General features: G+C 37.3%; 51 protein-coding genes and 4 pseudogenes (2 of these 55 only partly in view). 22 read left to right on the top strand and 33 right to left on the bottom strand.

What is annotated here, in order from left to right; all coding sequences use genetic code 11:
* Both ABLB96_RS11750 and ABLB96_RS11755 read left to right on the top strand, forming a co-directional pair.
* Nucleotides 1–55 carry the end of a hypothetical protein gene (locus tag ABLB96_RS11750; RefSeq protein ID WP_348897665.1) on the top strand. Its footprint begins 242 nt before the window's first position, so only the last 55 of its 297 coding nucleotides appear in the window; its start codon lies beyond the left edge, outside the window; the stop codon is at nucleotides 53–55.
* The gene (locus tag ABLB96_RS11755) at nucleotides 52–1,656 is read left to right on the top strand and encodes a PepSY-associated TM helix domain-containing protein (RefSeq protein WP_348897664.1); all 1,605 of its coding nucleotides are present in this window, start codon (nucleotides 52–54) and stop codon (nucleotides 1,654–1,656) included. The genes ABLB96_RS11750 and ABLB96_RS11755 overlap by 4 nt, the downstream gene beginning before the upstream one ends.
* Nucleotides 1,657–1,702: 46 nt before the next feature.
* Here the strand turns inward: ABLB96_RS11755 and ABLB96_RS11760 are convergent, their stop codons facing one another.
* The 4 genes from ABLB96_RS11760 to ABLB96_RS11775 all read right to left on the bottom strand — a co-directional run bounded on the left by ABLB96_RS11760 (nucleotide 1,703) and on the right by ABLB96_RS11775 (nucleotide 4,333).
* Nucleotides 1,703–2,323: an ATP-binding cassette domain-containing protein gene (locus ABLB96_RS11760; RefSeq protein WP_348897663.1), complete on the bottom strand. Its 621-nt coding sequence runs from the start codon at nucleotides 2,321–2,323 to the stop codon at nucleotides 1,703–1,705.
* Between the two features lie 4 nt (nucleotides 2,324–2,327).
* Nucleotides 2,328–3,020: a molybdate ABC transporter permease subunit gene (gene modB / locus ABLB96_RS11765; protein ID WP_348897662.1), complete on the bottom strand. Its 693-nt coding sequence runs from the start codon at nucleotides 3,018–3,020 to the stop codon at nucleotides 2,328–2,330.
* On the bottom strand, nucleotides 3,017–3,802 hold the full coding sequence (modA, locus tag ABLB96_RS11770; protein WP_348897661.1) for a molybdate ABC transporter substrate-binding protein: 786 nt from the start codon (nucleotides 3,800–3,802) through the stop codon (nucleotides 3,017–3,019). Before modA ends, modB begins: the two co-directional genes overlap by 4 nt.
* Nucleotides 3,803–3,982: 180 nt before the next feature.
* On the bottom strand, nucleotides 3,983–4,333 hold the full coding sequence (locus tag ABLB96_RS11775) for a LysR family transcriptional regulator (protein WP_348897660.1): 351 nt from the start codon (nucleotides 4,331–4,333) through the stop codon (nucleotides 3,983–3,985).
* 220 nt (nucleotides 4,334–4,553) lie between these two features.
* Here ABLB96_RS11775 and antA point away from each other — a divergent pair, with 220 nt between their 5' ends.
* From antA to ABLB96_RS11795, 4 genes and pseudogenes are all read left to right on the top strand, one after another.
* Nucleotides 4,554–5,969, top strand: a complete 1,416-nt coding sequence (gene antA, locus ABLB96_RS11780; protein WP_019459119.1) for an anthranilate 1,2-dioxygenase large subunit — start codon at nucleotides 4,554–4,556, stop codon at nucleotides 5,967–5,969.
* A gap of 2 nt (nucleotides 5,970–5,971) precedes the next feature.
* Nucleotides 5,972–6,463, top strand: a complete 492-nt coding sequence (antB, locus tag ABLB96_RS11785; RefSeq protein WP_348897659.1) for an anthranilate 1,2-dioxygenase small subunit — start codon at nucleotides 5,972–5,974, stop codon at nucleotides 6,461–6,463.
* A gap of 5 nt (nucleotides 6,464–6,468) precedes the next feature.
* Nucleotides 6,469–7,503: an anthranilate 1,2-dioxygenase electron transfer component AntC gene (antC, locus tag ABLB96_RS11790; RefSeq protein WP_348897658.1), complete on the top strand. Its 1,035-nt coding sequence runs from the start codon at nucleotides 6,469–6,471 to the stop codon at nucleotides 7,501–7,503.
* Between the two features lie 449 nt (nucleotides 7,504–7,952).
* Nucleotides 7,953–9,012 (top strand): annotated as a pseudogene (locus tag ABLB96_RS11795) (AraC family transcriptional regulator).
* Between the two features lie 57 nt (nucleotides 9,013–9,069).
* On the opposite strand, the gene ABLB96_RS11800 reads toward ABLB96_RS11795, so the two are convergent.
* From ABLB96_RS11800 to ABLB96_RS11820, 5 genes are read right to left on the bottom strand one after another with little or no spacing between them, the layout of a single operon-like run.
* Nucleotides 9,070–10,017 (bottom strand): transporter, encoded by a 948-nt coding sequence (locus tag ABLB96_RS11800; protein ID WP_348897657.1) that lies wholly within the window; start codon nucleotides 10,015–10,017, stop codon nucleotides 9,070–9,072.
* Nucleotides 10,018–10,070: 53 nt separating this feature from the next.
* Nucleotides 10,071–10,601, bottom strand: a complete 531-nt coding sequence (locus ABLB96_RS11805) for a flavin reductase family protein (protein WP_348897656.1) — start codon at nucleotides 10,599–10,601, stop codon at nucleotides 10,071–10,073.
* 28 nt (nucleotides 10,602–10,629) lie between these two features.
* Entirely contained in the window at nucleotides 10,630–11,868 is a 1,239-nt protein-coding gene (locus ABLB96_RS11810; RefSeq protein WP_348897655.1) for a styrene monooxygenase/indole monooxygenase family protein, read from the bottom strand.
* A gap of 43 nt (nucleotides 11,869–11,911) precedes the next feature.
* Complete coding sequence (locus ABLB96_RS11815; protein WP_348897654.1) at nucleotides 11,912–12,697, bottom strand: SDR family oxidoreductase; 786 nt, start codon at nucleotides 12,695–12,697, stop codon at nucleotides 11,912–11,914.
* 12 nt (nucleotides 12,698–12,709) lie between these two features.
* Nucleotides 12,710–13,960, bottom strand: a complete 1,251-nt coding sequence (locus ABLB96_RS11820; RefSeq protein WP_348897653.1) for a dienelactone hydrolase family protein — start codon at nucleotides 13,958–13,960, stop codon at nucleotides 12,710–12,712.
* A 365-nt stretch (nucleotides 13,961–14,325) separates the two neighbouring features.
* Between ABLB96_RS11820 and ABLB96_RS11825 the strand changes: the two are divergent.
* Nucleotides 14,326–14,456, top strand: a pseudogene (locus ABLB96_RS11825) (hypothetical protein); the annotation flags it as partial.
* 22 nt (nucleotides 14,457–14,478) lie between these two features.
* Here ABLB96_RS11825 and ABLB96_RS11830 read toward each other — a convergent pair.
* The 4 genes from ABLB96_RS11830 to ABLB96_RS11845 all read right to left on the bottom strand — a co-directional run bounded on the left by ABLB96_RS11830 (nucleotide 14,479) and on the right by ABLB96_RS11845 (nucleotide 18,978).
* Nucleotides 14,479–15,465: an AraC family transcriptional regulator gene (locus tag ABLB96_RS11830; protein WP_348897652.1), complete on the bottom strand. Its 987-nt coding sequence runs from the start codon at nucleotides 15,463–15,465 to the stop codon at nucleotides 14,479–14,481.
* Nucleotides 15,466–15,790: 325 nt separating this feature from the next.
* Entirely contained in the window at nucleotides 15,791–16,576 is a 786-nt protein-coding gene (locus tag ABLB96_RS11835) for a 3-hydroxybutyrate dehydrogenase (protein ID WP_348897651.1), read from the bottom strand.
* A 33-nt stretch (nucleotides 16,577–16,609) separates the two neighbouring features.
* On the bottom strand, nucleotides 16,610–18,031 hold the full coding sequence (locus ABLB96_RS11840) for a GntP family permease (RefSeq protein ID WP_348897650.1): 1,422 nt from the start codon (nucleotides 18,029–18,031) through the stop codon (nucleotides 16,610–16,612).
* Between the two features lie 503 nt (nucleotides 18,032–18,534).
* Entirely contained in the window at nucleotides 18,535–18,978 is a 444-nt protein-coding gene (locus ABLB96_RS11845) for a BLUF domain-containing protein (RefSeq protein ID WP_348897649.1), read from the bottom strand.
* Between the two features lie 230 nt (nucleotides 18,979–19,208).
* Between ABLB96_RS11845 and ABLB96_RS11850 the strand changes: the two genes are divergently transcribed.
* Nucleotides 19,209–19,472, top strand: a complete 264-nt coding sequence (locus ABLB96_RS11850) for a hypothetical protein (protein ID WP_348897648.1) — start codon at nucleotides 19,209–19,211, stop codon at nucleotides 19,470–19,472.
* Between the two features lie 239 nt (nucleotides 19,473–19,711).
* On the opposite strand, the gene ABLB96_RS11855 is transcribed toward ABLB96_RS11850, so the two are convergent.
* The 3 genes from ABLB96_RS11855 to ABLB96_RS11865 all read right to left on the bottom strand — a co-directional run bounded on the left by ABLB96_RS11855 (nucleotide 19,712) and on the right by ABLB96_RS11865 (nucleotide 21,918).
* The gene (locus ABLB96_RS11855) at nucleotides 19,712–20,143 is read right to left on the bottom strand and encodes a glyoxalase (protein ID WP_348897647.1); all 432 of its coding nucleotides are present in this window, start codon (nucleotides 20,141–20,143) and stop codon (nucleotides 19,712–19,714) included.
* Nucleotides 20,144–20,417: 274 nt separating this feature from the next.
* On the bottom strand, nucleotides 20,418–20,867 hold the full coding sequence (locus ABLB96_RS11860; RefSeq protein ID WP_348897646.1) for a DUF6097 family protein: 450 nt from the start codon (nucleotides 20,865–20,867) through the stop codon (nucleotides 20,418–20,420).
* A 265-nt stretch (nucleotides 20,868–21,132) separates the two neighbouring features.
* Complete coding sequence (locus tag ABLB96_RS11865; RefSeq protein WP_348897645.1) at nucleotides 21,133–21,918, bottom strand: helix-turn-helix transcriptional regulator; 786 nt, start codon at nucleotides 21,916–21,918, stop codon at nucleotides 21,133–21,135.
* An 87-nt stretch (nucleotides 21,919–22,005) separates the two neighbouring features.
* Here ABLB96_RS11865 and ABLB96_RS11870 point away from each other — a divergent pair, with 87 nt between their 5' ends.
* Nucleotides 22,006–23,169 carry a multidrug effflux MFS transporter gene (locus tag ABLB96_RS11870; protein ID WP_348897644.1) on the top strand — a complete coding sequence of 388 codons (1,164 nt, stop codon included), beginning with the start codon at nucleotides 22,006–22,008 and terminating at the stop codon, nucleotides 23,167–23,169.
* 215 nt (nucleotides 23,170–23,384) lie between these two features.
* On the opposite strand, the gene ABLB96_RS11875 is transcribed toward ABLB96_RS11870, so the two are convergent.
* Together ABLB96_RS11875 and ABLB96_RS11880 are read right to left on the bottom strand one after the other, a co-directional pair.
* Nucleotides 23,385–25,019 (bottom strand): hypothetical protein, encoded by a 1,635-nt coding sequence (locus ABLB96_RS11875; protein ID WP_348897643.1) that lies wholly within the window; start codon nucleotides 25,017–25,019, stop codon nucleotides 23,385–23,387.
* 255 nt (nucleotides 25,020–25,274) lie between these two features.
* Nucleotides 25,275–26,102 carry an RsiV family protein gene (locus ABLB96_RS11880; RefSeq protein WP_348897641.1) on the bottom strand — a complete coding sequence of 276 codons (828 nt, stop codon included), beginning with the start codon at nucleotides 26,100–26,102 and terminating at the stop codon, nucleotides 25,275–25,277.
* A gap of 187 nt (nucleotides 26,103–26,289) precedes the next feature.
* Between ABLB96_RS11880 and ABLB96_RS11885 the strand changes: the two genes are divergently transcribed.
* The 6 genes from ABLB96_RS11885 (at nucleotide 26,290) to ABLB96_RS11910 (ending at nucleotide 32,060) form a co-directional block, all read left to right on the top strand.
* Complete coding sequence (locus tag ABLB96_RS11885; RefSeq protein ID WP_348897640.1) at nucleotides 26,290–26,676, top strand: hypothetical protein; 387 nt, start codon at nucleotides 26,290–26,292, stop codon at nucleotides 26,674–26,676.
* A gap of 148 nt (nucleotides 26,677–26,824) precedes the next feature.
* Nucleotides 26,825–27,706 (top strand): LysR family transcriptional regulator, encoded by an 882-nt coding sequence (locus ABLB96_RS11890; RefSeq protein WP_348897639.1) that lies wholly within the window; start codon nucleotides 26,825–26,827, stop codon nucleotides 27,704–27,706.
* A 244-nt stretch (nucleotides 27,707–27,950) separates the two neighbouring features.
* On the top strand, nucleotides 27,951–28,655 hold the full coding sequence (locus ABLB96_RS11895; RefSeq protein ID WP_174753551.1) for a CoA transferase subunit A: 705 nt from the start codon (nucleotides 27,951–27,953) through the stop codon (nucleotides 28,653–28,655).
* 1 nt (nucleotide 28,656) lies between these two features.
* Nucleotides 28,657–29,298 carry a 3-oxoacid CoA-transferase subunit B gene (locus ABLB96_RS11900; protein WP_348897638.1) on the top strand — a complete coding sequence of 214 codons (642 nt, stop codon included), beginning with the start codon at nucleotides 28,657–28,659 and terminating at the stop codon, nucleotides 29,296–29,298.
* A 114-nt stretch (nucleotides 29,299–29,412) separates the two neighbouring features.
* The gene (locus ABLB96_RS11905; protein WP_348897637.1) at nucleotides 29,413–30,822 is read left to right on the top strand and encodes a TIGR00366 family protein; all 1,410 of its coding nucleotides are present in this window, start codon (nucleotides 29,413–29,415) and stop codon (nucleotides 30,820–30,822) included.
* A gap of 65 nt (nucleotides 30,823–30,887) precedes the next feature.
* Entirely contained in the window at nucleotides 30,888–32,060 is a 1,173-nt protein-coding gene (locus ABLB96_RS11910; protein ID WP_348897636.1) for a thiolase family protein, read from the top strand.
* Between the two features lie 62 nt (nucleotides 32,061–32,122).
* On the opposite strand, the pseudogene ABLB96_RS11915 reads toward ABLB96_RS11910, so the two are convergent.
* Nucleotides 32,123–32,572: pseudogene (locus tag ABLB96_RS11915) on the bottom strand (LysR substrate-binding domain-containing protein); the annotation flags it as partial.
* Between the two features lie 87 nt (nucleotides 32,573–32,659).
* On the opposite strand from ABLB96_RS11915, the gene ABLB96_RS11920 reads away from it, so the two are divergent.
* Nucleotides 32,660–33,792 (top strand): IS3 family transposase gene (locus ABLB96_RS11920; protein ID WP_225367773.1). Its coding sequence is split into 2 segments (ribosomal slippage): nucleotides 32,660–32,912 and nucleotides 32,912–33,792, totalling 1,134 coding nucleotides; the frame shifts between segments, so codons are not numbered across the junction.
* Between the two features lie 62 nt (nucleotides 33,793–33,854).
* Here the strand turns inward: ABLB96_RS11920 and ABLB96_RS11925 are convergent.
* The 4 genes and pseudogenes from ABLB96_RS11925 to ABLB96_RS11940 all read right to left on the bottom strand — a co-directional run.
* Nucleotides 33,855–34,304 (bottom strand): annotated as a pseudogene (locus ABLB96_RS11925) (LysR family transcriptional regulator); the annotation flags it as partial.
* Nucleotides 34,305–34,543: 239 nt separating this feature from the next.
* Nucleotides 34,544–35,437 carry a LysR substrate-binding domain-containing protein gene (locus ABLB96_RS11930; RefSeq protein ID WP_348898322.1) on the bottom strand — a complete coding sequence of 298 codons (894 nt, stop codon included), beginning with the start codon at nucleotides 35,435–35,437 and terminating at the stop codon, nucleotides 34,544–34,546.
* 797 nt (nucleotides 35,438–36,234) lie between these two features.
* The gene (locus tag ABLB96_RS11935) at nucleotides 36,235–36,456 is read right to left on the bottom strand and encodes a hypothetical protein (RefSeq protein WP_309454538.1); all 222 of its coding nucleotides are present in this window, start codon (nucleotides 36,454–36,456) and stop codon (nucleotides 36,235–36,237) included.
* An 83-nt stretch (nucleotides 36,457–36,539) separates the two neighbouring features.
* The gene (locus tag ABLB96_RS11940; RefSeq protein ID WP_348898323.1) at nucleotides 36,540–36,728 is read right to left on the bottom strand and encodes a hypothetical protein; all 189 of its coding nucleotides are present in this window, start codon (nucleotides 36,726–36,728) and stop codon (nucleotides 36,540–36,542) included.
* 412 nt (nucleotides 36,729–37,140) lie between these two features.
* Between ABLB96_RS11940 and ABLB96_RS11945 the strand changes: the two genes are divergently transcribed.
* On the top strand, nucleotides 37,141–38,559 hold the full coding sequence (locus tag ABLB96_RS11945; protein WP_348898324.1) for an aspartate ammonia-lyase: 1,419 nt from the start codon (nucleotides 37,141–37,143) through the stop codon (nucleotides 38,557–38,559).
* Nucleotides 38,560–38,612: 53 nt separating this feature from the next.
* On the opposite strand, the gene ABLB96_RS11950 is transcribed toward ABLB96_RS11945, so the two are convergent.
* A complete protein-coding gene (locus ABLB96_RS11950) occupies nucleotides 38,613–40,829 on the bottom strand; it encodes a TonB-dependent siderophore receptor (protein WP_348898325.1) in 2,217 nt (738 codons plus the stop codon).
* A 514-nt stretch (nucleotides 40,830–41,343) separates the two neighbouring features.
* On the opposite strand from ABLB96_RS11950, the gene ABLB96_RS11955 reads away from it, so the two are divergent.
* Nucleotides 41,344–42,630 carry an MFS transporter gene (locus ABLB96_RS11955; RefSeq protein WP_348898326.1) on the top strand — a complete coding sequence of 429 codons (1,287 nt, stop codon included), beginning with the start codon at nucleotides 41,344–41,346 and terminating at the stop codon, nucleotides 42,628–42,630.
* A gap of 178 nt (nucleotides 42,631–42,808) precedes the next feature.
* Complete coding sequence (gene chrA / locus ABLB96_RS11960; protein ID WP_348898327.1) at nucleotides 42,809–44,155, top strand: chromate efflux transporter; 1,347 nt, start codon at nucleotides 42,809–42,811, stop codon at nucleotides 44,153–44,155.
* A gap of 17 nt (nucleotides 44,156–44,172) precedes the next feature.
* Here the strand turns inward: chrA and ABLB96_RS11965 are convergent, their stop codons facing one another.
* A complete protein-coding gene (locus tag ABLB96_RS11965; RefSeq protein ID WP_348898328.1) occupies nucleotides 44,173–45,027 on the bottom strand; it encodes a helix-turn-helix domain-containing protein in 855 nt (284 codons plus the stop codon).
* A 166-nt stretch (nucleotides 45,028–45,193) separates the two neighbouring features.
* On the opposite strand from ABLB96_RS11965, the gene ABLB96_RS11970 reads away from it, so the two are divergent.
* Nucleotides 45,194–46,111, top strand: coding sequence for a DMT family transporter (locus tag ABLB96_RS11970; protein WP_348898329.1), 918 nt, complete (start codon nucleotides 45,194–45,196; stop codon nucleotides 46,109–46,111).
* 32 nt (nucleotides 46,112–46,143) lie between these two features.
* On the opposite strand, the gene ABLB96_RS11975 is transcribed toward ABLB96_RS11970, so the two are convergent.
* The 4 genes from ABLB96_RS11975 to ABLB96_RS11990 form a co-directional block, all read right to left on the bottom strand.
* Nucleotides 46,144–47,148: a homoserine dehydrogenase gene (locus tag ABLB96_RS11975; protein WP_348898330.1), complete on the bottom strand. Its 1,005-nt coding sequence runs from the start codon at nucleotides 47,146–47,148 to the stop codon at nucleotides 46,144–46,146.
* A 108-nt stretch (nucleotides 47,149–47,256) separates the two neighbouring features.
* Entirely contained in the window at nucleotides 47,257–48,048 is a 792-nt protein-coding gene (locus ABLB96_RS11980) for a sulfite exporter TauE/SafE family protein (protein WP_348898331.1), read from the bottom strand.
* Nucleotides 48,049–48,281: 233 nt separating this feature from the next.
* Complete coding sequence (locus ABLB96_RS11985) at nucleotides 48,282–49,937, bottom strand: TIGR01244 family sulfur transferase (RefSeq protein WP_348898332.1); 1,656 nt, start codon at nucleotides 49,935–49,937, stop codon at nucleotides 48,282–48,284.
* A gap of 9 nt (nucleotides 49,938–49,946) precedes the next feature.
* Complete coding sequence (locus ABLB96_RS11990) at nucleotides 49,947–50,642, bottom strand: MBL fold metallo-hydrolase (protein WP_348898333.1); 696 nt, start codon at nucleotides 50,640–50,642, stop codon at nucleotides 49,947–49,949.
* 191 nt (nucleotides 50,643–50,833) lie between these two features.
* On the opposite strand from ABLB96_RS11990, the gene ABLB96_RS11995 reads away from it, so the two are divergent.
* Nucleotides 50,834–52,105 carry a sigma-54 dependent transcriptional regulator gene (locus ABLB96_RS11995; protein ID WP_348898334.1) on the top strand — a complete coding sequence of 424 codons (1,272 nt, stop codon included), beginning with the start codon at nucleotides 50,834–50,836 and terminating at the stop codon, nucleotides 52,103–52,105.
* A gap of 69 nt (nucleotides 52,106–52,174) precedes the next feature.
* Nucleotides 52,175–53,086, top strand: coding sequence for a bestrophin family protein (locus tag ABLB96_RS12000; protein WP_348898335.1), 912 nt, complete (start codon nucleotides 52,175–52,177; stop codon nucleotides 53,084–53,086).
* Nucleotides 53,087–53,134: 48 nt separating this feature from the next.
* On the opposite strand, the gene ABLB96_RS12005 is transcribed toward ABLB96_RS12000, so the two are convergent.
* The 4 genes in view from ABLB96_RS12005 to ABLB96_RS12020 are tightly spaced (at most 30 nt apart) and all read right to left on the bottom strand, a layout consistent with a single transcriptional unit that may run on beyond the window.
* Nucleotides 53,135–54,193, bottom strand: a complete 1,059-nt coding sequence (locus ABLB96_RS12005) for a 2,3-butanediol dehydrogenase (protein WP_348898336.1) — start codon at nucleotides 54,191–54,193, stop codon at nucleotides 53,135–53,137.
* Between the two features lie 30 nt (nucleotides 54,194–54,223).
* The gene (locus ABLB96_RS12010; RefSeq protein ID WP_348898337.1) at nucleotides 54,224–55,009 is read right to left on the bottom strand and encodes an acetoin reductase; all 786 of its coding nucleotides are present in this window, start codon (nucleotides 55,007–55,009) and stop codon (nucleotides 54,224–54,226) included.
* A 26-nt stretch (nucleotides 55,010–55,035) separates the two neighbouring features.
* Nucleotides 55,036–56,439: a dihydrolipoyl dehydrogenase gene (lpdA, locus tag ABLB96_RS12015; RefSeq protein ID WP_348898338.1), complete on the bottom strand. Its 1,404-nt coding sequence runs from the start codon at nucleotides 56,437–56,439 to the stop codon at nucleotides 55,036–55,038.
* Between the two features lie 10 nt (nucleotides 56,440–56,449).
* Nucleotides 56,450–57,671, bottom strand: partial view of a 2-oxo acid dehydrogenase subunit E2 gene (locus ABLB96_RS12020; RefSeq protein WP_348898339.1) — the 3' portion only. Its footprint extends 314 nt past the window's final position; only the last 1,222 of its 1,536 coding nucleotides appear in the window; its start codon lies off the right edge, out of view; its stop codon occupies nucleotides 56,450–56,452.

Raw genomic sequence — 57,671 nt, forward strand, 5'->3', positions numbered from 1 at the left:
GATTGCGAATGCCCTAGCGTATAGCTGTATTTTTGTCTTACGGGGTTCAACATGAAAGTACGTTCAGACATCATGAAATTAGCAAAAAGCATGCATACTTGGGTGGGTGTATGTGCTGGGATTTTGCTTTTTATCTGTTTCTTTGCTGGTGGGCTCAGCATGTTTCAGCACCATATTAGTAAGTGGGCTACGCCAACACAGCAAGTTTTACCGAAAGTCTCACCTGATCAATATAATGAACTCATTCAAAAAGTACAGACTGCCTATCCTGCTGTGCAAAAGAACTTCACATTAAATTTATCATCCAATGAATTTCACTATGCACCTATTACGTGGAGTGAACATGAAAGTGGCGATGGCTTTAATGCTACTCAGACTACGTGGATGGCAAGCTTAGACCATAAAGGTCATTTAATACTTGCCCAAGAAAACCTATCTAAAGCTGGCTGGCTCATCGAACAGTTACATGAAACAGCAGGTATACCGGGCATGGCAGGTCATCACGGATTAGGACTTTACGTGATGGGCGTGGTTTCTATTTTATATTTTCTTGCTTTACTTTCAGGAGTGATTATTCTTTTACCAACTTTGGTAAAGGATTACTTTGTCATCCGTCCTGGTAAAAATAAAAAGCGCTTTTGGTTAGATGCGCATAATGTGATTGGAATTACCAGTTTACCGTTTCACATCATTATTAGTATTAGCGTTATTGTCTTTGCTTTTCATGACCTTTTTTATGATGCGATTGGACAACTTGCACTCAAAGGACAGCCTGTTTTTCAGCGTTCTCCCCCAGCGCTTATTCAACCTAAACAAACACAAATTGATGTGCAGCAAATATTAGCTCAAGCTAAAAAAGTAGCACCTGAGTATTCAGTTGACTATATTCAGTTCAGTGGCCTAGACAAACCTGAAAAAGCCAATGCACGTATTGCTCTCTATAGCGCAGATCAGATGTTACGTGGAGCAAATCAAGACTTTATGCGTATGAACCCCTATGCAGTTGAGCACTTTAACCATAAAGGCATTAACACACAGACTGATGCAGGGAATAAGTTAATCAACGCCATGTTTAGCCTACATTTTGGCAGTTTTGGTGGTACGGGCGTACGTTGGATTTATTTTGTGTTAGGTGTCGGTGGCGCTTTCTTGTTTTACACAGGGAACATCCTTTGGGTTGAAACTCGTGCACGTAAGCAAAAGCGTGCTGAAGATCCTGTTCCTGTTCAACGTAAAGATGTAGTGTTCCTTGCGAACTTAACGATAGGTGCATGTTTAGGGTGTGTTTTAGCTGTCGTAGGTACAATGTTGGCCAGTCGTTGGCTTTTCGCAGCGCTTAACATTGAAAGCATGAATCACATCTTTATGTATGGTTATTATGCGATTTTCCTACTGAGTTTGATTTATACCTTTGTGATTGGCTATGCAAAAGCTTTACCACAACTGCTGTTAACCTTGGTTTTAGTGTTATTTGCGATTCCGCTTACATCCCTTTTAGCCTACTTTATTCCTCAAAGTGGCTTATGGGTACATGGCGGAGAAATCTTAGTGGTTGATTTCTTAGCTATCATTTTTGCTTTCGCTTTCTGGCGTTTTTATCAACAAGCCCAAGATCGCCGAAAATCTGCTCCAACAGGCAGTTTATGGGCTAGCTAACAACCATAAATCAATATGGCTGAAATAATGTGTGAAATATGAAAAATTATAAAATCCACATTGTTTCGGTCAGTTGTTTAATTTCTTGAATATCATGACTCACATAAATCATTGGAATTTTTATTTCTTCTTTTACTTTCTGAAAAAAAGGAATAATTTCAGCTTTATGGTTTGCATCTAGTGCGGATAAAGGTTCATCAAGTAGTAACAGCTTAGGTGAATATAACAATGCTCGACCAAGTGCTACGCGTTGTTTTTCACCACCTGAAAGTTTGATGGGCATACGTTGTAATAAGTGCCCTAACTTTAATAATTCAATAATGTAATCTGCTTCAAAGTGACGCTCTTGTTGGGACAGGTGCTTAAGACCAAATAATAAGTTTTGCTTTACCGTTTTATGCGGAAAAAGCTGAGCATCTTGAAAAACCAATCCAACATGCCGCTTTTGAGTACTTAAGTTAATGTTTTGATCTGAATCAAACCATGTTTGATCCTGTATTTTAATGAGTCCACTATGCGGAGTGTTCAGCCCTGCAATGGCATGTAAAATTGATGTTTTACCTGACCCAGAGACACCAAATAGCCCAATAACAGAAGCATTTGACTGGAAACTAGGCTCAATATGAAATTGACCCATCTGTAGCTGAAAACGGCAATCAATCAACATAACCTTACCGTCCTAAACGCTTCTTTTGATAACGATGAAACCACTGTGCAAACCATAAGGCTAAAAAAGCTACACTTAATGATAAAACAATAAGCCTTTGAATAGCTGCTTCTGTATCGGGCTGTTGCATTAAGCTATACATAGCCAAAGGCAAAGTACGCGTTTCATTTGAAATATTACCCACAAAGGTAATGGTCGCACCAAACTCACCTAAACTACGGCAAAAACATAAAATAGCGCCAATTAAAATACCACTGCTGGCAAGAGGCAAAGTGACATGAAAAAATACCCCTAAAGATGAGGCACCTAATGTCTTTGCTGCCATTTCTAAACGCTGATCGACCACCTCAATTGCTAAACGAATAGATTGCACCAATAGCGGAAAACCCATCACTGCCGAAGCAAGAACTGCGCCTTTCCAGTTAAATGCAAAATCAATTCCGAGCGGTGCCAAATATTGCCCAATAATGCCGCGACTGCCAAAAACTTGTAAAAGCAAATAGCCAGGAACAACTGGTGGTAACACCAAAGGTAAAAACACCAATGTTTCAATGAATGACTTACCCCAGAACTCTTTTCGTGCCAAAAACCATCCCACACAAATTGCAGGAATAATACTGACCACAAGACAACTTGCTGCCACCTTACAAGAAAGTTGCAGAACGCTGAGCTCTTCTGGGGTTAAAGAAAACATCATGGCTTGACTGAAGCCAATACGCTAAAGCCATATTTTTTAAAGACTGTTTTGGCTTGATTGCTTTGTAAAAATTGATAGAATTTTGTTGAGCTCGGATTCTTTTTAATTATCCCTATAGGATAAATAATTGGTGAATGTATATTTTCTGGAAATACGCCAGCTAGCTTCACGTCTTTGCTAATCGCTGCATCGGTTGCATAGACAATCCCAACCTGACATTCACCACGCGCAACAAAGTTTAATGCAGCTCGAACATCTTCTGTTTCAACTAACTTTGGCTCAATATGGCTCCACCAACCTAGGTTAGTAAAAGCTTGTTTAGCATATTTGCCTACAGGCACACTTTTGGTATCCCCTGTACAAATCTTGCCTGTAAATACTTTATTGGGATCAGTCGTTTTATCTAGTTTTACTTTTAGTGACTGACCTTTAGGGGTAATTAGAACCAGACGGTTGCCTAATAAATTTATACGGTCATTTGCTGCAACTAATTTTTTATTTTGCAGATAATCCATCCACTGGGTATCTGCTGAAATAAAAATATCTGCCGGTGCCCCAGCTTCAATTTGTTTCGCTAATGTCGATGAGCCTGCATATGAAGTTTTAACTTCTACTTTATTTTGTTTTTCATAAATTTTTTCTAAATCGTTAATCGCATTCGTTAAGCTCGCTGCTGCATAAACGGTAACGGATTCAGCCTTAGCGGGAACATTAAAGACCAATCCTATGCTGAGGACTGAACAGGCTAAAGCCAAATTTTTTATCTTCGTATCACTTACCATTATGTTCACCTTTTTGTCGTTTTTTGCAGCGATATATACCCAAGAATATAGCGATAAGCATAGACGATGAAAAGTAGAAATTATTTATAAAGATGGATATTTTTTATGAGCAACTGAAAACTATTGGTAGATAAAACTGATTCGCGCTTAAATTCTTTAATTTATAAAGTATTTCTCATCTTATTTCTTTAAATAGCTACTCATGATTTGATACTCCTGTTCTAAGGCTTGTCGAGCATTGATTTCCATTTGACGATAGTGTTGTAAAACTTTTTGGCCTATAGCTGTAACGGCTGCCCCACCTCCATGTGTTCCGCCTGTTTGAGTTTCAACTAAAGCTGTTTCAAAGCACTGATTCATGGTGTCTACCAACTGCCACGCACGGCGATAGCTCATATTCATAGATTTTGCGGCTTGTGAGATTGAACCCGTTCTCACAATTGCTTCAAGTAAGTCTGCCTTACCCGGACCAAATGCAATGTCCTGCTCTAAAAGAATTCTAATTTGTAATTTTAAGTTTTGTTCTTTCATAGACTTAGTTCACAAAAGTTTATTTTATGCTCGTTAACATTATAGGGAAGTTTAACAAGCTAAGACATATACAAATTTAAATCTCTCCTCTTTCTTGAAAAGAGTTCGATTAAAAAAATCAAAACTGCACAAAGTGGATAAAGATCTGGAAAAAACGGATAGAGGCCAAAGCCTAATCGCGGTTCAATCAGTTAAAAGCTGAATGAATAGGATTGAGCAAATGACCTCATCTAATTTAAAACAATGGAATGATTTTGTAGATGGATGTATCGACTTCCGTCCTAACGATGGCGTGTTTCGTATTGCACGAAATATGTTTACCGAGCCTGAACTGTTTGACTTGGAAATGGAACTTATTTTTGAAAAGGTTTGGATTTATGCATGTCACGAAAGTGAGATTCCAAACAATCATGATTTCCTAACCGTTCAAATTGGTCGCCAACCGATTATTGTGAGCCGTGATGGTAAGGGCGAATTACACGCGATGGTCAATGCTTGTGAGCATCGTGGAGCGACCTTAACACGCGTTGCTAAAGGCAACCAGTCAACCTTTACATGTCCGTTCCACGCATGGTGCTATAAGTCAGATGGTCGCTTGGTGAAAGTCAAAGCACCTGGTGAATATTGTGAAGATTTTGATAAATCAAGCCGAGGCTTAAAACAAGGCCGTATTGCCAGCTATCGTGGTTTCGTATTTGTAAGCCTTGATACTCAAGCAACAGATTCTCTAGAAGACTTTTTGGGCGATGCAAAACTGTTTCTTGATTTAATGGTTAACCAGTCTCCAACAGGCGAACTCGAAGTATTACAAGGCAAGTCATCTTATACATTTGCAGGTAACTGGAAGCTACAAAATGAAAATGGCTTAGATGGTTATCATGTCAGTACCGTTCACTATAACTATGTCTCTACAGTCCAACACCGCCAACAAGTCAATGCATCAAAAGGTGAAGAACTCGATACGCTTGACTATAGCAAGTTAGGGGCCGGTGACTCAGAAACTGACGATGGCTGGTTCAGCTTCAAAAATGGTCATAGCGTATTATTTAGTGACATGCCGAACCCAACTGTTCGTCCGGGATACAGCACAGTTATGCCATATATGGTCGAAAAATATGGCGACAAATATGCTGAGTGGGCAATGCACCGTTTAAGAAACTTGAATTTGTACCCTAGCCTATTTTTTATGGACCAGATTAGTTCACAGCTTCGTATTGTTCGTCCTGTGGCATGGAATAAAACCGAAGTCATTAGTCAATGTATTGGCGTTAAAGGTGAATCTGCTGAAGCACGCCGTAACCGTATTCGCCAGTTTGAAGATTTCTTTAATGTGTCGGGCCTTGGTACACCAGACGATTTAGTTGAATTCCGTGAACAGCAAAAAGGTTTCCAAGCACGTCTTGAACGTTGGAGCGATATTTCTCGTGGCTGTCAGTCTTGGGAATATGGCGCGACCAAAAACTCACAAGATTTAGGCATTCAACCCGTCATTACTGGCCGAGAGTTTACCCATGAAGGACTCTATGTAAACCAACATGGACACTGGCAACGTCTAATGCTCGATGGCTTAAATAAGAAAGCCTTGAAAATGCAGGATATTACTTTTGAAAACAATGCCGTAATGGATGAGGTGTAACCATGTCACAAGAACTATATTTTGCTGTATCTCAGTTTTTGTACAAAAAGGCAGAGCTTTGTGATGCTTATGACTGGGATGCCTATCTAGAGCTTTACGATGAAGATAGTGAATATCATATTCCACAGTGGATTGATGACCATAACTATGTTCAAGATCCAAATCAGGGTTTGTCTTATATTTATTATGCAGACCGTACTGGACTTGAAGACCGTGTATTCCGTATTCGTACTGGCAAGGCAGCTTCGGCAACGCCGTTACCACGTACGTTACACAGCATGAATAACATTCGAGTTAAAACATTGGATGATGGATTAATTGAAGCAAAAGTTGCATGGCAAACGCTTTATAACCGTCAAGGTTTAGAAGGCTGTTTTTACGGACACGCTACTTATCTTTTACGCCAAACAGCAGATAGTTTCCGTATTCGTCGTCAGCACAGCATTTTGCTTAATGACAAAATTGATTCCGTTTTAGACTTCTATCACGTTTAAGGGGAATGAAAATGGGACATTCAGTTGCACTTAACTTTGCCGATGGCAAAACCTTTTTCATTTCGGTAAATAACGACGAGTTGTTGCTTGATGCAGCAGTTCGCCAAGGAATTAACCTACCGCTAGACTGCCGTGAAGGTGTTTGTGGTACGTGTCAGGGTCAGTGTGAAACTGGTATTTATGAACAAGAATATGTTGATGAAGATGCATTAAGTGAGCGTGATTTGGCTGAGCGTAAAATGTTAGCTTGCCAGACACGTGTGAAATCCGATGCAGCTTTTTATTTCGATCATGATTCTGCTATCTGTAACGCTGGTGATACTTTAAAAATTGAAACCAAAGTGACCGCTGTTGAGCTGGTTTCTGAAACAACAGCAATTTTGCATCTTGATGCAAGCAGTCATGCTGAACAACTTCAGTTTTTACCTGGTCAATATGCTCGTTTGCAAATTCCAGATACTGAAGATTGGCGTTCTTATTCTTTTGCAAATAGACCAAATGCGACCAATCAATTGCAATTCTTAATCCGTCTCTTGCCAGACGGTGTGATGAGTAATTACTTGCGTGATCGTTGTCAGGTTGGGCAAACCCTACTCATTGAAGCACCACTTGGTAGTTTCTATTTACGTGAAGTACAGCGACCACTGGTTTTTGTGGCAGGTGGAACAGGATTATCCGCATTTTTAGGAATGCTTGATAACTTGGTCGAGCAACCTAACTCACCTGCAGTTCAATTGTACTATGGCGTAAATAATGAAACTGACTTGTGTGAACAACAGCGTTTACAGGCCTATTCTGAACAGCTACCAAACTTTAGTTATCACCCGATTGTGACTAAGGCAACCGAAGCTTGGCAAGGTAAAGCCGGCTATATTCATGAGCACTTAAATAAAGATCAATTGGCCGAGCAGGCTTTTGATATGTATTTATGTGGTCCACCGCCAATGATTGAAGCTGTTAAAAATTGGTTAGATGAACAATCTTTGCAAAACTACCGTATTTACAGCGAGAAGTTTTTACAGAGTAATACATCACGTTGAAGTATAAATAATTCAAAAACCACTAAAACCTGAAATGATTCAATATACTCTATAGGGGGTATATTGAATTTTTCATTTAAATTAAAAGTTTTTATATATCAATAATATAAAATAATAAATTCCGACAAAATAAATTGACCAGCTCACTCGGATTTGCTATAAATTTTGATAGATCTTAAGGAATAAGATCATGATGAGATTAACTTATAGCACCTTTTATATCCCCCTATTCTATTTCTCGAATTTACTAAATTGATGGACAAAATCCGATGTAAAAATTTGAGAAAATCATATTAATTAGCGGTTAAATTGGTCTGTATTTTGCTTATATCTCATTGTAATTTGCGAGTAACTTAATTTTTTTAAGTGCCGTATTTACTTGCTGTGCAGCGAAGTTTTAAAGCTCTTGCAATACAAGTAAATACAGGAGTGAGCCAAAAGGGATAAATATGAACCAAGCCAACTCCCCAGAACTCAGTGGGCGTCATTTTCAAAATGAGTCTATCTTTACCAATCATAATCTGGTGTTTGATCACCACGATTTAAGCGAAACTTGCCGAAATGTAGGCCAAATTTTTAAACCGCATGATCTTAAAATCTCTCAGCAGAAGCGAGATTTCAGTGCAACCATGCACCATGTTAAAACAGGCGCACTGTCTATTAGTCGCTTGGAATATGGCGCGGATGTCATTATTGAACCAGATCACCTTGATAGCTTTTACTTAATTCAAATTCCAACTCAAGGCTACGCAGAAATCGAATTCGGTTCACAAAAGTTTATTTCTTATTCTCAAGTTGCTTCTCTTATTTCTCCTCAGCAATCTTTACGTATGCGCTGGCATGCGAACTCGCCACAGCTTATTCTAAAAGTTTCAAAGGATGATTTTACCTACCATTGCCGTCAACACATCGCCGATTCAGAAAATAACTTACTTGTTTTCGACCCAAAATTAGACTTTGCTACACAAAGTGGAAGCTACTTTTTACAGCTCGTTAGAACATTGATGGATGCTTTGGCATGCGAGCAACACCCGCTTCATCATCCTTTAGCCTTTAAACAATTTGAGTCAAATTTGTTTAATGCCCTCATTTATGGTCAACCCAATAACGCATTACATAAAATAGATCAGCATAAAGAAAAAACAGTATCTCCTTATTTCGTGAAGCGCACAGAAGCCTATATTAAAGAACATTTACATGAGCCGCTTAATGTCGAGATTTTAGCTGAACATGCATGCGTGAGCATAAGAACTCTATTTACTGGTTTTAAAAAATTATTTGGGAACCACCCCGATGTCTTATTTAAAAGAATTACGCTTTGAACAAGCTCATTTAGAGCTGATGCATAATGAAAATCTGTCGGTTACTGACGTTGCATTTAAATGGGGATTTACTCACTTAGGTCGTTTTTCTCAAGAATATAAACGCCGTTATGGTGAGTTACCTTCTTCTACTCGCCGTTCTGGTCAAAGTGAAGGTTCAGGCTTAATTACTTCAATTTTTTCTTAAGTTTAAAATAGACGAAAGCCTTTTATATTGATTGATATAAAAGGCTTTTTTTATGATTTAAAAATGATGGACATAACGAACTTGTAGTCGTGTTCCCTCTGGACGGTTTTGGGCATCTTGCTCAAAATAAGCATTTGCAACCAAGTGATCATTTTTAGAAAAACTATACATCGCACCCGGACCAATCGCCCAGACTTGCTCACGTCGGCCTTTGACTTTTTCACCATCGACTTCGGTATCTGTCACTTGTTTTAGCCAATAACCATTCAGTCCCAAACGGAACTGTTCGGTAATGGCATAGTCTGTTGCAAAGTTTGCATGAATTGCTTGCCCAGCTTGCATATCATTTGCTCCAGCAAAAGTATAGCTTGGGTCATCATTTTTAAAGTTATAAAGATAATGGATACGTGTTGAAGCTGTCCATTTTGGATTAAACCAATATGTGGCAGCCCAATAAGGGTCAAATGAAACAGCGTTATTACTGGGGTTAATATCTTTTTGCCGATTGTATTCACTAGTAGGTAAATTCACCTGAAACTCAAAACGATGTACAAACTTCGGCCCTTGTGCACCCATAACTGGATCAAACTGGATAAAAGGTCCGATCATAATGTCTCCAAAGCCACTTTGGGCTTTAATGGCAGCATTATTCAAGCCATCATCCATGTCCATTTTGCTGACAAAAGGAATTAAAAAATTCATGCCTAGACTGGCTTTATCTTTTACTCGGACATTCGATAAATAACTAATCTGTTCAACCAATACTTGATAATTTAAATCTGTTTTAGGTAAACCTAATTTTTGTCCATTGGCATCGACTAGTTTATTGCTATCGTAATTTTGAAAGTAAGTTTGAGCATACCAGCCGGGCCCTGCGGGTAATCCACCATCGAGAAAGCTGGTCATACCTAAGTTTACGGTCGGTAAATCATAGGCATGTGTAACCAACGGCAAACCCAACAATGTCCCTGCTAAAAATCCATGTTTAATTAAAGTGCTTTTCATCTTCTTATTTCCTATACAAAAATCACGACCGGATTGATCGTGATTGTGGTGAATTAATGTGCTAATTCTGGATGCCCAGCGGCAATCCGATACTTTCCTGCGTGGAATACCAATGGTTCACCTTGGCGTTGTTGGTACTGTTCAATTTGACCAATAAAAATCAGGTGATCTCCGCCTTCATATTGATTTACATTACGGCAAACCAAGGTTGCGAGTGCATCGGTCAAAATTGGAACGCCTGCATTGCATTGTTGATGTGCAACGCCTGCAAATTTATCTTCGGTACCTCGAGCGAAATGCCCAGAAAGCTGATGATGTTCTTGCGCCAACATGTGAATGGCAAAATATTCAGCTTCAACAAAATCAGACAGACTTGGCGCTGTTTTTGAAAGACTCCACAAAATTAATGGCGGATCTAAAGATAATGAAGAAAATGAATTGGCTGTCATGCCTATTTTCCGACCATCTTTACCACGAGTTGTAATCACGGTAACGCCAGTTGCAAATTGTCCAAGTAAGTTACGGATTTTTCTTGGGTTTTTAGCATTAATCGTTTGTAAAGCTAAAGTTTCAATTGTGTCCATTTTTAATTCTTCCTTTGATATTTTGACCTTAAGCCACTTTTGCTGCGGTTTTTGAAGCCAAGAATGCTTGAGCTTGATTTGCATCAAACCACCAAGGAGCAAAAGAGCGCGGGTCATCAAAGTTATTTGCCATAATGGAAGCAATGCCCTGGTTTTGGCTTGCGGCTGCTAATAGTTCAACAACATGAGGCTGTGGTGGCACTAATAGGCTATTGGTCCAAGCCACTACTTTTTCTGCATAGGCCCAATAACGCTCAAAAGTTTGAACCATCCATTGTTCGCTAAAGCTTTGATTATCATTGGCTAAAATGGCATCGAAATAGATTTTGCTACACTTAGCTGCATTGTTTGAGCCTTGACCAGTAATCGGGTCATTGACTACCAAGGCATCTGCCATACCAAAAATTTGCTTGCCAGAGGGTAATGTCAAAATTGGTTTGCGTACGGTCGGAGGGAAACGTCCTGCTAAATATCCACCAGCATCGGTTAACTCAACATTTGCGCAGCGTTCATATTCCCAAGGCACAAATTTCTTGAGTAAATCCAAACTGCATTGCAGATGCTGTTCAGGTGTTTTGACATCTTGCCAGCAGTCCATTGGTCCGTTTGGGACTCCTTCAAACACCATAATGTCGCAAGGCCCATTGATGGTCAGTGCCGGAAAAGAAAAGTACTCACCGACTTCTGGAATAATATTAAAAGTCACACGTGAATAAGGTGAAATTGGCTTCATATTTTTGACATAGGTCAATGCCAAAGCGCGCTGTGGTTTATCAAAAATACTACGTGTATCATCACGCTCAAACTGTTTAACGACTTCACCTTTACCAGCCGCGAGTAATACAAGCTCGTAGTCGTTTGCGAGTTGTTCTAGCTCTTCTATTCCTACATCCTGAATCACTAATCGACCACCACGGTGTTCAAACTCTTCCATCCAATATGGCATTTTGACGCGTTGATCGACCGATTGAGCATAGCGCTCAAGACGCGCACTCCATTCAAATGCTTTACCACCATTTTCAGGGTTAACTAAAGCTAGCCCAATGCCCTCTACCGCTGGACATTGTTCTTCCCAAAAATTTAGTCCTAAGTCACGTTCAGTTTGTAAAGCGGTATGAAACATACACTGGCTTGACATGACTTTGCCTTGGCGGATTTCATCGGCAGTTCGATTGGTGATCATGGTCACGTCATAGCCTGTATCTAATAAGCCCAAACCAAGCTGTAAACCAGACTGTCCTGCTCCAACAATTGCAATACGGCGCATAATATTCTCCATAATTTTCTAAATGTGCTTTTAAAACGCTGTGCTATTCGGCTAAACGTGGAATAGCGGGCTGTGATCCTTCAGGGCCCATCACTGAATATCCGCCATCGACCGCATAATCTGCTCCGGTCACAAAACTCGCAGCAGGTGACAATAAAAACAAAACAACATTGGCGATTTCTTCGGGATGGCCCAATCGGCCGAGTAAGTGATAATCGGCTGCTACGTTATCGGCTTTTTCACGGTTATTACCGCTGACTTCTGCAATGACACGAGACCATGTCCAACCCGGTGAAACAGAATTGACGCGAATACCATCGGCAGCAAAATCCATTGCCATGCTTTGTGTGAGTTGACGTATCGCGGCTTTAGACACTGGATATAACCAGCGCCCTGTTTGTGCCACTTTGGCCGAGATTGAAGTAAAATTAACGATTGAACCTTGCTGCTTTTTTAGGTCATTGTATAAAGCACGGCTCAGCTCAACTGTAGAGACCAAATTAATATCGAGTGCTTGTAACCAGTCCTGACGTGAAGATTTAAAACCGTCATCTAAATATGTACATGCCAGATTGACCAAGTAACTCACTTCACCTAAATGTTGGTGAATATCTGCCACAGCTTGTTGAATAGCCGCATCGCTGGTTAAATCGGTTTGAATAAACATCACATCATGGTTAAAGCTTTCAGCTATTGCCTTGCCTTTAGCATCGATATCTAAAATAGCGACATGAGCACCTGCACTGACCAAGGCTTGTACAACGGCTCTACCAATCAGTGTTGCGCCACCACTTACGACAGCGACTTTTCCTTTTAAATCTATATTCATTGCAGATACTCCTTAATTGACTGGCTTGCCTTCACTACTTGACCAAGATGGCATCAACGTATTTGAAGGAAGATCTTCATCAAGAAGTTTTCGTGCGGTCTCTACACCTGCAATAGGTAGACCTGTTGGGTCTAATAAACCAATCTGTACCAGCACCGACGCTTGGTCCCAGTAAATATGCTCATGGCATAACTTTGAGCCTCTGAACTGAATTACACCTAACATTGGAATTTCGACATATTTACCAGTCGGTTTTACACCCGGTAATAACCAGTCAATTTCAGCGTCGTGTGTAAAGCTCATAATGAACTCGTCTACCACTTGCGTTGAGCCAACCGTACGAGAGATCGAAGTGATCTTCATATCTTTCGGATTTTGATGAACAAAGTGATATTGATAAAAACGGGCAAGTTGGCTTTGACCCACACCACCAGTTAAGGTTGGAATATGGTTGACATAAGGCTCCGCGACCATTGTTGCCATGGTTGCTGGCACATCACGTGTATCAAACTCATGACGAATATGTTCTTCCCATAGCGCGACTAGGTCATATTTCGGCCCAATTGTTTCATGTAGTGCAGTTACTGTACGCTCATGAGCAAAGCGCGCTGAAGGTTTGTGATAATGATTGCTTTTTGGTCGTGCAAAAGCATGATCAACACCGTCATAAACATAAATTTGTATATTTGAATATTGGTTGCCTGCATTGACAATCGCTTGTCTCGCATCTGGCGGTGTAAATTGGTCCAGTTCTGCAATATGTAAAACCAATCGTCCTTTTACGTTGGCTAACTCATCTAACGTTTTTTCAATGCCTACACCGTAATAACCGACGGCACATGCCACTTCCGAAAGTCGACAACCCGCCAGATACGCAAGCTTTCCACCCAAACAGTACCCCACCACACCGAGGCCTGTAGAGGTGTCACATTCTGGTCGAGTCTTTAAAAAAGATAAGCTGTCCTGAATATCTTCAACACCAAGGTTTTCATCATATTGCTGATAAAGCTCGAAAGCTTTTTGAAAATCTTCTGGTGTGTAACCCAGTTCGATATTAGGTGCTAAACGCCAAAATAAATCAGGAACTAAAACGGTATAGCCTTCTTCTGCAAGAAATTCTGCTTTTTCTCGCATGGCTGCATTAACACCAAAAATTTCCTGACAAAGCACCACTCCAGGTCCTTTTCCTGTTTCTGGTGTCGCTAGATATGCACTGAACTGTTTTCCAGATGCTGTTTTAATTTGAACGGTTTGACCAGCCATAGTGTCAACTCCTGACATTGTTATGGCTTTATCTTCTATCCGAATATTTTTTTAGACTGTCCAAAAGCTGCAAGCACTATCCAATCTCTGCGCAATTATCAAAATCAATAAAAATGAATAAAACATTAAAAATAAGAAAACCAATAAATTTCATAACTTTAAATTAAAAAATTAAATTAATACTTTTTATCTAATTTGGAAAAAATGGATGAAGATGAGGACTTATTGGTTAGTGAGAGCTGATTAAAAATAGTTCAATCAAAGCCACAGGTTTTGTAACGAGTGCATTGAATTACTCAGGGAATTAAATAATTTTAAGAAGGAATACATATGAAAACGATAGATGCTTTATTTGGCTCGCTCATTTTCACTTAAGCTTAAGCGGTATTTTTTTTATTCTTACATTACTAACCTTCATTTTATTTATTGCACTTAGCTGGAAAGTGATTTGTGAGAAATCTACAAACAAGTATTAAAGCTCAAACAAAGTCTCTAGACATTAATCGATACATAAAATATCAGAAAATTTTGCTTTTGGTCTCACTTGGATTTTCTCCAAACTCTTCCCGATATTCTTGAGAAAAACGACTTAAATGGTTAAAGCCCCACTCATAGGCAAGCTTTGAGATAGAAATCTTTCTATCTGCTCCTGTAGTGCTCAAGATTTTATAAATCTGTTGGAGGCGATATTTTTTTAAATATGACATTGGGCTGGTACCGCAGTACTGTTGAAATTCATCATACAATTTTGATTTTGAAACCCCTGCCAGACGTTGCAAGTCTTCTGCACAAATTTCTTCGTGCGCATGTTCAATAATAAAATTACGGACCTTACGAATATAAGCTGGCTCATCCTGATGTGAGAGTGACTTTAAGGCTTCAGAGTAGTTGTTTTCTTGAGACAACAATAACGCTTTAATTACAAAATTTTCATAGTCCTCAGATAACATTTGCAAACCATAAAAATTGCTATATTGCGATTTTAGCTGTACAAAATTTTGAATATTTTTCCACCATGCACCAATCAGTTGCTCGGAGTCTAAATGCATTTCTGGATTAAAAATAATAGGAGTTTCTATCGGTTTATTGAGTAAATCGGCAAGGACAATCTGCATACTCCTTTCAGGAATAACCACCTGAAATTTTCTACAATCTTTATCGATAATCAGATCTTGTTGATCATTATTTGAAACAATAAGGCCTCTGTTTTCATCAGACTGATAATGAGCGCCACGAATGTTAAGGGCTTGTCGCCCCTGTATAGGCAAACTAATGCTATAAGCTTTTAAATGTGAGATGTTGATGGCAACGTTTGCGCCATAACTGATTGTACCGATTGCCATTTTTTTAGTAGGCAACCGCATCCCATCATAATGAAAGTCAAGAGTATCTTTATAAATAGTATCGAGACGGTGCTCACCACAAATTGTGGACATCAAATTCTGCGCAAATTCGGCTTTGCGTGAATAATGATTGAGTTCCATCTGTTGGCTGAGTGATATCATATCCTTTCACCTAGCTAAATAACTTATTGCTAAAAAGCAACTTGTATGCCAATTAATATCCTTTAATTGGCGAGTTTTCCTAAAAAAATTGAATCAAGAAAGAGAGTAAATATTACTTACTCACACTCTATTAGATTTTAAAAATGGAAATAAGTTAATTACCTTTAAAGTATAATTACATACCTTAATAAACTTATTCTATTAGATTTTTATAAACAGTTATCGTAGAGTTAAATCATTATTTTGACCAGTAGATAAACATAAATTTTTAACAAATAAAAAAACCGCCTATTTAAAATAAGCGGCTTTTATAAAATGCTTAAAATTATTGTGCTGTGTAGCCACCATCCATAACGACAGCTTGACCTGTTACACCACCTGCTTTGTCACTTGCAAGGAAAATCGCATAATCAGCAATTTCTTCAACAGACAACAAACGCTTTTGAGGAACCATGGCCAAAATTACATCTTCAAGAGCACTATCTAAACTCACATTACGAGTTTTAGCCAAATCTGCAATTTGACCACGAACCAGTGGTGTATCCACATAGCCTGGACATAAAGCATTTACCGTAATACCATCACGTGCGCATTCCAATGCCGCAACTTTTGTTAAACCAATTACGCCATGTTTAGCACTGTTATAACCAGCTTTCCCAGCAAAGCCAATTAAGCCATTAATTGAAGCCATATTAATAATACGACCAGACTTTTGAGCCTTCATGATTGGAAAGACATGTTTAATACCAATAAAAGAGCCTGTGAGCATGACTTGAATCAGTTTCTGGTAAACAGCAGTTGGAAATTCTTCGATAGGTGCAACGTGTTGGAAACCAGCGTTATTAATTAAGATATCAACTGTTCCAAAGGTCTTTTTAGTGAGTTCAATTGCTTGTTTATAAGCATCTTCATCGGTTACATCACAGGGTGCAGATAGTGCATCAAAACCTTGCTCTTTAAGGGAGTTCGCTGTTTCTTGACACTTTTCGGCATTCATATCTGAAATGACAATTTTTGCACCTTCTTGAGCAAATTTCTTGGCAATTTCTAGACCGATACCACTTGCAGAACCTGTAATAAAAGCGACTTTACCGTCTAAAATTTTCGTCATCTATTTACTCCTTAATACTTATAACGTGCTGATTTAAACAATACCCGTTACGGTAAAGACCGTAATCACCACAAATACAGCTAATGTTTTAATTACCGTAACTGCAAAAATATCTTTATACGATTGTTTATGGGTTAACCCTGTAACAGCAAGTAAAGTAATAACGGCACCGTTGTGCGGTAAGGTATCCATACCACCTGAGGCCATCGCAACCACACGGTGCATAACTTCTGGTGGAATACCAGCAGCTAAAATCGCGGCGTTATAATGTTCAGCCATTGCACTCAAAGCGATACTCATACCGCCAGAAGCTGAACCGGTAATACCTGCTAAAACGGTTGTTGTCACTGCCCCATTCACTAAAGGATTTGTGAAAGTGCTGCTCATTGCATGGCTAATTAAAGCAAAGCCCGGTAGTGAGGCAATAATCGCACCAAAACCATACTCAGAAGCTGTATTCATTACTGCTAAAAGTGAGCCACCAATACTTGCATTAATACCTTCTTTAAAATTAGTTACTACACGCTGATAATCAAATAAAATTGCAGCAATAATTCCCACAATAAGCGCAAGGCCAACCGCCCAGATCGCACTAGTTTTGGCAACATCTACGGTGTAATCTGCTAAACCAACGGTGGCAAAATCAAAGCCATTTGGATACCACTCTTTGATTGCTTTAGACAAATATTTGTTCATTACTGCAACAAGAATAAGCGGTACAAACGCTAAAAACTGACGAGCGGAGCTTCCATTGTTTTGCAAATTCATATCGGCTTCAGTTTCTTGAGACGGCATATTTTCTATACCAAAACCAGAGAACCCTTCACCCGCTTTTGCAGCAGTACGGCGACGCCATTCTAAGTAGGTTAAACCCATGCATAGAACAAAAATAGCACCAATAATTCCCAAGAAAGGTGCGGCATAAATGTTTGTACCAAAGAATGTGGTTGGAATTACATTTTGAATTTGAGGCGTACCTGGCAAGGCATCCATAGTAAAGGTAAATGCACCAAGCGCGATAGTTCCCGGAATTAAACGTTTTGGAATATTAGCTTGTCTAAAAAGCTGGTTTGCAAAAGGATAAATGGCAAATACAGCAACAAATAAACTTACACCGCTATAGGTTAAAATTGCACCTAGCAATACAACCGTTAAAATTGCTTTCTTTGCTCCAATCCATCTTACAATAGTTCGAGCGATAGACTCAGCAATTCCTGACATTTCAACGACTTTACCGAAAATTGCGCCAAGCAAAAAGACAAGAAAATAATCTTTAATAAAGTTCACCATTTTGGGCATAAAAACACCTGAATAAAATGGTAAAACATTGGCTGGATTTATAAGTAGAACTGCAAGTAAGGCACAAATTGGTGCCATGAGAATGACTGAAAAGCCCTTGTAAGCTGTATACATTAACAGCCCAAGTGAAAGTAGAATTACAAATAATTCCCACATATATTCTTTCTCCCTAAAGAATAAATACTAGGTTCAATAAAGTTACCAAAAGATATTTAGGTTATCCCAAACCTATAATGATAAAAATCACAATATCCATGTATGGCAATAGGTAAATGAGCTTAAAAATAAAATATCACTAAAATATTTAAAAACAATGTAATTTATTTAAAATTTAAAATAACAATAAAATACAGCCACTTAAAATAGTCACTTAGTAAAATTCAATTAACTAAAAAAATCTATTGTTTTATAAAACTTATTAATTATTGAGTAAATTAGATAAATATCTCGATATTATTTAACAAAGGCGATTAGTTAATATATCTTTAAAATAAGTTAATTCTAATTTTTTATAAATATTATATTAGAAAAATCTTTTATATGAATTACATGTCTAAGTGCGCTGAGGGGCCTAAAGAACTAACACAACTAAACTTAAAAAGCCCTCTAAAGAGGGCTTTTTAAGTAGAAAACTACTCTAATTCAGATCCTAGCGTTGATTAAATTTGATATTGATCAGCTTTAAGATTTGGTTGATCTACAAGCAGTTCAATAAAAGATGGAATTGAGGTAGTATTAAGCAAATACGGGTTAAACTCATCAACATGATGTTGAAAAAAGAAATCTTTTATTTTCGTATTTATAGGAGCAAATTTCATACTCCAATGCTTAAATAACCGCTGCTCGGATGGTTCCGAAAAGATGATTTCGCAGTTCTGATGTCGCGAATCTTTTAAAATTGAATTATAAAACAGCGATTCAACCTGTTCTTTCTCGCCCTCTAAATACTGCAAGAAATACCCATTACCATAGTAAAGTACTCCCGTAATATCATTATAAGAGTTGAATCTGACTGCTTCTGTGAGGATATCAATTAAATCTTGTTTTACTTGACTATGTTCACTATTGGTTTTACTTGCATACATAAAGCCTATTAAACTCATAGCGATAACTCGAAGATAGATGTCAGTTAGGCATTCTGACAGCTACACACCCCGCTTACAACCTGACCTATTTAAAACCTTGTATTTTAAGAGTAAAGATTATTATCGTTTTGAAAATGACAAACTTTAACAACCAGAAATCTTTTGTAAATGAATACCAACCTAATCAACTCACCAGAAAATCTGAATATTAGTAGAATTGAAAATTGTCTTTAATTTGTGGATGTCTAATGGAGAACCATGAAATTATTCTTCAAGACGAACATCATAAGCAATTTAAGATTGTCAAAGTTCAAGATGTTCGTTTTGATAATGATACATTAACCCATAGTCATCAATGGTTATGGGTGTTTGATCATAATTCAGAATTTTTCCCATTCGAACTTTGGGATCAACTCGACAATGCCATCGTTCATCAAAAGATAAAGCTGGGTAAACAGGTTTTTAAGATTATCAAGATTTTAACGAAGAAAACTAAACTGCAGTATTCGTGATTAAAAGACTTGTCTAATGAGTTTTATTTGAAATAAGAAGCTCCCCAAAAGGAGCTTCTCAAAAGTTTATGTAGTGTAAAACTTATCAGTTTTATTTTGCGTATTAACGGAACTTTATACTGCAACAATGATCATTTCACGATACCAAGCTTCATCGTTATTTCCAACTTCAGGTTTAAAGCTTATAGTCTCTTGATAGGTATAACCACCTATTGCTTATGGATAAGATAGAAAATTTATTAATTGGGTGTACGCAACCATGGTGTAACTGTTAATCCTGTAAGTACTCCTTCTGGACTTAAAAAGCGCGTAACTGATTGTCCCCATGGTTCTAAACGATTATCTACTAGTAAATGATATCCTTTAGAAATCATATGAGCTGAAGCTTCATTAATATCTTTAACTTCAAACTCAATCCAGCTTTGAGGGATAGTAAACTCTTCGGGCCATTCTTTTCGACCAAAGCAGGACTTTGCTGCTTGGTCTAATGGCCACAGTGCAAAATGTTTTACACCGCCAAGCTCTCCATCTTCTGTACTCATGTAAGATTCATTACCTTCCATCGCTTTTATAGGAAGGCCTAATGTGTCGAGATAGAGTGATTTACTTTCTTGATTAACTCTTGTAATTGGTCCAAATCCAGCAACAAAAAGTACTTTGATAGGAGACATTTTAATAACTCATTCTTATAAAGTAATAGATTCTTTTATACTTGAAATTATTAAATTTTTAAACATTATTTCTTTTCCTAGCTCATTTACCTTTAGAAATTTAAAGCTTTTATTGTCAGTATGATCGTACTAGTCATGCATAATTCAGTTTCTGATTTTTAAAAGTCATTACTGCTAAGGCTTTGTAGAATTTTTATAAAATATAACTTACAAAGAGAATACTTAAAACTTTAACTGAAAGCCTCGACAATGCGAGGCTTAAATATTCTAAAATTTAGTTAACTAGAAGCTTCTCAACATTCTTTTCAATTAATTTTTTGCTTTGATTATTGAGTAAGTAGAAGTAACCAATCAATCCAAAGAACGCTACAGCATAAAGAATAACAAGCCATACATACTTTAATACGTTATCAAATAACATATGATTCATCATATCTACATCAATATTTATTCCAAAATTGTGTATATATCGGCTTAAGAACAAAGCAATACAATAAATTAGTATCGGAACTGCAAGAATTCCTGTCCAGATATTAATTCTATTTTTCTTAACTTCAAGTTTCTTAAACTCATCTTCACCAAAATATTTTTCAACTTCAAAAACTTGTCTATTCAAATCATCCTTTAGTGATATAGGTAATCTCTTATCTTTAATATGATATTGAACATCTTTTAATATTTCTGCATCTTCTAGTGTTTCACCTAGAATTCTTAAATTTCCCATAAAAAACCATAGTATAGTCAGTAAAAAAATAGGGATTTTAGTAGAAATACTATGTTAGTAACTGCTTTTTAACATAAAAGTAATAAATTAAATTGAATCAAAATCCCAAACCTACTTTAACCTTTTTGAATACTTTGCTGTTTCTAATAAAATTTTAATGACATCAAATTTTGTGAAGAAGTATGATTAACTTCAAGTAATTAAAGATAATAATTTTCCTACTGGGTTTTTAAATTGACTCTAATATTACAGATAGAGAAAAATTTTATTTATACGAATTTTTATCGAAAATATTTCGTAGATAACGAATTGGAGTAATACCTGTATGCTGACGGAAAAAAACGATGAATGCACTATCACTGATAAATTCTAATTGCTGCGCTACCTCACTTATTTGTCTTCCTTCTGCTAGCATTTCCATCGCTCTTAATAATCTCCATTGCTGTCTCCAGTTTTGATAATTCATTCCGGTATCACGGATGAATATTCGGCTAATAGTACGCTCACAAGCACCTACTAACTGGGCGAGTTGCCTTAACCGCGGAGGTAATTCCCCCAAACGTACGCGGTTTAGCCATAATTCCAGACGAGCATCTGATGGATACATTAATTGCCAATTTTCACTTTGTGCAGCCCATATCTCTTCACAAAAAACAGTGAGTAAACTTGCTTGTTGTTCAGCCTGCATTCGCCATGGCCAAAATGCCATTCTTTCTATTACTTCAAAAAATAAGGGATTGACTTCAACAATTTGTATTTGCAACTGAGATAAGTCTGATGTTGGTAAAAAATACAGTGAGCGATAAGCCATCACACCACGCATGATTGCGCGATGAATTGTACCTGCTGGAATCCAAGCTGCACGGCGTGGTGGAAGCAAATAAATCGTTTTATCTATTTCTATTGTGATACTACCGGCAGCTGAAAAAAGTAACTGATGACGAAGATGACTATGCTGACCTGAATCATGTGCTCCTATATCGGATGCAATACCTATTACTGGATCTGTAAAAATATCTGGATCAAAAAGAGTGTCCGGCGCAATTTTCACGATTTGTCCAATAATTAATATATTTAGTCTTTATTATGATAATCAGACTTTTTTCTTTCAAGAATAATAATCTTTAATATTCATTTATTGAGATATTTTATGAATGCTATGCATCGTCCACCATTATGGCTTTTAACACTTCTTATTATGTTTCCACAGTTGGTTGAAACCATATACAGCCCAGCACTACCTTACATCTCTCAATCATTTGCAGTTAGTCCTAATCAAGCCGCTCAGACACTTTCTGTTTATTTCATCGCCTTTGCAGTAGGTGTAGCATTATGGGGATGGCTGAGTGACCAAATTGGTCGTCGCCCTGCAATGATATTAGGACTGATCTGTTATGGAATTGGAACACTCTTAGCAATCACAACAATAAATTTCAAATTTTTATTACTCGCCCGTATGATTTCAGCTTTTGGTGCTGCTGCTGGATCTGTCGTAGTGCAAACCATGCTTCGTGACAGTTATGAATCAGCAAAACTAGCGAGTGTATTTTCAATTATGGGGGCAGCTTTAGCTGTAAGCCCTGTTTTCGGTCTAATAAGTGGAGGATGGCTAGTAAGTCATTGGAGTTACATAGGTGTATTTATTGCCTTATTTTTACTTGCCATACTATTGTTAATACTAAATGCTACTTTTCTACCTGAAACTCGGTCTTTTCCTATAACTCATATTCGAATACGGCCACTTGCTATTCGTATGTTTCATGATAATTCGCTTTGGCAAAACGCCCTATTAGTTGCCCTGCTTAATACAATGATTTTTAGTTATTATAGCCTTGCTCCATTTCTTTTCGATCAACTTGGATGGAGTTCGGAAACGTTTGGATGGACAGGATTATTACTAGCAATTTCATCTCTTATAGGCAGTTTACTAAATCGAAAACTACTTGCCTCAAATATTGAACCAGAAATATTGGTAAGACATGCGTGTCAACTCGCATTTTTATCTAGCTTGATTGCCTGGATATTACAAACAACAGTATGGATCTTAATTCCTATGACTGGGGTTGTTCTTGCATACGGTATTGCCATTCCAAACATACTTAGTCAGGCACTACGTCATTATCGAGAACAAGCAGGCAAAGCTGGTGCGTTATTCGGCTTAACGTATTATTTACTGTTGGGTTGTATGCTCGGACTTGCTGGTTTAATACAACAGTTAGGCCTTGTTCTTACAGTCTGTGCTTCAGTAGGCTTAATTCTTAAACCAAGTCTAAAGTATGACCAATATACTAGCGAACTATAAGTTTTAATTGTTGTAAGATAAATCATATTTTTAATTTACTTCACAGATTTATTATTCCTACCATTGGTAAGTGTAGCCAAATGAAAAACGATAATTAGCATCAACTGAAGATACTTTTCTAAAACCCCATATTATCCTACAATATAATAATATATTTTTATAAAAATATTTAAAGAGGAGAACCTATCAATTGATAGGTTCTAATTATTAAATATTTAAATTAATCTTACTTCACCAACAACTTGAGTTATTTGATCTAACATTTTTCCGTTAATCTGAACAAAATTTTCCTCACCAACAGTAAGATTTAGATCATTTGATTTTATTAAACCAGTATCAGTAAATTTATAAAAATTTGAGTGTGACCATCCCCCAATAAACTCACCCGCAATAAATGTAACTGTATTTCCATTATCAATTGCAAGATTTACGTAAATACGCTGTGTTTGAGAATTTAAAATAGCTGTTTCAATTTTCAAATCTGTGCCAAAAGTATTAACCCATTTAGCCCCATTTAACCCATCCATCCCTTTTGAAAAACGTCCTGCATAGTTTCCACTCACATAAACATTAGTTGACTTACCTAAACAGCCTGTGAACTGGTAATCCTTTTTTATTGTCATATTTTTACTAAAAAACATATTGTCTGCAAGTAAATCTCTATAATCATTACTATTAGTCTTATATCTTTCAAATACAATACCATTACTATATGTCACATCTGAGAAGTTTTTAAAAATCTGCTTATCACTATCTAAATTAATAAAATGATTAGAGCTTTCTATATAAATATTATTAGCGGGTAAAGGAATATGTTCAATAAAATATGCTTCCGGATGATTCACAAAGTTAATATAGTTATTTGAAAATCTTGAACTATGGACATAACTATTAAATTTAACAACACTTCCTGTAATTCCTTCTATATAGTTGTTCGAGATCATAATATCAAAAACAGTTGAATTAAAGATTAACCCATTTTCTACACCCTCGATTGAATTTTCATTAAAATAGCAAGCTGTTACTGACCCATCAAATGTGTAAGCATTTATAGAATTCACTGCAACTAACTGTTCAAAAGAGCATAGATTGTGATCTCCTGTAAAAACAAATCTATTACCAGTCTTTTCTCCTACTAAACCACCAGAATATGAACCATTAATATTTTTAAATTTACAATAAAAAGATTGTCGCGACTCTAAAATAGTTTGGCATACATGAGAGCTTATGTTTTTAACTTCGCAACCTTGATGCCAATCTTGCAGAGTCAGCGCAGTCTTTGTTAAATACCCTACTTTAGAGGATATAGTAAAGTTCTGAAGTAGCGTAAAATAGGTATTTTGCGATTCAAATGGTTGACCAAAACTAGAAATTAAAAGATTGTCTAAATTATAATAACCGGAAGTAAATAATGTTGTATTTGCTAGCATAACAAAATCAGATCTTTTGAAGTCTAACTCTACAAATCTATCATTTACAAAACTTTGATCATTATTTCTTGGAATAATTAAAGTTTGAGAGATTCCATAAGATGTGGATTCACAATACATAGAAAATTTATTTTTAAAAATAAATTCGATCATTTTTTGTATTTTTTCAGAATCATTTGTAATCCCATCTCCTCTTGCTCCTGCCATCTCAGGTGTTACAGCTTGAATATTTATTCTGATCCAGCCATTAAAATTTATAATTTCATCATTCTGATTTATTTTAGTACTGTTAAACTCAAATTGACCGCCACCTTTCCCCAACCCTAAATGATAAGATTTAACATAAACAACCTGACCATCTGCTGGATTTTGAATAGCTAGTAATTCTGTAATATTTTCTACTGTTGTCATCAAACTCATAATTTATCCAGATATTTAATATTAGAATGCAAAAAATTTATCGTTTAATAACTTAAATATTATTTGCTAATATAATTTGCACTTTATTATAATTATTTTCAATAAAAACTATATGATAAGCGTCACAAAATGTCGCTTGATAAAGTCGATAAAATTAACTGTAGATAGATAAATAAAAAATAGTTAGGTTTGATTTATAGACTCAGGCAAACCACCCGAAGGTGGTTTAATCAATTTACAAACTATTATGAATCTCTACACTTCAGTTTTTAAAGCAGGCCTTGGTGGTAAAAACTCAGGTTTTATCAGTTGGTCTGTATCATGTAACTCTAAACTCACAGGACCTAAGACATATGGAGCTAACTCATAAAGCTGAAAATCAAATGTAATCCCGCCTGATTGGTTAATATAAAAATTTTCACTTACTTTAAAGTCTTCTTTACTAATATAGGGTTCCATATCTTTTTCTTGACACCAATATTCGTATTGTTTCCATAATTCATCTTTAAGTGCATTCATTTTTCCAGTAACTACAATATCTTTTAATCCAATCCGTTTTTTACTTTTTAAGTCAAAAACATAATCTTCAAAAGTGGATATGCCATGTGCTCCGCCAGAATATTCCGAGCTAACTTTTGAAAGTTGCACATATTGACCAAACTGCCCATTAAAGCGGTAAACTACACTCTCTGACCAGTTATTAAGACCTTCAGCTTGGGTTTGATTTAATTGCTTTTGCTTTTCTGATGGAGGGGTAAGAGCATCTGCATAATCCTTACGGATTTCTTTATCAATTATTTGATCAATCCAATTAATATTACTTTTAAGTGCAATAGCTTCTTTAGAAGTACATACAATCCCCTCAACATCTGGATTAGGCCCACAAATTTTGGGTTGTTCAAACTTTACAACAAAATTGCGCGCTATCATGGCAGGAATAACATTCTCTTCTTTTTGAGGTAGTTCTTTCACCTTTGTAGTTGGTGTTTTTTCTACTTTTTCTGTAGTCTTTTCTTCTGCTTTTTTGACGCAACCACTCAATATAAGTGGTATCAACACTAAGCCAAGAACATTTTTATTCATCAATTTTACCTTTGCACAATTTCATTTATCTTTTAAATTGAGTTCTAAAGAATTTAAAATTCATGAATATTTTAATTGAAATAAGGGAGACTTGATATATAGATATATTTTCTTCAAAGCAGTATTTATTTTATTTTTATAATTCAATAGAATGCCCACATAAATGTTTATAAGAAAATGAAAAACTATGTGGCTTAAATTTGTTTTGTATCCTCTTGGTATGTTTGTACTGTGGCAAACTATTTTTATCATCGAACAAACTTCCTTAGAAAGCTTAAATACACCGAAATTAATTTTGACTATAGTTACACTCATTATAAATTGGGGGATGCAAATTTTGATTGGATATAAAATTGCTCAATTAGCACCAAGACATAAATTTATAGTAAGTACGACCTATATCATCTTTTTCACGTTTATGATCACTATTTATTCTATAACTATATTATTAGAAGGTTTGAAAGTTGCTCCTCAAAAAATTTGGATGGGTTATTTATTTTTTCATATAATCGGCATGTTCATATATTTTGCGAATAATAGGGATGAATTTTGTTGGGACAACTTACTAAAGTAACCAGTATTTTTAATACCTATTGCTTGTTCTATATTAAGTAAGAATTTGATTATTCTTTTTCTTAATTTTTTTGTCAAAAAACATCATATTAGGCAAATTTTCGTATAAATTACCCTTCTAGGTAAGTTGAGTAATCTAAAGGAATGAAATGACGCTTAAACAACTAAAAGCTTTTTTAGCACTTGCGCGTACACTCAACTATGCCAATGCTTCTTTAGAGCTACATCTCAGTCAATCTGCTTTAAGCCTCACCATTAAAAGCTTAGAAGAAGAATTAGGCGGTAAACTGTTTAACCGTAATACACGCCGTGTTGAGCTTACCCAAGAAGGCAAATCCCTCATTCCCTATGCTAAAAAATTGCTCGCCAATTGGGATGAGATGGAGAATGATGTCAAACAACGCTTTAAGCTTAATCGGGGAACTTTAAGTATTGCTTCAATGCCTTTTGTGACTCATGCAATTCTACCTGAGGTCATTCATCAATTTTTAGCACTTCATCCCAATCTCAACTTTTCAATTCACGATATTCCAAATGAGACCATTATAGAAAAAGTTCAAGATGGTATTTTCGAGCTTGGCATTTGCTTTGAACCCGATCTCACCGAAGGCTTAGAATTTAAGCCTCTATTTGAAGAAGATTTCTTGGCGCTATTACCAAAGACTCACCCACTTGCTCAATCGCCCTCTATTACATGGCATGAGCTTTGTTCAAACCCATTTGTAACTTTGCAAAAACCTTCCATTGTTCGATATTTAGTTGAGCAAAATTGTTTGCGAAATAATATAACACTCGATTTGAAAGTTGAATGCCATCAAATTTCATCACTTTCAAGTTTTGTTGCTTATGGAATTGGTGTGAGTGCTATACCAAGGCATTTTGCCAAACACATCGATAAAGAACATAACGTACTCATTGAATTAAAGGATGAGGCTATTCATAAGACAGTGGGAATTGTTTATAAAAAGAATTTTGAAATTTCAAATATTTCTACTCAATTTATTGAGGCTTTAGTTCAATATAAATTTTAAAAAATTAAAGACTGTATTTTAGGATGAGTTACCCCTGCGTTTAAGTGAAATTTATTAATAGTTATAAATTTCAATAAATTGAATGATTATTTTTAAGATAATTCGCTTTTATCTTTCTTATCTTTTGTTGCGAATTTGCTGCCATTCATTGATTATACTTATTAATCCTTTAAAAAAATTAACTTCTATAACGCAAAATGTGATGCTAAAACTAAACTACTAAGGGATATAGGAAAACAACAGAATGAATAAAGTTTATGCCAATGCAGAGGCAGCACTGAAAGATGTTATTGCAGATAATCAAACACTCGCTGTAGGCGGTTTTGGTTTATGCGGAATTCCTGAAAAACTGATTGTTGCAGTAAAGCAAAGCGGTGTAACTGGTCTAACTTGTATTTCGAATAATGCTGGTATAGATGATTTTGGTTTAGGCATTTTACTTCAAACTAAACAAATCAAAAAAATGATTTCTTCTTATGTTGGAGAAAACAAAGAATTCGAACGCCAATATTTAAATGGTGAACTCGATGTCGAGCTTACTCCTCAAGGCACTTTAGCTGAAAAATTACGCGCTGGCGGTGCAGGAATTCCTGCTTTTTATACTCAAACTGGTGTAGGTACACTCATTGCGGAAGGTAAAGAAGAACGTACTTTTAATGGCAAAAATTATATTTTAGAAGAATCTTTAACAGCAGATGTGGCACTTGTTAAAGCTTATAAAGCAGATAAAGCGGGTAATTTAGTATTCCGTAAAACTGCTCAAAATTTTAACCCTGAATGTGCAATGGCTGGAAAAATTACTATCGCAGAAGTTGAACAGGTTGTTGAAATTGGTGAATTGGATCCGGATGAGATCCATTTAGCGGGTATCTATGTAAACCGCATTGTACTTAATGCTTCACCTGAAAAACGTATTGAGCATAAAACTTTAAGCACGGAGGCAGTGTAAAATGGCTTGGTCACGCAATGAAATGGCACAACGTGCTGCAAAAGAACTTGAAGACGGTTTTTATGTCAATTTAGGTATTGGACTACCTACCCTAGTTGCTAATTATATTCCTGAAAATATTAATGTTTGGCTTCAGTCTGAAAATGGCCTATTAGGGATTGGTGAGTTCCCAACTGAAGAAACTGTTGATGCCGATTTAATTAACGCTGGTAAACAAACTGTTACTGCTCGTCCTGGTGCTGCTTTTTTCTCAAGCTCAGAATCTTTTGCCATGATCCGTGGTGGTCATGTCAACATTGCGATTTTAGGTGCAATGGAAGTTTCCGAAAATGGTGACTTAGCCAACTGGATGATTCCTGGCAAAAAAGTTAAAGGAATGGGCGGTGCAATGGACTTGGTTGTTGGTGTCCAAAAAGTTGTAGTACTTATGGAACATTGTGCAAAAGACGGTACACCAAAGATCGTGAAAAACTGTAGCCTACCTTTAACAGGTAAAGGTGTCGTTCACCGAGTCATTACTGACTTAGGCGTAATGGATATTACACCTCAAGGCGTAGAACTGATTGAACTTGCTAAAGATGTCACGCTTGAACAGATTCAAGCTGCTACAGGTGTCGATTTTTATAAAACCTTAGTCGCGTAAATTCTAAGATTTAATTAGCTGTATAAGGCTCAAGCTAGCAAGTGAGTTTGGGTCTTAACCTTTTAAGCACCGGATGTGCTGTTTATAAATAAGAACGAGAAGGATTTTTGAGCTATGGAAAAACAGCAAGGAATTTTTGAAAGATTTGCCCTTCGAATTAGTAACTGGTCTGAAAAATGGTTTCCTGATTCATATATTTTTGCATTACTTGGCGTCATTATAGTCTCTATTGCCGCTTTAAGTATTGGTGCTCCAATTAAAGATGTAGCAACTTCATTCGGTAATGGTTTCTGGAGTCTTATTCCATTTACCCTGCAAATGACCATGCTCATTATTGTGGGTTATGTCGTTTCTGTATCTAAGCCCGTAAAATTTTTAATTCAAAAAATGGCACGTATTCCAAGTTCTGGTCGTGGTGCTATTGTTTTGGTAGCAACCGTCAGCTTATTAATTTCACTGGTCAATTGGGCAGTTAGTACCATTCTTACAGCGCTTTTAGTGATTGCTTTAGCAAAACGTAAAGAGCTAAATATGGATTACCGCGCAGCGGCTGCGGCAGCAATCATTGGTATGGGTGCAACTTGGGCACTTGGAATCAGTTCTTCAGCAGCACAGCTTCAAGCAAATAAAAGTAGTTTGCCTGAATCTATTTATAACTTAACAGGTGTTATTCCATTTACCGAAACGATATTCCTTTGGCAATCAATTGCAATGACCATTATTTTGGTGATTGTTTCAATCGCCATTGCCTATTGGTCAGCTCCCAAAGGTAATAACGTTAAAACCATTGATAGTTTTAACGTGCAGTTTGAAGAAGAAAAACTAAATGAAGAGAAATCTACACGTCCAGGCGACTGGTTAGAAAACTCACCGATTTTAACGATTATTGTGGTTGCTTTAGGTTTAATCTGGATGTTTTTTGAATTTTCAAAAAGTAATCCAATCATTGCCATTTCAAGCTTGAACACATACAACTTTGTATTTTTAATGCTAGGTTTAGCCTTGCATGGAACACCACGAAACTTTTTAAATGCTGTTTCAAAAGCAGTTCCAGCCGTATCAGGAATCTTAATTCAGTTTCCACTTTACGGAAGTATTGCTTTTATTATGACGCAAGCTTTAAACAGTCAGGACTTATCACTTTCACACTATGTTGCTGAGTTTTTCGTTTCTATCGCATCAAAAGAAACCTTTGCCATTGTGATGGGAGTTTACTCTGCCGTACTTGGATTCTTTGTTCCTTCAGGTGGTGGAAAATGGATTATTGAAGCCCCATATGTTATGCAAGCAGCAAATGATTTAAAGGTTCATTTGGGCTGGTCTGTACAAATTTATAATGCAGCTGAAGCTTTACCAAACTTAATCAATCCATTCTTTATGCTTCCAATGTTAGGCATTTTAAAACTAAAAGCAAAAGATGTGATTGGTTTTACAGTCACTCAGCTCGTTGTGCATTTTCCATTAGTTTTATTCTTACTGTGGTTCTTTGGTAGAACGCTCAGTTACACCCCTCCAACTTTTTAATTTACTGGAGTCTTTAGTTTCGGCTAAAGGCAAATTTAGCAAAAACACCAATAAGAGATATTAAGATGAGTTCAATTGTTATAGTTTCAGGTAGCCGTACTGCAATGGGTGGTTTTCAGGGCAGTTTATCTTCTCTAACCGCTCCAGAACTTGGCGCTGCTGTCATCCGTGAATCGATCCAACGCGCAGGTGTTAAACCTGAACAAGTAGATGAAGTTATTTTTGGTTGTGTACTCAGTGCCGGTATTGGCCAAGGCCCTGCTCGTCAAGCAATGCGTAAAGCTGGTGTACCTGATCATGTTGGTGCAGTTACTATTAATAAACTGTGCGGCTCTGCTATGAAAGCAGTATTAATGGCATCGGATACTTTAAAAGCAGGCAGTGCAAATATTATTGTGGCTGGCGGCATGGAATCTATGACCAATGCACCTTATATTTTGCCCAAAGCTCGCGGTGGTTACCGTATGGGCCACGGCGAAATTAAAGACCATATGTTTTTAGATGGCCTTGAAGATGCTGAAACAGGCCGCTTAATGGGTTCTTTTGCGCAAGATATGGCGAATACGAAAGGCTTTACACGTCAGCAAATGGATGACTTTGCGATTTCTTCACTTAAAAAAGCGCAAACCGCAATTACCGAAGGTTACTTCAAAGACGAGATCGTTCCTGTAGAAGTGAAAACACGTAAAGGTGTCGAAGTTGTTGATCAAGACGAGCAACCATTAAAAGCTAATCTTGAGAAAATCCCAACTTTACGCCCTGCTTTTAGTAAAGACGGAACAATTACTGCAGCGAACTCAAGCTCCATTTCTGATGGTGCTGCTGCATTAGTACTGACTACTGAAGAATATGCACAATCCCATGGTTTAAATACTTTAGCAAAAATTGTGGCGACTTCGACTCATTCGCAGCATCCAAGTGAATTTACAATTGCCCCGATTAGTGCAATTCAAAAAGTACTTGAGCGTGCGGGTTGGTCAGTTGATGAAGTAGATGCTTGGGAAATTAATGAAGCTTTTGCAATGGTGGCAATGGCACCTATTCATGAGCTAGGCATTGATGAAGCAAAAGTTAACGTACATGGCGGCGCATGTGCTTTAGGTCATCCAATTGGGGCAACGGGTTCAAGAATTATCCTTTCTCTCATTTATGCTTTAAAACGCTTAGGTAAAAAGAAAGGTGTTGCTGCCCTATGTATTGGTGGTGGTGAAGCAACCGCTGTAGCGATTGAAATTTAATTAAAAAATTAAAAGAAGATGTAAGGGCTTTTCTTACATCTTCTTTTTTTTACAAGAAAAATCTAAGCTGTTCTAAATAGCTCGTAACAGGTTTGTCGGAACCATTTATGACTACTCTTGTGATGACAAGACATATGCCAATGTTGTTTAACGTCATACGTTGGAAAATCAAGAGGTGCAGGTAAAATCTGTAAGTTTTCTCTAACCAATAAAACTTGGCTTAAATAATATGGCACAGTGGCAATAGCATCAGTTTCTTGAACAACTAAGCCCACACCTAAATAGCTGGGTAAACGAATTAGAATATTCCTATCTAAGCCCTTATTTTGAAGCTCATTTTTAATGTGATAATGCCCAATACCTGCATCAATATCGATATGATACTCACGCATATAATCTTCTAAAGTAAAATTATTGGGGTCTAAACGAGGATGATTCTTTGAACACATCACAACATAATGTTGACGGAAAAATTTCTGCTGATAAAAACCTTCTTCTAACTGTGGTAGAAAGAGGTGGATCAGGAAATTTGAACAACACTTATAAGTGATATTTTGCTCCCCAAATGATGTTATAAACATCAATATATGGAGTATTTTATGGCACGTAGACCAAGAAGAAATCATTCAAATGATTTTAAAGCTAAGGTAGCACTTGCTGCGATTAAAGCAGAAAAAACACTTGCTGAATTGAGTGCTGAATTTGATGTTCATCAAAACCAAATTATCGACTGGAAAAATCAACTGATTTCAGCTTCCTCGCAAGCTTTCGATCAATCAAAAGCTCCAACAGAACCACCCATCGATCTAAAAAAACTACATGCAAAAATCGGTGAGCAGGCATTAGAAATTGATTTTTTAGAAGGTGTGTTGAAGAAACTGGGCCGCTTCAACCACAAAAGTTAATCGATGACTCACTTCAGATTTCAGTATCTAAGCAAGCTCAGCTGCTGAAAGTCTCCCGTGGTTGTTATTACTATCGCCCAAAACCTGTGAGTGCATCAGATCTGAAGCTGATGCGGTGTATGGATGAGTTACATATGCAATACCCTTTTGCAGGTAGCCGTATGATGCGTGATTTGTTGAATCGTCAAGGACATCATATAGGACGACGTCATACACGTACTTTAATGAAGAAAATGGGCATTAATGCGTTATATTGCAAACCAAATTTAAGCCAGGCTAATCAAGCTCACCGCAAATATCCATATCTGCTCAAAGGATTGGCTATTCAGCGCAGTAATCAAGTGTGGTCTACGGATATAACGTATATCCCTATGGCAAAAGGCTTTGTTTATTTATGTGCTGTGATTGATTGGCATAGCCGCAAGGTACTTGCGCATAGAGTATCGATTAGTATGGAGGTTACATTTTGCATAGAAACATTAAATGAAGCTATTGAAAAATATGGTCGACCTGAAATATTTAATACAGACCAAGGCAGTCAGTTTACCAGTGATGCATTTATTGATGTATTGAAATCAAATGACATCCAAATCAGCATGGATGGTAAAGGTCGATGGGTTGATAATGTGATGGTTGAACGATTATGGCGGAGCGTTAAATATGAAGAGGTGTATCTCAAAGCCTACAGCAATGTTTTGGATGCGAAGAAGCAATTAAACGCATATTTTGAATTTTATAATTTGAAACGACCTCATTCGAGTCTGGACAAAATGACTCCAGATGAGTTTTACTATGACCAGCTACCACAACAAAATAAGGTAGCTTAACTAGAGCAGAGTATCACTTATAAATAAGCTTTTAGTTGTTCAAACATGTGGGACCACCTCTGAAAGCCTATGGCAAGATCAATTTCACCGTTTGCCATTTGATAACTGGTTTCAGGCGTAATAGGTCTAATATTTAAACGAATGAGAGGCGCTTTTTCTTTTAAGTAGTTGGTTAACTGCGGCAATAAAACTAAATGGGATACATCAGTCATTGCAATGGTAAATAATTGATCAGACGTTAAGGGATCAAAGTTCACATTAAAGTTATTAATACTTTCAACTTTATCAATAACTTCACTAATTAAAGGAAAAATCTGCTTTGCAAGTTCGGTCGGAATCATTTCATTTCCAACTCGAATAAACAAAGGATCATTAAAATGTTGGCGAATTTTGTTTAGACCGTTACTTACACTCGGTTGTGTTAAACCGATGGCATCTGCGGCCATTGAAACACTTTTGAACCGATAAATATGATAAAAAATATTTAATAATCTACTGTCTAGATCAAACAAAATTGTCTCCGCTTGGACTAAATAGTCCATTGAAAATAAGTTCAAAGCAGGTATGAAATGCAAGGGTATCTCGATACCCTACTTTTGACTTATTGATATTTACTCTAAATTAACAAAGAATTTAGACGAGGGGCAATGCTTTATAACGCCTTTCATCGTAAAGACCAAAGCATAATCCACTTATTTGATTAATTTATATATAAATCTCGTGAACCTCACCCATTTCAAATAGGAACCTATTATTCTTGCTGGGCTTTAAAACCATTCCATATTTGTTGTACCGATTTATTATCACTCAAATTATTTTTAAAGATATAAATATCTTGAGCAAGACAATAATCTTGCTGGTCCAAAATGACTAATTTTCCAGCGGCAAGGTCATCTTCAACGTTAATTTTTGGAATCCATGCAACACCCAACCCTTGTAGAACCAGCTCTTTTAAATTGGTGGCATTGTCTGTTTCGTATAATGTTTTATATATCAGTTTACCCTCAATGAGTTGGTCAACAAGCTTCCTTAAATAAGCATGTTTACTATACGCAAGCAGAGCAAAATTACTTTGAATTGTATGTTTAGGACTATGGTCAGGCTCAGTTGCAGATACAGGTACAATGACTGTTTCAGCAATTTTAATACCACTTAAAATATCATCTCCGACTTTTCTAATATTGCTTTTATCTGCATAACAAATCATGAAATCACAGGCACCCTCTTTTAATAAAGATAAGCCTTCGCCACTATTTGTTGCTACGATTTCAATTTTTAAATCACGAATAAGTGTAGGGAATTTCTTTAAAAAAGTAGTTAAAAAGCCAGAAGCTAAGGAGTGAACAACGCAAAAACGAATAGTAGATTCAGTTTCATTTTTAATATTCTTAATGAGTTTTGCAGTCTCCTCAACCTGCTTTTCAATGTTCTTAGACATCACTAACAAAATTCGTCCAATGTCAGTAAATTCGATATTATTTTTGTTGTTTCTAATAATGACTTCAGCACCAATCATTTCCTCAATTTGCTGAATTCTTCGAGTAAAAGCAGACTGACTAATAAATCTTTTCTCTGCAGCTTTTGAAATCGAACGTTCACTTTCTAATGTGAGGAGATCCTCTACCCAACGAACTTCTAAATTCATCTTATCTATTCCCTTTTTAGATTTATAATTTTATTAATTGATATTTTTGGGAAATAGTATGAGTAAATGGAGTGATGGATAAAAATGAGAAAACATAGGGAGTACCTGCAAAAATGGGAGAAGCGTAAGGACAAAGCCAAACTATGAAAATAAAGTATTTAATAATTTTGACATAGAAAAGAAGATAAGAAAATAATAGTATTTGTTTTAAAGCGATACGAAATGAACTTAAATAAAGATAAAGTAAAAAAACTAATAAAATCAAATAAAAATCCAACATCAATTAAATAAATCAAGTCTTTAAGTACAATAAATTTGAAAAATAAGTATTGGCTTTTATTTAATCAACTCATTAGGGAAATAATAAAAATTTTCGCTTTTAGAATAGATAAAAAAAGTCCGCACCTTGGGGAAGAATGCGGACTGTGAACTGTTTCAATAACTCATCCTTGTGTCATTGATTAAATTTGGAAGTACCTAATTGCTACACTATTCTAGTATTCAAAAACTTTTAAAAAGTTAAATTTATACCTTTTACTACTCTACCCAATCAAAAAAAGTATTTGCCTTTAGCATAGGGCGATAAGGTAATAATTTATGCATCAATTATTACCTTACCTCATTTCAGGATTTAAGTAGTCATAATAATTTATTGTATTTAAATACAATATTTAAAAAATTATAAGCTAAAAAAATAATCCCGACTATTATACTAAAGTATCTATTTGCGGACAGAGAAATTGTTAAATCAACTTTTAAAAGCTGTCTTCAGTCAGCATAGACCTCTATAAAATGATCTAATATTCGCCAATTAAATAGTATAACTTCCTTGAAATTTCAACCATCATGTTTGAAGTGTATTGGCTAATTTCAAAAATCTGTTTTTTCTGAGGATTAAAAACCATGTTATCTTTTTCATCACTATAAAAAACATAAGTTGTGTATTTATCCATGTGATGAATATGCTCTTTCAAGCTCAGTTTTTCACCAGAGTTAGGGTCATATGCAGTAAACTTCATTCTCATGCATTTGTCTCTTTACAGCGCTACATCTTCAAAAATTGCATTCTAAAAACTATTGAATAAACAATAATTTCTATGAATTAAGATTGATAAGATGCCAAAGGAATATTTTGTTTGGCTTTTTGAATAGATAGCTCAGCATTTTGAATAGATTGCTTAGCTTCTTTAAGCATGTGTGAACTTTTGGATTCAGGTTTTTCTTGATGTCCGAAAAGGACGTAACAAGTAAAACTTCCTAGTATCATTAAAGCAGCAGTTACTTTTAACATAGACTTAATAAAACAAAATTTTCTGTATTATATGTATTTTTATGTGAAATGCATCACAATTTTATTAAAAATAATTAAATAAAACTCACTATTTGATCATAAAAGTTAATATTCACATGATATTTCAAATAATCTAATCAATCTTTTAGCCAAAGACTATTCAATCAGGTCTCCTCTACTTTTAAGGACTCTCATTTCGCTTCCTAGTTCTTTATACAAAAAATACAAATAAGCATTTGAATATATTATTTATTTTATAATCTCTAAAATATTTTTAGCTCTATACAGTGAAATTGATTTTGACATCCTAGAATTTTTGATATGCAAAAAATGCATAATTGCTTTAATAAATGCATTAGAAGTGAAGCATTTCGAATTCTAAGATGAATCATCTTTAATGATTCGAAGTTTAATGATGAACGCTGATATTACTACCCGTATTGAGAAGGATCTTATTGGTCATAGAGAGATCAATAATGACCATTATTACGGAGTTCAAACATTACGTGCTTTAGAAAATTTCAACTTAACAAATAGCAAAGTTGGAAATTTCCCTAATTTAATTAAAGCATTAGCTATGGTTAAATTAGCCTGTGCTGAAGCAAACCATAATCTTAAAAACTTAGATCAAACTAAATTTGAAGCGATTGAATACAGCTGTAATCAGCTTATTCGCGGTAACTTCTACGACCAGTTCCCAATTGATATGTTACAAGGTGGTGCTGGTACTTCAACTAATATGAATGCTAATGAAGTATTAGCAAACGTTGCTTTAGAATATATGGGGCATGCAAAAGGTCAATATCAATATTTGCACCCAAATAACGACATTAACATGTCGCAATCAACAAACGATGTATACCCTACTGCAATCCGTTTAGGTCTATTACTTAGCTTAGATGAGTTAAATCTTCCATTTAACAATTTGATTCTTAGCTTCCTTAACAAGTCTCAAGAGTTTGCGCACATCTTAAAAATGGGTCGTACTCAGTTACAAGACGCTGTACCTATGACTTTAGGTCAGGAATTTGGTGCTTTTGCGGTTACTCTGCAAAAAGACCTTGAGCAAATTAATACACTTATTCCAAATGTTCTAGCTTATATGAACCTTGGCGGTACAGCGATTGGTACTGGTATTACCACTGAATATAGTTACCGTGAACTCGCTATTCAAGCGCTTGCAAGAATCTCTGATAAGAAAATTAAATCATCTCCCGATTTAATTGAAGCAACTTCAGATATGGGTGACTTTGTTCTTTTATCTGGTTTACTCAAACGCACCGCAACTAAACTTTCTAAAATTGCCAATGACTTACGTTTACTTTCAAGTGGTCCACGTACTGGTATCAATGAAATTAACTTAGAAGCTCGTCAACCTGGTAGTTCGATCATGCCTGGTAAAGTAAATCCAGTTATTCCTGAAGCGATGAATTTGGCTTGTTTCCAGATTATTGCAAATGATTTGGCTGTAACTTTAGCTGCTGAAGCAGGTCAATTACAGTTAAATGCAATGGAACCACTTATTGCATTCAAATTATTTGAATCTATGGATCTGCTTGGTAAAGCAATGGCAATGTTCCAAAGTAAATGTATCGATACTATTACGGCGAACCCTGAGCACTGTAAGGCTTTAGTTGAAAACTCAATTGGTATTGTGACTGCACTTAATCCATACCTAGGTTATGAAACAACAACTCGTATTGCTAAAACTGCAAACGAAACTGGACAAAGCGTATTGGCTTTAGTTCAGAACGAAGGTTTATTATCAGCACAAGTGCTTGATGATATCTTGTCGATTAATAATATGGTTAAACCTAAAATGTCGGCTTAATTCCTGAAATAAAAAAGGAGCTTTCATAAGCTCCTTTTTTATTTGTTTATATTTTAAAAACTAAACGTTGTAGAGAATTGGGCTGTACGAGGGTTACCTAAGAATAAATAGTCATCACCCATAAATGCACCTACATCGCGCCAATATTTCTTATTAAATAAGTTATCAATATTGAATCTAAAAGTAGTGTCATGCCCAGCAAAATTTGTTTTATAGGCAGCACCAATATTAAAGACGCTGTATCCACCTACTTTTGCAGTTCCCTCTTTATTTGCATATTTACTACTACTGTATTGCATGCCACTGAGTAATCTTAACCCTTCAATTGAAGGTACTTTATAAGATAGCTGGGCTGTTGCGCGTACTTTTGGCACATTCTGAGTTTGATGACCTTTGTAGCTGTCAGTATCAATATCAACAAGACGAGATTTGGTATAGGTAACACCCGAACTTACATCAAGTGTATCAGTTAAAGCACCTGCTAAACCGAGTTCAATACCTTGGTTGTGCTGTTTGCCTTGTTCAATAAAATCGAAAGTCCCGTCTGCATTCACTTTGCTATATTGATTATCTTGTTTTAAATCAAAAAAAGCTGCTGTTACTAGGAAGTTACGTATTTGTTGTTTAATACCAAGTTCATATTGTTCAGAATTTCTAGGTGATAATATCTGGGGCCCAATGCCATATTTGACATTGTTTGTATACCATGGAGCTTCACCACCATCTGACAAACCTTTGGCATATGAAGCATAAAGATTAGTTGTAGCAGTTGGGCTATACGTGAGCGCTAATTGTGGTAAAAACTTATTTAAGTCTGTATCTCGGCTTTGCTGCCCATCTGAATTATAAGCTTGCTCGTCAAGGTGAATAAGTTTTCCACCTAATAAAGTTGACCATTGATCATTAAATTGGACACGGTCAGATATGGTGAATGCCGTCTGATCACTTTCTAAAACTTTATAACGATCGCCTGGGCTTTCCGTTGAAGGATTATAGTCAATCGTATCTTGATAGATATTGCCTGTTCCGACCACTACATTAAGTGGTGTATGGTATTTTAAAGTTTTATAAGTACGCTGTATTTCGAAAGCAACTTGATGCTGAATATTGGCCGTACTGAACTGACCATTTAACCCAGCAGCAAACTGATTAGTTATACGTGTGTCATCTGGGCTTCGGAAATCGTAAATGTCATAATTACCGTGTTTATCAAAAGTATTACCCAAACCATTAACTTCACAAATGCTGCTATAGCATCCCCATGGGAAAGCACTATTATCGTCAATCACAACACGGCTTTGTGACGCGCTTAAGCTACCATTCCATTGATCATTGAATGCATATTGATATTTTAAACTCGCATTTAGACTGTTATTTACAACAGGTTTACTCCAAGACTGATATCCCAATAAACGGTCTTGATCTACATTTGTTGGCACTTGTCCATCAAGCAGTTGATAGCCCGGTACTGAGCGTTGACTTTGACGCTGAGCTTCAATATCAAACAGTAATTTAGAGCGATCATTAATTTTCCAGTCTAAAGCTACTGAGCCAAACTCACGTTTACCATTTGCATGATCAACATTTGGATGAATACTTTCATGCGCTAAATTGACTCGATAGCCAAAACTATCATTTAAAAAGCCGCCTACATCCGTTGCCAGTGTATAGCCACCTTCTGAATTTGCATCTACGGTAATGTTTTTAACATCGGCAGGTCTTTTTGTTACATAGTTAACAACACCGCCTGGTGTCGACATTCCACTTTGAATCGCAGAAATACCTTTTAAAATCTCAACTTGCTCTTTATTTTCTAAAGCTACATTTTGCTCACCACGTACAGTATGGCCATTAATGAGATAACTTGAACCTAGATCGAGCGCAAAACCTCGTGCTACAAAGTTTGGATAGTAGCCAATAGCTGCGTAACCATCTCCTAACGAGGAGTCATTTTTAACAACATCAGTCAGCGTTTTTGCATGCTGATCTGCTAGGCGCTCAGAAGTAATGGTTGTAATAGAGGCAGGAACTTTCTTTACATCGCCAGTTTGAAAACCAGATAAATTAACTTTTTTGGATGTATATAACGCATCACTATTTTGTGTGGCGTTCACAGTAATGGTTGGGAGCTGAGAAACCTCCGCTTCATTTGCATAGACGACAGATGTTATGAGTGCAATAGATGAAGCCAATGCTGTTTTAGAACATGTCATGAAGTGAAGATTTAACGAACGTCTTTCCATTGAATAACTACCTGCCATACCGTGCATAATTTGAAGCGCTTGAAGTAACTGCTGAGCCTATTTTTAGCCCCGCAAGAATACAGCTACATATATTGAGAAACAACACATTCTGTATTTTTTCGATTAAGTGAATTTGATACAACTTTTATGAACTTCTCATTATATAAATTTCTTTTATTTTCTTAAGAATTGATGCTATAAATTTTTAAGTATTACCAAATATTCAAAATAAACTTAAGCTCAAAATAGTGCTAAAAAGGAGAAATACTATACAAAATACGGTTGTTAAATTAGCTCACTGATTTTAAATACAATTAATTATCAATTTAAGTGGGTGAAAGTGTTCGATTATCGGTAAAAACATCTTTAAATCGAACAAAAGGACGTAATCTCACTAGAATTGAATTTTAAAATTAGAAAAAATGAATGGTTAGGAATTTAAGGACATGCTCAGGATTGAGTGATATTTAAGAGTTCATTCTATTTCTATTCAGCATACCCCAAAATTCCTCGTTTTTGTCTGCAAAATGATGGAAGAAATATGACATATACTCAGGAAGAAAAACGTAGCAGGATCGGTGGGATTGTAGGTGCAGCTTCTGGTAATTTAGTTGAATGGTTTGATTTTTATATTTATGCAGTGTTTGCAGCCTACTTTACTCAAGCTTTAACTGCACCAGATATGGATAGCACAACCAAATCTATTTATGTTTGGGGTGTATTTGCTGCAAGCTTCTTTATGCGCCCAATTGGAAGCTGGTTATTTGGTCGTATTGCCGATCGACATGGCCGTAAAAAGTCGATGATCATCTCAATCTGTCTCATGGCATTAAGTTCTTTTCTGTTTGCAGCCCTACCAACTTATGAACAAGTTGGTTTATTTGCACCTTTTCTTTTACTCCTTGTTCGGTTACTTCAAGGTTTGTCTGTAGGTGGAGAATATGGTGCCGTTGCGACCTACATGAGTGAATTAGGCTTAAAAGGTCAACGTGGTTTTTATTCGTCTTTCCAATATGTCACCCTCTCTGGTGGTCAGTTACTCGCAAGCTTACTCGGTGTAATTTTATTAACGTTTTTAAGCGAACAACAATTACTTGATGGTGGTTGGCGTATTCCATTTATTATTGGCGGTATTGCAGCAATTTTATCTTTGCTTGCCCGTAGTCGTTTAGAAGAAACACTTTCTCATCAAGATAGTGAACGAAAAGAATCTGGTAGCTTAAGAGAACTCTTTAAAAAGCACTGGAAAACCTTTTTATTGGTGGTCGGATATACTTCTGCTGGTTCATTAACGTTTTATGTAGAAACTGTTTATTCAAAAACTTACTTAACCAATTTAGGGATGGATGGAAAAACCGTTGGTTATATCATGACCTTCGCATTATTTGTCTATATGTGTGCCCAACCCGTATTTGGTGCAATTTCGGACCGTATTGGACGACGCTCTTCAATGCTGGCGTTTAGCTTATTGTCCGCCATTTTTATCTATCCAGTTATGGTGGTCGGGATGCGTGCCAATATTGACTCTCCGATTATCATTACATTGCTACTCATCTTTATGATGATGTTACTCAGCTTCTATACTTCCATTAGTGGTTTAGTAAAAGCTGAAATGTTCCCACCTCATGTACGAGCTTTGGGTGTAGGATTCTCTTATGCAGTAGGTAATGCCCTTTTTGGTGGTTCTGCACCTTCAGTTGCCTTGCAGTTTAAAGCTGCTGGAATTGAAAATACATTCTTTGTTTATGTTATTGTCATGCTCATTATTTGTTTCTTATGTAGCCTTGCGCTTCCGAAAAAACCTGATTATTTAGAACATGATCATTAAAAAGTAAGACCTAGATATTCTTCTAAAGTTTTTTTAGAAGAATATCTTTTTAAAATAATAAGAAATTCCTTTTTATTCTGTATCTTAGCTGCATAGTATATCTCAACCTACTCGATTCATTCGTAATTGCTATTATGATATTACTTAGTTGTATCAACCAATTTTAATGGGATAAAAAATGGAAAATGATAAATCCCCTTTGCCTGAAAGTGTTAAGCAAGTTAGCTTCTGGCAAGCCTTTTTATTTTGGCTCAAGCTGGGCTTTATTAGCTTTGGAGGACCTGCTGGACAAATCGCCGTCATGCATCAGGAGTTGGTTGAACAAAAGCGTTGGATTTCTGAAAAAAGATTTTTGCATGCACTGAACTACTGCATGTTGTTACCCGGTCCTGAAGCACAGCAATTGGCAACCTATATTGGTTGGCTTATGCATAGAACTGCTGGTGGATTAGTTGCAGGTATTTTATTTGTATTACCGTCTTTATTTATTTTAATTGGGTTGTCTTGGGTCTATATAAAATTTGGAGACGTCCCTGTTATTGCAGGGATCTTTTACGGGATTAAGCCAGCTGTTACCGCCATTGTTTTTCATGCAACTTATCGAATAGGCAGTCGTTCACTTAAAAATAAGTTTCTATGGTTCGTCGCAATTGCAGCATTTCTGGCAATATTTGCCTTAAAACTCCCTTTTCCTCTTATTGTTTTATCAGCAGGCATTGCAGGTTATTTAGTTAGTAAAAAGTACCCTGAGCTCCTTTCCTCTGCAGCTGGTCATAAAGCTAGTCAAAAAGATTATGGTAGTGCTTTAATTGATGATGATACCCCTACGCCCGAGCATGCTAAATTCCATTGGGCACGATTAGCTAGACTTATTTTTATGGCAATCGTTCTATGGCTATTACCCATTTTAGCTTTAGGCGCATATTTCGGATGGCATCACTCTTATACTCAAATGGCATGGTTCTTTACTAAAGCAGCATTGCTTACTTTTGGTGGTGCTTATGCGGTTTTACCTTACGTCTATCAAGGTGCTGTTAATCATTTTGGCTGGCTTTCACCCACTCAAATGATTGATGGATTGGCACTTGGGGAAACCACACCCGGCCCGCTCATTATGGTAGTTGCCTTTGTTGGCTTCTTAGGAGGTGTCAATCATTCGTTACTGGGTACTGAGCATCTATTTTTTGCTGGAGTACTTGGTGCAGTCATTGTGACTTGGTTTACTTTTCTTTTTTCATTTGTCTTTATTTTTGCAGGTGGACCTTTTATTGAATCTACACATAATGAAATAAAGTTTACGGCGCCACTCACTGCGATTACTGCGGCAGTAGTCGGTGTCATTTTAAATCTGGCATTATTTTTTAGTTATCATGTGCTATGGCCGCACGGTTTTTCTGGTCACTTTGACGCTATTTCAGCCGTCATTACCATTGCAGCATTTATTGCTTTATTCCGCTTTAACGTTAACGTGCTGTACGTCATTTTTGCATCGGCACTGATTGGCTTAATTGTTTATCTTTTATAAAAATTGCAAGGCGTCCTTTACCTTAATTGTGAAGGACTCATTCCATAGAACTGTTTAAAACGATGGCTTAAATGACTTGCTGAGCTAAAACCACACACTAAGGCAATATCTTGCAAAGAAAGCTGAGAAGACTGAATCAGGCCCTTTGCTTTGATTAAACGTCTTTGCATAACATATTGGTGAGGAGCCATATTCATAGATTGCTTAAACATGTGTGCAAAATGATATTCGCTTAAATTCACAACATTTGCTAAATCAGACAAAGTCAGCGCTTGATCGAGATGATCTTCAATCCATTCCTGAATATATTTGAGTTTATGAGGAGCGAGCCCGCCTTTAATCGTCGGCTGTTGCCATTGAACACTGCTATATCTTCGAATTAAGTGATTTAGCAATAAACTGGCTGTAGTACTCATTTGTAAGTGGTTTGCTGAATCGCTCCAGTCACAATCTAGTAGGAAAAACTGATATAGCGCACGAATCCGTTCATCGTCATTAAAGACAACTTCGTTTAATTCAATTTGATTAGGCTCTTTGTCCCATATTTTTTCAGCAACATCACGCAAGTGCTGGTCGGTATAATACAAGTGAACAAATTTAAGCCCACCTCGTATATCCCAAGTCGACTCCTGATGCTCAGGCAATAAACAGAAACGCCCCGGCCCCCCACCATTTTTCCAGCCCGCAGGTGTTTTTTGATAGCTTTCATAGCCATCTTGAATATACAGACTTAAAGTATGGTGATCGCTACAGACACTTACACGATCTTGCTGATTAGACCAAAATGCAAGTTGCATATTTTCATCAAGCACCACGGTTTCGTGAAGCTTGGCTTTAGATTGCTGTAGCTGTTCTAAAGTTTGATAGGCCATGCAAAATAAAAACGAATATCATTGAGCTTAAGTTAACCATATTCAGCAAAATTCAGCTAGTTTAGATCTATAAAAAACGCAAGATCTTGCATGTACAACACAAGAATATATACGTGAAAAATGAAGCATTCCTAGATACTTAAACTTGGTAATCGAGGATGAACTTATGAATATTTTACTCTATGTTGCGGTGGTGTTGATTTGGGGAACAACATGGATTGGAATTGCCGTTCAGAGCCATTATGCAACACCTGTTGTCGCAATTTTATGGCGTTTTGCCATTTCTGCCTTATTACTTTGGGTCGCTTTACTATTTTCAGGAAAATTACAGCGAATTGCTTTAAAAGATCACTTGTTCTGTATGCTGCAAGGGCTTTGTGTTTTTGGCCTAAACTTTATTTGTTTTTATACCGCAGTTAAATATGTAAACAGCGGTTTAGAGTCCGTCATTTTTTCGATGGCTGTTTTCTTTAATGCCATTAATGCGCTGATCTTTTTTAAGCAGAAACCTTCACCAAACTTTGCTCCAGCTGCACTGTTAGGCTTAGGTGGCATCGTTTTACTCTTTTGGCATGACCTCATAAATAGTCAGTTTAATGCGCAGTTATTAATGGGTATCGGGTTATGTGCTATAGGCACTTACGGTTTTTCTTTAGGGAATATGATTAGTGTTAGACATCAAAAGCGTGGTCTAAATATCTTTTCAACGAACTGTTATGCCATGACCTATGGATCTTTGGTGATGTTAAGTCTGGCTTTATTTACTGGCCAAAATTTAATGCCTCCGATGAATTTCCCATTTTTAAGTTCAGTACTTTACTTGGCTGTATTTGGTACAGTGATTGGGTTTTCTGCTTATTTTTCTTTGGTTGGACGCATTGGTGCAGCCAAAGCAGCATATAGCACGTTGCTTTTTCCTTTAGTTGCTCTAACTGTTTCTACTTTCTTTGAAGGTTATGTATGGACGCTAAATGCTGTATTTGGAATTTTATTAATCTTACTTGGCAACTACTTAATGTTCAGTAAGTTTGAAATTGGAAAAAAGTTATTTAGTAGTCAAAAAAATTGTGAGAAGCAGGCTTAAAAGCCTGCTTTTTTATAAGTGCTGATACAGATTTAGCAGTGGGTTTTTAGCATTAGCTCAAAATCTTTTAAAGCCGCAGCAGCAGTGGCTAAGGGCGCAGATGCTCCTCCACTTACAACAAGCTCCCCCATTTCTTTCGTTAACACCCGAATGCATTTATTAGAACCTTGCAGATGAGCAAAAGGATGATTTGTCGGGACTAGCCGTAATTCAACACCTGTTTGAATTTGCTGATTTTCAATATGAATAAAACCGACCAGACGAGGAACTAGATTTTCTTTTTTCCAATCACGAATATGATCGGCAGTCACATGGCTAATGCTTTGTTTTGGAATATCTTGAATTTTTACATCAGCGCCTAAAACAGTGTTAGCTAATATCGTAATTTTGGCTGCGGTATCCCACCCATCTACATCGAAAGAACTGTCAGGTTCTGCAATACCCTTTGCTTGAGCTTTTTCAAGTGATTCTGCAAATGTACATTCATGTTGTAACATATCATTTAAAATAAAATTTGTGGTTCCGGTAAAAACACCTTCAACTTCTAAAATTTGACAGCCCGCCAAGTTATATTCAAACAAATCAACGGTCGGTAACGCCGCAGCCGTTGCACCGCTAAAAAATAATTTTTGCTGATGTGTATGTGCCAAATTAATTAATTTTTTACCATTTACGACTAGAGCACCTTTCGATACTGCAATCGCATTCATGTTATGTGTTAAAGCATAACTTAAATAAAATAGGCCTTTTCCACCTGTCACATAATCACTTGGGCCAGTCTCAATAATAACATCGGCTTGAACCTGTTCTAAAAACTGTTGTTCAGTTAAGCCTGTTTGATACTTTGACTTATCTAACCACTGAGTAGCTTGCAAACCTTCTTGATCAATTAAGCCTGATGATGAGTTACACACACCGACTAAGCGGGCATCAATTTGATATTTATCTTTATAATATGCCGATCGAATTAAAAGAAGCTCTGCAATTTGTTGCCCAATCCGCCCAAAACCACAAATTGCCACGTTAACTCGCTTCATATCGCTTTCTCAAAATTTAAGTGGTTTAAATCAAATTTCCAAAAATAGTTTTAACGCCTCATCTCTGGAAATTCAGTATTCATAAAGATGGTTAAAATACTATATCTCTTAGATATTTGTTAGATTAACAATCTTAATAACCATATAAATTGCGACAGCAAAAACCATTAAAGCAAAGACTTTTTGTACAATTGCCGCTGGAATAAAACGAATGGCTCGGCGACCTAATAACATACCTGCCATACATGCAAGTGCAAATGCACTAGTAATGGCTACTGGATAATGAAAACCCTCTGCAATATGCATCATAATACTTATGCCACTAATGAGAAAAATAATCATCAGTGAAGTTGCAACAATACTATGCATATCTAAATTAGTGACTTTTCTAAGCGCTGGCACAATTACAAAGCCACCACCAACACCTAGCATGCCAGTTAAGAGTCCCGCAATAATTCCAATACTTGCAAGCACACCACCAGTTTTAAAATTCCAGATAAAACGCCCTGTACTTGGGTTGACCTGACACGGTGGGTTATGAAAATCTGATACTCGGTTACTAATGAGCCGATAGCCCACTGTAAACATGACTAAGCTAAACATTAACATGAGCCAGACAGGCGAAATCGTGTTAGCTATTAAAATGCCGATATGCGCCATAGGAGCACCAATTAGGGCAATCCAGATTGCAGCGCGGTAACGGACAATCTTTTTAAATAGCCCTTCAATGGTTCCAATAAGTGTAGATAGCGCAACAGCGAGTAAACCAATCGGTGCTGCTTGTGCCACACTCCAACCTTGACTCGACATTAGTGCAGGGACAGCAAGAATACCGCCACCGGCACCAGTTAGACCAAGTAAAAAGCCAATCACGATGCCTTCAACGACAAGTAATAACATATCAAAAGCCTAAAATTGCATATACATCATTTACAGTGGACTACCATATGATGAGTGAGTAAGTTCTCATCTTCTTGCGAAGCTTTAGTCGCTTCTCAGGGTAAAGCGTTGCTTTACTCATCCTCTTAACTCGAACATAGTTCTCGTCTTGCGCTCGTACAAAGCGTTGCTTCGTTTATCCTCTTAACTCGAACACAGTTCTCGCCTTGCGCTCGTACAAAGCGTTGCTTTGCTTAACCTCGCTCAGGTTTGACCATCCACTCGCGGCCTTTGAGCATGCCTTGCCAGTAAATCGGTGGTAAAATCTGTTCTTTGAGTAGCCATGCCAAACGAGATGGTTTTTGCCCATCAATTACCCATTTTGGAAAACTTGGAAGCAACTTACCGCCATAACCAAACTCTGCTAGTACGATTTTTCCACGCTCTACCGTAAGTGGGCATGAGCCATAGCCATTGTATTCACAGAAGTTCTGCTCACCTTTGAGCTGGGCGATCACATTTACAGCAACGATTGGTGCTTGTGCACGTGCGGCAGCAGCCGTTTTTGCATTAGGTGCATTCATCACATCACCTAAAGCGAAAATATTGGTATGCTCTGTGTGTTGTAAAGTCTGAGGATTCACACTGACCCAGCCTGCTTCATCAGTAAGTGTACTGGCACGAATAAAATCAGGTGCTTGTTGCGGTGGAACAACATGCAACAGATCAAAATCAGTCTCGACCAATGCTGCATTTTCATCATTTACGACCTTAAACCATGCTTTTCTTGCAGGCCCATCTACTTTGACGAGTTGATGGTTAAAGTGCAGTTCAGAACCATATTTTTCGACGTATTGCATTAGTGCAGGTACATATTCCTTCACGCCAAATAAAACGCCACCAGTGTTATAAAAATGGATAGAGATATTCTTAAGCTTGCCTTGCTTTAACCAATAGTCAGCTGAAAGGTACATTGCTTTTTGAGGAGCACCCGCACATTTAATCGGCATGGGTGGTTGGGTAAAGATTGCCTTTCCACCGTTTAGCTGTTGCACCAGTTCCCATGTATACGGCGCTAAGTCATATCGATAGTTAGACGTCACCCCATTTTTTCCTAAGGTTTCGACTAAACCTTCAATGCTATGCCAGTTGAGTTTTAAGCCTGGACAAACAACCAAGGCTTTATATTGAATAGGCTGGCATCCTTCCAAAATAACCTGATTATGCTCAGGGTCGAATCCAGCAACTGCGGCTTTCATCCATTTTACTTTTGAAGGAATCACACTTGCCATTGAGCGTGCGGTTACTTGTGGTTTAAAAATACCACCACCGACCATAGTCCAGCCCGGTTGATAATAATGGGTATCTGCCGGATCAATAATGACAATATCTAAATGAGGTTCACGAGAAAGTAAGCTCGATGCTACAGAAATTCCAGCTGCTCCAGCGCCAACTATCACGACGCTATAACAAGGAATGGTGGCTGGCTCATGATCCCGTTTCAAAATACGTGGCACTAAACCTTTCAAGTTAAACCCAAGTTTATTACCCAATTCCACTAACAGAGCTGCATCTTTTGGAGCAACTTCGGCCAAAGCCCATAAACTCATTGCACGCATACCAGAGCGGCAATACGCTAAAACAGGTTTTGGTGCATTCTGATAAAGCTGCTTAAACTCGGCAACTTGCTCATCGGTAATTTTGCCACTCGTAACAGGCTGATAAATTACGTTTAGGCCATACTGCTGAGCGGCTTCTTCAATTTCAATCACATTACGCTGGTCTGCGCCTTCTCCATCTGGACGATTACATATCAGAGTTTTTATGCCCTGATCTGCAATTTTTGCGACATCATCAGCAGTGATTTGAGCTGCAACATAAAAATCTTGATTAATTCGTTTGAGTTCCATATTGCCACCTTATAATTGTGAGATTGAGCCACAAGCCTGATTGGCAGGAAGTGCTTTATCGATTTGTTTTGGGTATGGTAGATTTAGGTTATTCATCAATTTAATAAAATCTTCGCGCGAGCGGTTTTGACCTAGGCGTGAGTTATTTAAGCGTTCATAACCAATTGTTGAAGATAAACGACCTTTATAGTCATGTCCCGGATACACAATAGTGTCGTCAGGCAGGCTGAAAAGTTGTTTATGAATACTGTCATAAAGTGTGCCTGCATTACCTTGCTGGAAGTCAGTTCGACCACAGCCATCAATTAATAATGCATCACCAGTGAAAACCATATTTCCCACCAAATAACTTGTACAGGCATTGGTGTGACCGGGTGTATAACGTGCTTCAATAGTGAGATTACCCAATTTAAGTGTGCAACCATCTGTAATTAAAATATCTCCGCAACTTACATCTGAGTTTCGATGTAAAACTGATTTGCAACGGAAACGTTCGCGCAGTAAATTTGCAGCAGTAATATGGTCTGCATGAACATGTGTATCTAAGGTATAGATGAGCGTAAATTGATGCCGCTCTAATTCTTTTGCATAAATCTCTATATCTGATGCAACTGGGTCAATTAAAACTGCTTCTCTCGTTTCTTCACATCCAAGCATATATGTATAAGTCGAACTTTCTTGTTCAAAAAACTGTTTAAAGAACATGATTTATACCCTAATAATTTATTTCTTTCCTATATTTTGCAAATAAGATGCCAATTATCTAAAATTAAATAATAAATATAAAAATCATATATTTAAAATAAAAAATGAAATTAAAATTGGAAAACAAACTTCGCTTGATGTTCCTTTGAAACTAAAGTATGTTTCAATGAAACGATAGTGAAACACAGACAATGGCAAAGTTGAATTTTGAGTCAGAACAAGATTTTTATATTTTATTTGAGCAGCTTAAGGCTTTATTCCCGAGTGCAAGCTTATTTTTAGCAGACACATCGACTCACGCAATTCACTATAAATTTAACACCAACGATATTTCTGTTGAGAGTATGGCAGCGCTTACTCAAGATCACCACAATCAATATCTTGAAATTAATACCCCTAAAATAAGAAAGCGATTTATCTACCAAGAACATGATATTTATATTGCCGAGCATCGCATTATTGGCAAGCTCCATATTTTACAGCCAGTTGGCGCAGAAAATGATATTGCTGATGAAGCAGAGCTAACAGAACAATTACAAGACTTAGCTAAAGTTTTTAATAGCTGCTCACCAGAAATGGCTCGTATGTTTTCAATTATTCAAAGGGTGGCAATTACTGAATTTCCCGTGCTTGTCCGCGGCGAATCTGGTAGTGGTAAAGAACTGGTGGCGAAAGCAATTCATGATTATAGCCAACGTAAAAATAAGATTTTTGTAGCGATCAACTGTGCAGCTCTTAATGCCAATATTCTAGAAAGCGAACTGTTTGGGCATGTGAAAGGTGCTTTTACAGGAGCAATTCGTGACCACAAAGGTGTGTTTGAACGTGCCGCTGGCGGAACGCTGTTTCTGGATGAAATTGCCGAGATTCCTTTAGAGCTTCAAGCAAAATTATTACGGGTGTTAGAAACAGGTGAATTTACGCCTGTCGGTGGTGAAAAAGCGATTCAAGCCAATGTTCGGATTATTACCGCAACACATAAAGCTTTACGCGAAGAAGCTAAGGCCGGGCGTTTCCGCCATGATCTACTCTATCGTTTACGCGTAATTCCAATTTTTATACCGCCACTTAGAGAACGAAAAGTTGATATTCCGCTCATTGTCGATCAGATTTTAAAAGAAAGCTCAACTCAACTAGACACAATGCCTCGTCATGTCAATCAAAAAGCTATGCAGGTTCTATTAAATTATGACTGGCCGGGAAATGTTCGTGAGCTAAAAAACACCCTGCTTTATGCTTTAACCATGGCAAATGGTAAGGACGCAATAGATATTGAAGACTTACCAAATGAACTTTTAAATGCAGATGATTACGTTAAATTACCAGAATCAAATACAGAGCTTACTCCCGAAAATGTGCAGGCAGCTTTGGAAAAATATAACCATAACCTAAATATGGTCGCGAATATTTTTGGAATTAGCCGTACTACCCTTTGGCGATATAGACAAAAACATAAGCTTTAACTAGGTATTTAGCTCATCTAAGGCGTATCATATTGCAGTTGGTTAGGTCCATTAGTTCAAAGGCTTTCTATGATTGTTCGCGATAAAAGCAGCGTTTTTAAACTCTTATTTGCATGGAAAGGAACTGTTCTACCCAAGGTTTTACCTGCTCTCATTTTTGTTGTGCTTATTTCAGCATGTGTGGTTTGGCTTTCTTATTACCATTGGATTCAAATCCCTACCGTACCTGCGATCGGATTTACCATCTTTGGCGTGATTCTTTCCATTTGTACGGGCTTTAGAAATAATGCCTGTTATGACCGTTGGTGGGAAGGTCGTAAACTTTGGGGCGCACTAATTGCCAATGCCAGACATATTGTCAGAGACAGCCATGTTCTATCCAATGAACAACGTGAACATTTAATCCATCAGGTCTTAATTTTTAGTAATTTATTGCGTGATCGCTTACGCCAGCAAACCGCCGAGCCAACCAAATTTCTTGAACACGCCTATTTAAATAACTCCTCACTCGATTATTTAAATGAGCATATTAATGCGCCTCAGTTTGTACTCGAAAATATTCAAAAAGATTTAGTCAAAGCCCTAAAAGATGGCGAAATTAGTGACATTATCTATGGCACATTGACGCGTCATATTGTTGAGCTAGGTAATATCCAAGCAGGTTGTGACCGTATTGCCGGTACACCTTTACCTTACTCTTATTCTGTACTTTTACATCGCGCTGTTTATTGTTTCTGTTTCATATTACCGTTTAGCCTAGAAGCAGCTTTAGGTATTTGGACACCGCTTATTGTCGGCTTAATCGCTTACATGTTTTTAGGTTTAGATGCCTTAAGTGCTCAAATTGAAGAACCTTTTGGTTTGCAAGAAAATGATTTACCGCTTGATTCAATTGTACGTTTGATTGAACGAGAGTCTTTAAGCTCTTTAGGGCAGCCATTACCCCCTATTATTGAAGCCCAAAACAACAATTTACTTTAATAAAAAAGAGCGAATCATCGCTCTTTTTTTATAGGCTTAAGTGTCTATTTATGGATGTACAATAATCTTAACGGCTGACTCATTGTTATGAATTAATGTTTCAAAACCTTTTGAAATCAAATCATCAAGTTGAATGCGCTGGGTAATAAAAGGTTCCAGATTTATTTTACCTTCTTCGACCAATTTAATGGTTTCCTGATGATCATTTACATAAGCAATTGTGCCTCGTACATCAAGCTCTTTCATTACTACACTATGCACATTAATTGATGCAGGGTGGCTCCAAATCGAAACAATAACAATAACGCCTGTTGGTTTCACTGCCGCAACCAAAGTATCTAATACCTTGTTAACGCTACTACATTCAAACGCGACATCAACACTATTGCCATTAGTAATTTTCATGACCTCAGAAACAACATCAACTTCTGATGGGTCTAAAATATAATCTGCGACTCCCGACTCTTTGGCTTTTTCTTTACGTTTTGCACTTAGCTCTGTAATGATTACCTTAAGACCTTTCGCTTTTAAAATTGCCGAAAGTAATAAACCAATTGGGCCGGCTCCGCCAACCAGTGCAATATCACCAGCTTTTGCACCACTACGAACATAAGCATGATGACCCACAGATAATGGTTCAATTAAGGCCGCCTGATCGAGTGGAATTTTATTGGAAATTGGATGCACCCAACGGCGTTTTACCGCAATTTTTTCGGATAAACCACCACCACGACCACCTAAACCAATAAAGTTCATATTTTTGGAAAGATGATAATTATCGCCTGGTCCAGTCGGTACATCATCGGCCACAATATAAGGCTCTACCACCACATGCTGTCCAATTTCAATATCATCAACATCTTTACCTACGGCATAGACCACACCTGAAAACTCATGTCCCATGGTAATTGGCGCAGATTCACCCGAAATAGGATGTGGATGTCCACATGGTGGAATAAAAATTGGCCCTTCCATAAACTCGTGCAAATCTGTACCACAGATTCCACACCAAGCCACTTTAATACCTACAGTGCCGGGAGTGACTTCTGGTTCAGGGATATCTTCAATACGAATGTCACCTCTGTCATAAAAACGCGCTGCTTTCATTATGATCTCCCTCAAATCAGGATGTTGTTTTTAGCGATAGACTATTCCGCCGTCCGTTAAAATGGATTGACCCGTAATATAGTCCGAACCTTCACTTGCCAGAAAAGCAACTAATGCAGCTACATCGTCTGGTGTTTGGGCTCTACCTAAAGCAATGCCGCCTACATACTTTTTATAAGTTTCACCAATTGCTGCACCGGTAATTTCAGCAAAACGCTTATCAATTTCAACCCACATGTCCGTTCCGACAATTCCGGGGCAATATCCATTTACCGTAATACCGTGACTGGCATATTCTTTTGCCGCGGCTTGGGTAAGTGCTCGTACCGCAAATTTAGTTGCCGAGTAAATACCGAGTAAAGCAAACCCGTCGTGGCCTGCAATTGAGCAAGCATTAATGATTTTACCTTTATGTTGCCGCTGCTTAAATTTTGCAGCAGCAGCCTGTATTCCCCACAGCACTCCACCAATATTAATATCAACAATTTTTTGGAATTCGTCGGGTGTGATATCCGCAATCGCCTGAACTTGTGCAATTCCAGCGTTATTAATCATGACATCAAAGCCACCAAGTGTCTGCTCAGCATGATTTATAGCGGCATACACTTGCTCGCGGTCACTTACATCAGCAATAAAAGTGCTCGCATTTACACCTAAGGCCTGAATTTCCTGCTGCACATCGTTTAGTCGATCTTGTTTCATATCCACTAATGCAATATGTGCCCCTTCTTGCGCCAAGCGTAGGGCAATCCCACGGCCAATGCCTTGAGCTGCCCCAGTCACTAAAACGACTTTATTTTTTAATCCCTTAACCATGTTCAACTCCTGTAAATGTAGAATTTCTACATATGAATCGCTCGTTGCATGGAAGCCAAAATGGATTCATGCATGGCTTCTGATAATGTTGGATGCGGGAAAATCACTTTAGCTAAACTTTCATCAGTTGCTTCTAGATATTTCGCAATGGCAAATCCTTGGATATGTTCGGTCACTTCATGGCCGACCATATGTGCACCAAGTAATTCACCCGTCTCTGCATGTACCACCGTTTTAACGAAACCTGACGCATCTCCAATTGCCAAAGCTTTACCATTTGCAGTTAAAGAAAACTTACCAATACGTATAGGTAGATTCTTAGCTTTTGCTACATTTTCAGTTAAACCAATACTCGCCACTTGTGGATGAGTAAAAATACAACCCGGAATCTGGTTACGATCCAGTGAATGGACGTTTGCTACACCAGCAATTTTCTCGACACATATTATGGCTTCATGACTTGCTTTATGGGCAAGACACGGTGCACCAGCCACATCACCAATGGCATAAAGTCCTACTACGTTGGTTTTACAATAGTCATCAATTGCCACAAAACCTTGTGGATTCAGTTCTACACCTAAACGTTCTAGTCCTAGCCCTGTGGTATTCGGCTGTACACCAATTGCCGAAAGTACACGCTCAAAAACAAGCGTTTGAACATCATTTGCCGTTTCAACCACACAGTGAACTTGACCATTTTCAATTTGAATACTTTGAACAACGGCATCAGTTAAGACTTTCATTCCTTTTTGTTCAAACTGTTTTCTGACAAATTGAGCAACTTCTGCATCTTCGGTTGGTAAAATTTGTTTAGCCAAATCAATTAAAGTTACCTGACAACCCAAGTCTTGATAAAGGCTGGCAAACTCACTACCAATTGCACCTGAACCTACAACCAGCAAACTTTTCGGTAACTGCTCTGGAACAAGCGCTTCTTTATAGCTCCAGACATATGTTCCATCGACAGGAAGTTGAGGAACATGTCGAGCTTTAGCTCCAGTTGCCAAAATAATATGCGGTGCACTTAAAGCTTGACTGTTTCCTTGAGCATCTGTCACTTCAAGTTTTTCTTTTGCCATAAGCTGAGCACGACCATTAAAAACCGTCACCTGATTCTTTTTAAGCAAGTAATCGATGCCTTGTACTAATTGAGCTGACACTTGTCGGCTATGTTGCACAAGCTTTTGAATATCAAAATCGAGTTGGGATACCTGAAAACCAAACTGTCCGGCATGTTTAAACTGGGTTGCGAGCTCTGCCCCTGCAAGCAAAGCTTTGGTTGGAATACAGCCCCAATTTAGACAAATTCCGCCTAAATGTTGCTCTTCTACAATTGCGGTTTTTAACCCGAGCTGGGCTGCACGAATTGCAGCCACATACCCACCCGGTCCCGCGCCAATCACAATTAAATCAAATTGAGCTTCTGACATGGGGGTCCTCCTACACCAAAATTAAAGCAGGGTTTTCAACAAACTGCTTAAAGCTGGCCAAGAATTTCGCCCCAACTGCACCATCAATGACTCGGTGATCGCATGACAACGTCGCTGTAACAATCTCACGAACCACTACATTGCCATTTTCAACAACAGCACGTGATTCAGAAGCACCTAATGCCATAATTGCACCTTGCGGTGGGTTGATAATGGCATCGAACTGTTTAATGCCTAACATTCCTAAATTTGAAATGCTAAAGCTGCCTCCCTGAAACTCGTCAGGTTGTAACTTGCCAGTCTTGGCACGCGTTGCCAAATCACGCATGTCATCGGAAATCTGTGCTAAAGACTTCTGATTCGCAGCTTTCACAATTGGTGTAATTAAACCGTTTGGAATCGCTACGGCCACCGAAATATCCGCTTGAGAGAACTGTAAAATTGATTGAGTCGCCTCATCAAATTGAACATTCACCTCAGGTACTTTAATCAGTGCCGCCGCCGCTGCCTTAATTAGCATGTCATTAATCGAAAGTTTCACTTGTGGAACAGTCTCATTAATCTGCTTACGTAGTTTTTGCAAAGCCTCTACGTTAAGATCGACCACTAAGCGGAAATGCGGTGCGTTACGTTTTGCAGCCTGTAACCGTGAAGCAATTGCTTTCCGCATCCCATTCATCGCCACAGTAGTAATGGTCGATTGTAGTTGAGCTGCACATTGCACAGGTTGTTCATTTACCGATGTTGGGTTATTACGATAGTAAACTGCCTCAACATCTTCTTTACAAACACGGCCACGAGTACCTGAAACACGACAGTCATTTAGGTTAATGCCCCACTGCTTTGCTAAACGACGTGCTACAGGCGTCGCTAAAACTTGGCTATCATCGGCCGTAGATTTAACCACTTTAGCTTGAGTTTGCTGCTTAACATCAGGCCATTGACCACCAGCAGCCTGTACAGCCTTCTGGATGTCTTGAACACTAATACGTCCTTCACGACCAGAACCTGTGACTTTTGCCAAGTTTACATTGTGCTTTTCTGCAAGCTTTAACGCATGTGGTGTTGCAAACAAATCATCAGATGTTTGGTAGCCTTGTAATGACTCTGGTACAGCGTAGTCACCTTTCGCTACCTTTACAGGAACTGGCGCACTAGCTGCTACAGTCTGTGGTTGTTCTGCTTTTTCAGCAACAGGTGCAGATGTTTCCGCTTTACTTTGCTCCGAAGGT

The organism is Acinetobacter sp. XH1741 (assembly GCF_041021895.1).
Classification (GTDB): Bacteria; Pseudomonadota; Gammaproteobacteria; order Pseudomonadales; family Moraxellaceae; genus Acinetobacter.

Coding starts and splice junctions, on each gene's coding strand:
- ABLB96_RS11755 (WP_348897664.1), top strand. CDS start 52: ATGAAAGTACGTTCAGACATCATGAAATTAGCAAAAAGCATGCATACT.
- ABLB96_RS11760 (WP_348897663.1), bottom strand. CDS start 2,323: ATGTTGATTGATTGCCGTTTTCAGCTACAGATGGGTCAATTTCATATT.
- modB (WP_348897662.1), bottom strand. CDS start 3,020: ATGATGTTTTCTTTAACCCCAGAAGAGCTCAGCGTTCTGCAACTTTCT.
- modA (WP_348897661.1), bottom strand. CDS start 3,802: ATGGTAAGTGATACGAAGATAAAAAATTTGGCTTTAGCCTGTTCAGTC.
- ABLB96_RS11775 (WP_348897660.1), bottom strand. CDS start 4,333: ATGAAAGAACAAAACTTAAAATTACAAATTAGAATTCTTTTAGAGCAG.
- antA (WP_019459119.1), top strand. CDS start 4,554: ATGACCTCATCTAATTTAAAACAATGGAATGATTTTGTAGATGGATGT.
- antB (WP_348897659.1), top strand. CDS start 5,972: ATGTCACAAGAACTATATTTTGCTGTATCTCAGTTTTTGTACAAAAAG.
- antC (WP_348897658.1), top strand. CDS start 6,469: ATGAAAATGGGACATTCAGTTGCACTTAACTTTGCCGATGGCAAAACC.
- ABLB96_RS11800 (WP_348897657.1), bottom strand. CDS start 10,017: ATGAAAAGCACTTTAATTAAACATGGATTTTTAGCAGGGACATTGTTG.
- ABLB96_RS11805 (WP_348897656.1), bottom strand. CDS start 10,601: ATGGACACAATTGAAACTTTAGCTTTACAAACGATTAATGCTAAAAAC.
- ABLB96_RS11810 (WP_348897655.1), bottom strand. CDS start 11,868: ATGCGCCGTATTGCAATTGTTGGAGCAGGACAGTCTGGTTTACAGCTT.
- ABLB96_RS11815 (WP_348897654.1), bottom strand. CDS start 12,697: ATGAATATAGATTTAAAAGGAAAAGTCGCTGTCGTAAGTGGTGGCGCA.
- ABLB96_RS11820 (WP_348897653.1), bottom strand. CDS start 13,960: ATGGCTGGTCAAACCGTTCAAATTAAAACAGCATCTGGAAAACAGTTC.
- ABLB96_RS11830 (WP_348897652.1), bottom strand. CDS start 15,465: ATGATATCACTCAGCCAACAGATGGAACTCAATCATTATTCACGCAAA.
- ABLB96_RS11835 (WP_348897651.1), bottom strand. CDS start 16,576: ATGACGAAAATTTTAGACGGTAAAGTCGCTTTTATTACAGGTTCTGCA.
- ABLB96_RS11840 (WP_348897650.1), bottom strand. CDS start 18,031: ATGTGGGAATTATTTGTAATTCTACTTTCACTTGGGCTGTTAATGTAT.
- ABLB96_RS11845 (WP_348897649.1), bottom strand. CDS start 18,978: ATGAGTTTAATAGGCTTTATGTATGCAAGTAAAACCAATAGTGAACAT.
- ABLB96_RS11850 (WP_348897648.1), top strand. CDS start 19,209: ATGGAGAACCATGAAATTATTCTTCAAGACGAACATCATAAGCAATTT.
- ABLB96_RS11855 (WP_348897647.1), bottom strand. CDS start 20,143: ATGTCTCCTATCAAAGTACTTTTTGTTGCTGGATTTGGACCAATTACA.
- ABLB96_RS11860 (WP_348897646.1), bottom strand. CDS start 20,867: ATGGGAAATTTAAGAATTCTAGGTGAAACACTAGAAGATGCAGAAATA.
- ABLB96_RS11875 (WP_348897643.1), bottom strand. CDS start 25,019: ATGAGTTTGATGACAACAGTAGAAAATATTACAGAATTACTAGCTATT.
- ABLB96_RS11880 (WP_348897641.1), bottom strand. CDS start 26,102: ATGAATAAAAATGTTCTTGGCTTAGTGTTGATACCACTTATATTGAGT.
- ABLB96_RS11885 (WP_348897640.1), top strand. CDS start 26,290: ATGTGGCTTAAATTTGTTTTGTATCCTCTTGGTATGTTTGTACTGTGG.
- ABLB96_RS11890 (WP_348897639.1), top strand. CDS start 26,825: ATGACGCTTAAACAACTAAAAGCTTTTTTAGCACTTGCGCGTACACTC.
- ABLB96_RS11895 (WP_174753551.1), top strand. CDS start 27,951: ATGAATAAAGTTTATGCCAATGCAGAGGCAGCACTGAAAGATGTTATT.
- ABLB96_RS11900 (WP_348897638.1), top strand. CDS start 28,657: ATGGCTTGGTCACGCAATGAAATGGCACAACGTGCTGCAAAAGAACTT.
- ABLB96_RS11905 (WP_348897637.1), top strand. CDS start 29,413: ATGGAAAAACAGCAAGGAATTTTTGAAAGATTTGCCCTTCGAATTAGT.
- ABLB96_RS11910 (WP_348897636.1), top strand. CDS start 30,888: ATGAGTTCAATTGTTATAGTTTCAGGTAGCCGTACTGCAATGGGTGGT.
- ABLB96_RS11930 (WP_348898322.1), bottom strand. CDS start 35,437: ATGAATTTAGAAGTTCGTTGGGTAGAGGATCTCCTCACATTAGAAAGT.
- ABLB96_RS11935 (WP_309454538.1), bottom strand. CDS start 36,456: ATGAAGTTTACTGCATATGACCCTAACTCTGGTGAAAAACTGAGCTTG.
- ABLB96_RS11940 (WP_348898323.1), bottom strand. CDS start 36,728: ATGTTAAAAGTAACTGCTGCTTTAATGATACTAGGAAGTTTTACTTGT.
- ABLB96_RS11945 (WP_348898324.1), top strand. CDS start 37,141: ATGATGAACGCTGATATTACTACCCGTATTGAGAAGGATCTTATTGGT.
- ABLB96_RS11950 (WP_348898325.1), bottom strand. CDS start 40,829: ATGCACGGTATGGCAGGTAGTTATTCAATGGAAAGACGTTCGTTAAAT.
- ABLB96_RS11955 (WP_348898326.1), top strand. CDS start 41,344: ATGACATATACTCAGGAAGAAAAACGTAGCAGGATCGGTGGGATTGTA.
- chrA (WP_348898327.1), top strand. CDS start 42,809: ATGGAAAATGATAAATCCCCTTTGCCTGAAAGTGTTAAGCAAGTTAGC.
- ABLB96_RS11965 (WP_348898328.1), bottom strand. CDS start 45,027: ATGGCCTATCAAACTTTAGAACAGCTACAGCAATCTAAAGCCAAGCTT.
- ABLB96_RS11970 (WP_348898329.1), top strand. CDS start 45,194: ATGAATATTTTACTCTATGTTGCGGTGGTGTTGATTTGGGGAACAACA.
- ABLB96_RS11975 (WP_348898330.1), bottom strand. CDS start 47,148: ATGAAGCGAGTTAACGTGGCAATTTGTGGTTTTGGGCGGATTGGGCAA.
- ABLB96_RS11980 (WP_348898331.1), bottom strand. CDS start 48,048: ATGTTATTACTTGTCGTTGAAGGCATCGTGATTGGCTTTTTACTTGGT.
- ABLB96_RS11985 (WP_348898332.1), bottom strand. CDS start 49,937: ATGGAACTCAAACGAATTAATCAAGATTTTTATGTTGCAGCTCAAATC.
- ABLB96_RS11990 (WP_348898333.1), bottom strand. CDS start 50,642: ATGTTCTTTAAACAGTTTTTTGAACAAGAAAGTTCGACTTATACATAT.
- ABLB96_RS11995 (WP_348898334.1), top strand. CDS start 50,834: ATGGCAAAGTTGAATTTTGAGTCAGAACAAGATTTTTATATTTTATTT.
- ABLB96_RS12000 (WP_348898335.1), top strand. CDS start 52,175: ATGATTGTTCGCGATAAAAGCAGCGTTTTTAAACTCTTATTTGCATGG.
- ABLB96_RS12005 (WP_348898336.1), bottom strand. CDS start 54,193: ATGAAAGCAGCGCGTTTTTATGACAGAGGTGACATTCGTATTGAAGAT.
- ABLB96_RS12010 (WP_348898337.1), bottom strand. CDS start 55,009: ATGGTTAAGGGATTAAAAAATAAAGTCGTTTTAGTGACTGGGGCAGCT.
- lpdA (WP_348898338.1), bottom strand. CDS start 56,439: ATGTCAGAAGCTCAATTTGATTTAATTGTGATTGGCGCGGGACCGGGT.